This window comes from Sinomicrobium endophyticum (assembly GCF_052983315.1).
Genome location: NZ_JBRKIS010000041.1, coordinates 134,334 through 192,004 on the forward strand (window position 1 = coordinate 134,334; position 57,671 = coordinate 192,004).

General features: G+C 43.5%; 50 protein-coding genes, 1 tRNA gene and 1 other RNA gene (2 of these 52 cut by a window edge). 31 read left to right on the top strand and 21 right to left on the bottom strand.

Annotated elements, in window-relative coordinates:
• The 16 genes from ACVBDU_RS15845 to ACVBDU_RS15920 form a co-directional block, all read left to right on the top strand.
• Positions 1-1,077 carry the 3' portion of an amidohydrolase family protein gene (locus ACVBDU_RS15845; RefSeq protein ID WP_447180704.1) on the top strand. It extends 231 nt beyond the left edge of the window, so the window shows 1,077 of its 1,308 coding nt (coding positions 232-1,308); its start codon lies beyond the left edge, outside the window; its stop codon occupies positions 1,075-1,077.
• Positions 1,078-1,365: 288 nt separating this feature from the next.
• Positions 1,366-2,169: a TrmH family RNA methyltransferase gene (locus ACVBDU_RS15850; RefSeq protein WP_447180705.1), complete on the top strand. Its 804-nt coding sequence runs from the start codon at positions 1,366-1,368 to the stop codon at positions 2,167-2,169.
• Positions 2,170-2,246: 77 nt separating this feature from the next.
• Positions 2,247-2,495: a hypothetical protein gene (locus ACVBDU_RS15855; protein ID WP_447176636.1), complete on the top strand. Its 249-nt coding sequence runs from the start codon at positions 2,247-2,249 to the stop codon at positions 2,493-2,495.
• On the top strand, positions 2,495-2,785 hold the full coding sequence (locus ACVBDU_RS15860) for a type II toxin-antitoxin system RelE/ParE family toxin (protein WP_447180706.1): 291 nt from the start codon (positions 2,495-2,497) through the stop codon (positions 2,783-2,785). Before ACVBDU_RS15855 ends, ACVBDU_RS15860 begins: the two co-directional genes overlap by 1 nt.
• A 14-nt stretch (positions 2,786-2,799) precedes the next feature.
• Positions 2,800-4,035, top strand: coding sequence for a M48 family metallopeptidase (locus ACVBDU_RS15865; RefSeq protein ID WP_447180707.1), 1,236 nt, complete (start codon positions 2,800-2,802; stop codon positions 4,033-4,035).
• Between the two features lie 252 nt (positions 4,036-4,287).
• Positions 4,288-6,504, top strand: coding sequence for a RelA/SpoT family protein (locus ACVBDU_RS15870; RefSeq protein ID WP_447180708.1), 2,217 nt, complete (start codon positions 4,288-4,290; stop codon positions 6,502-6,504).
• Between the two features lie 312 nt (positions 6,505-6,816).
• On the top strand, positions 6,817-7,275 hold the full coding sequence (locus ACVBDU_RS15875; protein WP_447176640.1) for a Fur family transcriptional regulator: 459 nt from the start codon (positions 6,817-6,819) through the stop codon (positions 7,273-7,275).
• Between the two features lie 133 nt (positions 7,276-7,408).
• Positions 7,409-8,680 carry an adenylosuccinate synthase gene (locus ACVBDU_RS15880; RefSeq protein WP_447180709.1) on the top strand — a complete coding sequence of 424 codons (1,272 nt, stop codon included), beginning with the start codon at positions 7,409-7,411 and terminating at the stop codon, positions 8,678-8,680.
• A 156-nt stretch (positions 8,681-8,836) separates the two neighbouring features.
• Positions 8,837-10,867: an OstA-like protein gene (locus tag ACVBDU_RS15885; RefSeq protein ID WP_447180710.1), complete on the top strand. Its 2,031-nt coding sequence runs from the start codon at positions 8,837-8,839 to the stop codon at positions 10,865-10,867.
• Between the two features lie 13 nt (positions 10,868-10,880).
• Positions 10,881-12,062 (top strand): aspartate aminotransferase family protein, encoded by a 1,182-nt coding sequence (locus ACVBDU_RS15890; RefSeq protein ID WP_447180809.1) that lies wholly within the window; start codon positions 10,881-10,883, stop codon positions 12,060-12,062.
• Positions 12,063-12,159: 97 nt separating this feature from the next.
• A complete protein-coding gene (locus ACVBDU_RS15895) occupies positions 12,160-13,560 on the top strand; it encodes a tetratricopeptide repeat protein (protein WP_447180711.1) in 1,401 nt (466 codons plus the stop codon).
• A gap of 33 nt (positions 13,561-13,593) precedes the next feature.
• A complete protein-coding gene (locus tag ACVBDU_RS15900) occupies positions 13,594-14,568 on the top strand; it encodes a DUF368 domain-containing protein (RefSeq protein WP_447180712.1) in 975 nt (324 codons plus the stop codon).
• Entirely contained in the window at positions 14,561-15,577 is a 1,017-nt protein-coding gene (locus tag ACVBDU_RS15905; RefSeq protein WP_447180713.1) for a DUF368 domain-containing protein, read from the top strand. Before ACVBDU_RS15900 ends, ACVBDU_RS15905 begins: the two co-directional genes overlap by 8 nt.
• A 74-nt stretch (positions 15,578-15,651) precedes the next feature.
• A complete protein-coding gene (locus ACVBDU_RS15910; RefSeq protein WP_447180714.1) occupies positions 15,652-16,392 on the top strand; it encodes a shikimate dehydrogenase family protein in 741 nt (246 codons plus the stop codon).
• A gap of 219 nt (positions 16,393-16,611) precedes the next feature.
• Positions 16,612-18,783, top strand: coding sequence for a DUF349 domain-containing protein (locus ACVBDU_RS15915; RefSeq protein ID WP_447180715.1), 2,172 nt, complete (start codon positions 16,612-16,614; stop codon positions 18,781-18,783).
• A gap of 199 nt (positions 18,784-18,982) precedes the next feature.
• Entirely contained in the window at positions 18,983-19,681 is a 699-nt protein-coding gene (locus ACVBDU_RS15920) for a DUF2490 domain-containing protein (protein ID WP_447180716.1), read from the top strand.
• A gap of 307 nt (positions 19,682-19,988) precedes the next feature.
• Here ACVBDU_RS15920 and rny read toward each other — a convergent pair whose 3' ends face one another.
• The 5 genes from rny to ACVBDU_RS15945 all read right to left on the bottom strand — a co-directional run bounded on the left by rny (position 19,989) and on the right by ACVBDU_RS15945 (position 23,425).
• The gene (gene rny, locus ACVBDU_RS15925) at positions 19,989-21,551 is read right to left on the bottom strand and encodes a ribonuclease Y (RefSeq protein ID WP_447180717.1); all 1,563 of its coding nucleotides are present in this window, start codon (positions 21,549-21,551) and stop codon (positions 19,989-19,991) included.
• Between the two features lie 50 nt (positions 21,552-21,601).
• A non-coding RNA gene (gene ssrS, locus ACVBDU_RS15930) (6S RNA) lies at positions 21,602-21,723 on the bottom strand.
• Between the two features lie 59 nt (positions 21,724-21,782).
• Entirely contained in the window at positions 21,783-22,073 is a 291-nt protein-coding gene (locus tag ACVBDU_RS15935; protein WP_447180718.1) for a cell division protein ZapA, read from the bottom strand.
• An 18-nt stretch (positions 22,074-22,091) separates the two neighbouring features.
• Positions 22,092-22,382, bottom strand: coding sequence for a coiled-coil domain-containing protein (locus ACVBDU_RS15940; protein WP_447180719.1), 291 nt, complete (start codon positions 22,380-22,382; stop codon positions 22,092-22,094).
• A gap of 149 nt (positions 22,383-22,531) precedes the next feature.
• Positions 22,532-23,425 (bottom strand): DUF72 domain-containing protein, encoded by an 894-nt coding sequence (locus ACVBDU_RS15945; RefSeq protein WP_447180720.1) that lies wholly within the window; start codon positions 23,423-23,425, stop codon positions 22,532-22,534.
• Positions 23,426-23,613: 188 nt separating this feature from the next.
• Between ACVBDU_RS15945 and ACVBDU_RS15950 the strand changes: the two genes are divergently transcribed.
• Together ACVBDU_RS15950 and ACVBDU_RS15955 are read left to right on the top strand one after the other, a co-directional pair.
• Positions 23,614-23,687 (top strand) — tRNA-Arg (locus ACVBDU_RS15950).
• A 235-nt stretch (positions 23,688-23,922) separates the two neighbouring features.
• Positions 23,923-25,182: a site-specific integrase gene (locus tag ACVBDU_RS15955; RefSeq protein WP_447180721.1), complete on the top strand. Its 1,260-nt coding sequence runs from the start codon at positions 23,923-23,925 to the stop codon at positions 25,180-25,182.
• A 277-nt stretch (positions 25,183-25,459) separates the two neighbouring features.
• Here the strand turns inward: ACVBDU_RS15955 and ACVBDU_RS15960 are convergent, their stop codons facing one another.
• From ACVBDU_RS15960 to ACVBDU_RS15995, 8 genes are all read right to left on the bottom strand, one after another.
• Entirely contained in the window at positions 25,460-26,626 is a 1,167-nt protein-coding gene (locus ACVBDU_RS15960; RefSeq protein ID WP_447180722.1) for a hypothetical protein, read from the bottom strand.
• Between the two features lie 114 nt (positions 26,627-26,740).
• A complete protein-coding gene (locus ACVBDU_RS15965) occupies positions 26,741-27,604 on the bottom strand; it encodes a hypothetical protein (RefSeq protein WP_447180723.1) in 864 nt (287 codons plus the stop codon).
• Between the two features lie 15 nt (positions 27,605-27,619).
• Positions 27,620-28,480, bottom strand: a complete 861-nt coding sequence (locus tag ACVBDU_RS15970; RefSeq protein WP_447180724.1) for a nucleotidyl transferase AbiEii/AbiGii toxin family protein — start codon at positions 28,478-28,480, stop codon at positions 27,620-27,622.
• Complete coding sequence (locus tag ACVBDU_RS15975; protein ID WP_447180725.1) at positions 28,455-29,453, bottom strand: type IV toxin-antitoxin system AbiEi family antitoxin; 999 nt, start codon at positions 29,451-29,453, stop codon at positions 28,455-28,457. The genes ACVBDU_RS15970 and ACVBDU_RS15975 overlap by 26 nt, the downstream gene beginning before the upstream one ends.
• Positions 29,454-29,663: 210 nt before the next feature.
• Positions 29,664-30,353 (bottom strand): hypothetical protein, encoded by a 690-nt coding sequence (locus tag ACVBDU_RS15980; protein ID WP_447180726.1) that lies wholly within the window; start codon positions 30,351-30,353, stop codon positions 29,664-29,666.
• 136 nt (positions 30,354-30,489) lie between these two features.
• Positions 30,490-31,980: a protein NO VEIN domain-containing protein gene (locus tag ACVBDU_RS15985; protein ID WP_447180727.1), complete on the bottom strand. Its 1,491-nt coding sequence runs from the start codon at positions 31,978-31,980 to the stop codon at positions 30,490-30,492.
• 383 nt (positions 31,981-32,363) lie between these two features.
• A complete protein-coding gene (locus ACVBDU_RS15990; RefSeq protein WP_447180728.1) occupies positions 32,364-35,486 on the bottom strand; it encodes an SIR2 family protein in 3,123 nt (1,040 codons plus the stop codon).
• 79 nt (positions 35,487-35,565) lie between these two features.
• Positions 35,566-36,000 carry a hypothetical protein gene (locus ACVBDU_RS15995; RefSeq protein WP_447180729.1) on the bottom strand — a complete coding sequence of 145 codons (435 nt, stop codon included), beginning with the start codon at positions 35,998-36,000 and terminating at the stop codon, positions 35,566-35,568.
• A 516-nt stretch (positions 36,001-36,516) separates the two neighbouring features.
• Between ACVBDU_RS15995 and ACVBDU_RS16000 the strand changes: the two genes are divergently transcribed.
• A complete protein-coding gene (locus tag ACVBDU_RS16000) occupies positions 36,517-38,313 on the top strand; it encodes a ParB/RepB/Spo0J family partition protein (RefSeq protein WP_447180730.1) in 1,797 nt (598 codons plus the stop codon).
• A 143-nt stretch (positions 38,314-38,456) separates the two neighbouring features.
• Here ACVBDU_RS16000 and ACVBDU_RS16005 read toward each other — a convergent pair whose 3' ends face one another.
• Together ACVBDU_RS16005 and ACVBDU_RS16010 are read right to left on the bottom strand one after the other, a co-directional pair.
• On the bottom strand, positions 38,457-38,903 hold the full coding sequence (locus ACVBDU_RS16005; RefSeq protein WP_447180731.1) for a hypothetical protein: 447 nt from the start codon (positions 38,901-38,903) through the stop codon (positions 38,457-38,459).
• A gap of 14 nt (positions 38,904-38,917) precedes the next feature.
• Positions 38,918-39,673 carry an SOS response-associated peptidase gene (locus tag ACVBDU_RS16010; RefSeq protein ID WP_447180732.1) on the bottom strand — a complete coding sequence of 252 codons (756 nt, stop codon included), beginning with the start codon at positions 39,671-39,673 and terminating at the stop codon, positions 38,918-38,920.
• Between the two features lie 119 nt (positions 39,674-39,792).
• On the opposite strand from ACVBDU_RS16010, the gene dinB reads away from it, so the two are divergent.
• Positions 39,793-41,007 carry a DNA polymerase IV gene (gene dinB / locus ACVBDU_RS16015; RefSeq protein ID WP_447180810.1) on the top strand — a complete coding sequence of 405 codons (1,215 nt, stop codon included), beginning with the start codon at positions 39,793-39,795 and terminating at the stop codon, positions 41,005-41,007.
• A complete protein-coding gene (locus ACVBDU_RS16020) occupies positions 41,007-43,988 on the top strand; it encodes a DNA polymerase III subunit alpha (protein ID WP_447180733.1) in 2,982 nt (993 codons plus the stop codon). The genes dinB and ACVBDU_RS16020 overlap by 1 nt, the downstream gene beginning before the upstream one ends.
• A 142-nt stretch (positions 43,989-44,130) precedes the next feature.
• Here ACVBDU_RS16020 and ACVBDU_RS16025 read toward each other — a convergent pair whose 3' ends face one another.
• The 4 genes from ACVBDU_RS16025 to ACVBDU_RS16040 all read right to left on the bottom strand — a co-directional run bounded on the left by ACVBDU_RS16025 (position 44,131) and on the right by ACVBDU_RS16040 (position 47,745).
• Positions 44,131-44,697, bottom strand: coding sequence for a hypothetical protein (locus ACVBDU_RS16025; RefSeq protein ID WP_447180734.1), 567 nt, complete (start codon positions 44,695-44,697; stop codon positions 44,131-44,133).
• Between the two features lie 137 nt (positions 44,698-44,834).
• Positions 44,835-45,893 carry a phosphoadenosine phosphosulfate reductase domain-containing protein gene (locus ACVBDU_RS16030; protein WP_447180735.1) on the bottom strand — a complete coding sequence of 353 codons (1,059 nt, stop codon included), beginning with the start codon at positions 45,891-45,893 and terminating at the stop codon, positions 44,835-44,837.
• Between the two features lie 4 nt (positions 45,894-45,897).
• Positions 45,898-46,551, bottom strand: a complete 654-nt coding sequence (locus ACVBDU_RS16035) for a cytochrome P450 family protein (RefSeq protein WP_447180736.1) — start codon at positions 46,549-46,551, stop codon at positions 45,898-45,900.
• Between the two features lie 156 nt (positions 46,552-46,707).
• Positions 46,708-47,745, bottom strand: coding sequence for a DUF4062 domain-containing protein (locus ACVBDU_RS16040; protein WP_447180737.1), 1,038 nt, complete (start codon positions 47,743-47,745; stop codon positions 46,708-46,710).
• Positions 47,746-48,601: 856 nt separating this feature from the next.
• Between ACVBDU_RS16040 and ACVBDU_RS16045 the strand changes: the two genes are divergently transcribed.
• Positions 48,602-49,099 (top strand): hypothetical protein, encoded by a 498-nt coding sequence (locus tag ACVBDU_RS16045; RefSeq protein ID WP_447180738.1) that lies wholly within the window; start codon positions 48,602-48,604, stop codon positions 49,097-49,099.
• 46 nt (positions 49,100-49,145) lie between these two features.
• Here ACVBDU_RS16045 and ACVBDU_RS16050 read toward each other — a convergent pair whose 3' ends face one another.
• The gene (locus ACVBDU_RS16050) at positions 49,146-49,475 is read right to left on the bottom strand and encodes a YegP family protein (RefSeq protein ID WP_447180739.1); all 330 of its coding nucleotides are present in this window, start codon (positions 49,473-49,475) and stop codon (positions 49,146-49,148) included.
• A gap of 225 nt (positions 49,476-49,700) precedes the next feature.
• Between ACVBDU_RS16050 and ACVBDU_RS16055 the strand changes: the two genes are divergently transcribed.
• From ACVBDU_RS16055 to ACVBDU_RS16095, 9 genes are all read left to right on the top strand, one after another.
• Positions 49,701-50,537 carry a DUF932 domain-containing protein gene (locus tag ACVBDU_RS16055; protein ID WP_447180740.1) on the top strand — a complete coding sequence of 279 codons (837 nt, stop codon included), beginning with the start codon at positions 49,701-49,703 and terminating at the stop codon, positions 50,535-50,537.
• A gap of 240 nt (positions 50,538-50,777) precedes the next feature.
• Positions 50,778-51,458: a DUF1281 family ferredoxin-like fold protein gene (locus ACVBDU_RS16060; protein WP_447180741.1), complete on the top strand. Its 681-nt coding sequence runs from the start codon at positions 50,778-50,780 to the stop codon at positions 51,456-51,458.
• Positions 51,459-52,074: 616 nt separating this feature from the next.
• The gene (locus tag ACVBDU_RS16065; protein ID WP_447180742.1) at positions 52,075-52,413 is read left to right on the top strand and encodes a single-stranded DNA-binding protein; all 339 of its coding nucleotides are present in this window, start codon (positions 52,075-52,077) and stop codon (positions 52,411-52,413) included.
• 71 nt (positions 52,414-52,484) lie between these two features.
• The gene (locus ACVBDU_RS16070) at positions 52,485-52,865 is read left to right on the top strand and encodes a DUF6876 family protein (RefSeq protein ID WP_447180743.1); all 381 of its coding nucleotides are present in this window, start codon (positions 52,485-52,487) and stop codon (positions 52,863-52,865) included.
• Positions 52,866-53,045: 180 nt separating this feature from the next.
• Complete coding sequence (locus ACVBDU_RS16075; RefSeq protein WP_163625481.1) at positions 53,046-53,243, top strand: hypothetical protein; 198 nt, start codon at positions 53,046-53,048, stop codon at positions 53,241-53,243.
• Between the two features lie 320 nt (positions 53,244-53,563).
• Complete coding sequence (locus ACVBDU_RS16080; protein WP_447180744.1) at positions 53,564-53,743, top strand: hypothetical protein; 180 nt, start codon at positions 53,564-53,566, stop codon at positions 53,741-53,743.
• A gap of 506 nt (positions 53,744-54,249) precedes the next feature.
• Positions 54,250-54,765: a BfmA/BtgA family mobilization protein gene (locus ACVBDU_RS16085; RefSeq protein ID WP_447180745.1), complete on the top strand. Its 516-nt coding sequence runs from the start codon at positions 54,250-54,252 to the stop codon at positions 54,763-54,765.
• The gene (gene mobB, locus ACVBDU_RS16090) at positions 54,734-55,768 is read left to right on the top strand and encodes a MobB family relaxase (protein WP_447180746.1); all 1,035 of its coding nucleotides are present in this window, start codon (positions 54,734-54,736) and stop codon (positions 55,766-55,768) included. The genes ACVBDU_RS16085 and mobB overlap by 32 nt, the downstream gene beginning before the upstream one ends.
• Positions 55,765-57,204 carry a type IV secretory system conjugative DNA transfer family protein gene (locus tag ACVBDU_RS16095; RefSeq protein ID WP_447180747.1) on the top strand — a complete coding sequence of 480 codons (1,440 nt, stop codon included), beginning with the start codon at positions 55,765-55,767 and terminating at the stop codon, positions 57,202-57,204. The genes mobB and ACVBDU_RS16095 overlap by 4 nt, the downstream gene beginning before the upstream one ends.
• A 74-nt stretch (positions 57,205-57,278) precedes the next feature.
• On the opposite strand, the gene ACVBDU_RS16100 is transcribed toward ACVBDU_RS16095, so the two are convergent.
• Positions 57,279-57,671 carry the 3' portion of a hypothetical protein gene (locus ACVBDU_RS16100; protein WP_447180748.1) on the bottom strand. Its footprint extends 363 nt past the window's final position, so 393 of the gene's 756 nt are visible here — the last part of the coding sequence; its start codon lies off the right edge, out of view; it ends in the stop codon at positions 57,279-57,281.

Consider the following 57,671-nt stretch of genomic DNA (forward strand, 5'->3'; position numbering starts at 1 on the left):
ATCCAGGCATCCGGTAAACATGTGTATCCGGGATTTATTGCCATCAACTCCACCCTCGGACTGGTGGAAGTAGACGCGGTAAGGGCCAGTAACGACCAGTCGGATACAGGCGACCTGATTCCGCATGTCAGGAGCCTTATTGCTTATAACGCGGAATCCAAAATAGTGGAAAGCTGCAGGCCCAACGGAATTCTGATGGCCCAGATAGCCCCGAGAGGGGGACTTATTTCCGGGACATCTTCGGTAGTACAACTGGATGCCTGGAACTGGGAAGACGCGGCTATCAAAACAGACGACGGCATCCATATGCACTGGCCCAATGCCTTCCGTTCTAAAGGATGGGGATTCAGCGGCCCGAGCGAGTTTATGCCAAACAAAGAATACGAGAAGGAAGTACGGGAAATCACTACTTTCATAACCGGCGCAAAAGCTTATCTGAAAGGAGATAAATCCCCTGAAAACCTTCCCTTTGAAGCTGTCACAGGGCTTTTTGACGGTTCTCGGAAACTGTACATAAACACCGATGGCGAAAAAGAAATTATCGATGCTGTCAACTTTGCCAAAGAAAACGGGATACGGAAAATTGTTATCGTAGGCGGTGGAGAAGCTTATAAAGTAACGGGGCTGCTGGTTAAAAATAATATTCCCGTAGTACTGAGCCGGCCGCACAGACTCCCTTCCGGAGAGGATGATAATGTGAAACAACCGTATATGCTGGCCAAAATGTTATCGGACAAAGGTGTCCTGGTGGGCCTGGAAATGAGTGGGGCCATGGAACGTATGAACACCCGTAATCTTCCTTTTTACGCCGGAACTTTTGCTGCTTACGGACTGGACAAAGAGAAAGCCGTACAGATCATCACGGAAAACAATGCCAGAATACTGGGCATCGATGACTTTGCCGGAACCCTGGAAACCGGAAAGGATGCCACGTTATTTATCTCCGAAGGAGACGCGCTGGATATGCGTACCAACATCCTTCCCCATGCCTTTATCCAGGGCAGGGAAATAAGCCTGGAATCACACCAAACCAAATTGTGGAAACGCTATATGGGCAAATACGAGGGCGAACGTTAACCTCTGCCAGTATAGATCACCTGCAAGGCCGTCTTATCTCCAAAAGACGGCCTTGTGTTATTTAAGGCCGGTGACTTCGGTACATCCCGAACGTAGTTCGGAACACTCAACCACCTACGCTCTATGCCTAAACCTGAAACTGCAACCTGGAACTTGGAATTTATCCCCTGAAACCCGCAATCTACCTTTCGACCGCTCAGGACAGGTACCTGGGTATTTAATCCCGATATTATCGGGACACTTAGTGAGTAATCAGAAGATTCGTATTTTTGCGGCAAAACGTCCAGATTGAAAACAATAAGCAGTGTTCAGAACCCGATCGTAAAACAGGTACTCCAACTCAAGGAAAAATCCAGGGCACGGAAAACTTCCGGTTTATTCGTCCTGGAAGGAAAGCGGGAACTGTCGCTGGCTTTAAAAGGAAATTACGGGATAGATTCTGTTTTGATCTATGAAGACCTCTTCCGGGCAGCTGAAACAGAAGCACTTTTTGAAAGTATTCCCCGGAAACCGGAAATCATAAGTATCTCCAGGGAAGTATACCAGAAACTGGCCTACCGGGAGACAACCGAAGGTATACTGGCCATTGCCGAAAGCAAAGAACACACGCTGAACACGATTTCATTTACAAAAGCAAACCCGCTTATCCTTGTTGCCGAAGCCCCGGAAAAACCCGGGAACATAGGCGCGCTTCTCCGTACCGCAGATGCGGCTGACATAGATGCCGTGATCATTGCCAATCCGAAAACCGACCTCTATAACCCAAACATTATTCGCTCCAGTGTCGGATGTGTGTTTACCAGAACAATTGCCACGGGAAGTACGACAGAAGTCCTGGCTTTTCTGAAGAAAAACAACATACGGACCTATTGTGCCGCGCTGACGGCCTCCGTCCATTACCACACGGTAGATTTTACCGGGGCGACCGCCCTGGTGGTCGGTACCGAAGCTACGGGGCTGAGCGACGAATGGCTCCGGAATTCAGACCGGAATATTATCATTCCCATGCAGGGAGAAATAGATTCTATGAATGTTTCCGTCAGTGCGGCAATTCTGATTTTCGAAGCAAAGAGACAGAGAGGGTTCCTGTAAACGTCCCTATATTTCAAATCCACAGGATTCGGGTAACAGTGGTGAATCTATAATTCAAAAAATCGTATCTTAGCGTTATGGAAACTACATCGGACAGAAAAATAAATATTACCAAAAAAATACTGGAGGTTCAGGATGATTCTGTATTGGACCAGATCGAACAACTTCTTTCGGAAACCGAAATTGTAGCTTATACTTCCAATGGGGAACCTTTGACCAAAGTAAAGTATATCGCCCATATTGAAAAAATCAGTACAGGCATTCAAAAAGGGGACAAAACCTATACATCCGAAGAGGTTAAAAACTATATTCTGAATCGCAAATAATGGAAGTAATCTGGTCGGAAAAAGCTAAGGAATCTCTTGCCGGCATCTACGATTATATCTATCCATTTAGTCCGCAAAACGCAGAAAGAGTAATCGACACTTTACTGGAAATCGGAGATTCTCTCGCAGACAAACGGTTCGAATATGCCAAAGAGCCAATTATTCAAAAGGAAAAATACAGATTTATACCCAAATGGAGTTACAAGGTCGTTTATGAAAGAAAAGAAACTTCAGTAATTATCTTAGACATTTTTCACACTAAACAAAATCCTGATAAGATCGTATTTTAACGAAAGAGAAATTCATGACTCCAACCGTACTTTTTTACATTATCATCGGCATATTATTATTGGATTTCATTGTAGACCAGGTACTGGACTACCTGAATGCAAAGCATTTCGGCGATGCCGTTCCCGAAGAATTAAGTGACGTTTATGACGATGCGGAATACGTCAAATCCCAGGCTTATAAAAAGACAAATTATAACTTTTCAAAGATTTCTTCGGCTTTTTCCCTCGTACTTACACTGGCTTTCTTTTTTCTCGGCGGTTTTGAGTATGTAGACCAGATAGCACGTGGCATTTCGGATAACGAAATTGTAATAGCCCTTATTTTTTTCGGTATTATACTTTTTGCCAGCGATATGCTCACTACGCCGTTCTCTTACTATCACACTTTTGTCATCGAAGAAAAATTCGGGTTCAACAAAACCACGAAAAGGACATTTTTCCTGGATAAGCTAAAAGGCTGGATCATGGGTGCGGTTATCGGTGGCGGTATCCTGGCACTTATTATCTGGTTTTATCAAACAACCGGAAAGAACTTCTGGCTCTATGCCTGGGGTGTAGTTGCGGTATTTACCGTTTTTATGAACATGTTCTACAGCAAACTCATTGTTCCGCTGTTTAACAAACAGACCCCGCTGGAAGATGGCGAACTGAAAACGGCCATAGAAAAATACGCTTCTACCGCAGACTTTACCCTGGACAAAATATTTATCATTGACGGCTCCAAAAGGTCTACCAAAGCAAATGCTTACTTCTCCGGTTTCGGCCGGCAGAAAAGGATCACCCTCTACGACACCCTGGTCCGGGACCTGGACACCGAAGAGATCGTTGCTGTCCTGGCTCATGAAGTGGGGCATTACAAAAGAAAACACATTTTGTTTAATATACTGGCATCCGTATTGCTTACGGGTTTTACTCTCTATATTCTTTCCCTCTGCATCCGCATCCCGGAATTGTCTTATGCCCTGGGCGTAACGCAGCAAAGCTTCCACACCGGACTTATAGCCTTCGGCATACTCTACAGTCCCGTTTCGGAAATAACAGGATTTATCATGAATTATATTTCCCGGAAATTCGAATACCAGGCAGACGATTATGCCAGAAATACTTTCAGCGCCAAGCCGCTGGTAACCGCACTGAAGAAACTGAACAAAAATAACCTGAGTAACCTCACCCCGCATCCGGCCTATGTAAAAATGCACTATTCCCACCCCACATTATTGCAGCGCATACGAAACCTCGGAAAGCATTAAACCCTGTCCTTTTTAAATTGACAAAAACCATCCCGGAAGATTTTTATTCGGGAGATAAAAAGAAATATAATCGCTACACGAAAGACCTGATAACAACCTGTATGGCTAAAAATAAAACGGATATTTTAAGGCACGGAATTTGATGTTTATTTGTAAAAGTTTTATTAACTTTATGTAAAGCCACAGTTCCGGGTAAATTCCGGGAACGCGGGCCGGACACAAACCTTGTAACTGACAAAAGAAAGTGCTTTTATGGCAGTAGTGATTGATACGGAAAAAGAGAACAAAGAGATTGCCAAGCAATATAAAGAGCTGCTTCGCATCAGTTATCAGACGCTAAGCGATGAAGATAAAAAACTCATCCGGAAAGCGTTTGATACGGCTGTTGATGCCCATAAAGATCAGCGGCGTAAGAGCGGGGAAGCCTATATCTTCCACCCTATTGCCGTAGCCAAGATAGTTGCTTCCGAAATAGGACTGGACGCTACTTCCATAGCTGCGGCACTGCTTCACGATGTCGTGGAAGACACGGAATATTCGCTAGGTGATATCGAGAAAATGTTCGGGAAGACCATTGCCCTTATTGTGGACGGACTTACCAAGATATCACACCTTAGCAAGGAAAAAGATATATCCCTGCAAGCGGAAAACTTCCGTAAAATGCTGCTTACGCTCAACGATGACGTAAGGGTAATCATCATCAAAATTGCGGACCGGCTGCACAACATGCAGACCATGGAGTCCATGCCGGAACACAAACAACTGAAAATAGCTTCCGAAACACTGTATATCTATGCCCCCCTGGCCCACCGGATCGGCCTGTACAACATCAAGACCGACCTGGAAGACTTGGGGTTGAAATATACGGAGCCGGAAGTATATAACGACATCCTCAGCAAAGTAGAAGAAAGCAAAGAAGGCCAGAAAGCCTATATTACGGCCTTTTCCGATGTTATACGGGAAAGCCTGGATAAAGAAGGGCTGAACTACCAGATCAAGGGACGACCGAAATCCATATTCTCTATCCGGAGAAAAATGAATGTCCAGAATGTGAGCTATGATGAGGTTTACGATAAATTTGCCATTCGTATTATCTACAAATCCGATTCGGCAAACGAAAAATTCCTCGCCTGGAAAATATACTCTATAGTGACGGATCACTTTCGTCCCAACCCCGTCCGGTTACGCGACTGGATATCCTCTCCCAAATCCACAGGGTATGAAGCCCTTCACATTACGGTGATGGGACCGAAAGGGCGTTGGGTGGAAGTACAGATACGGAGTGAACGGATGCATGAGATCGCCGAGAAAGGTTATGCCGCACACTTTAAATACAAACACGGAGACCAGAAGGAACAGGGTATAGAAGTATGGCTGAACCGTCTCCAGGAAGCATTGGAAAACCCAAATTCCAACGCTGTGGATTTTGTTGAGGAATTCAAACTCAACCTGTATTCCAAGGAGATCTTTGTCTTTACTCCCAAGGGGGAACTCAAATCTCTGCCCAAAGGCGCCACGGCACTCGACTTTGCCTTTAACATCCACACCGAGGTGGGTATGCATACCCGCGGGGCCCGGGTAAACGGTAAACTGGTGCCGCTCAGCTACGAACTGAAAAGCGGTGACCAGGTAGAGATCATAACCTCCGAACAGTCCAAACCCAATGCCAACTGGCTCGATTATTCCACAACGGCCAGGGCACGCTCCAAAATAAAAACTTCCCTGAAGGAAGACAAGAAACAGATAGGCGAAGAAGGAAAAGAACTATTACGCCGAAAGCTGAAACATCTGAAAATAACACTTAACGAAAAAGTGGTCAACGACCTGGTGACTTATTTCAAGCTGAAAACCAGCCTGGACCTGTTTTTTCGTGTGGGCATAGGTACCATAGACAACCAGATGCTGAAAAACTTTGCAGCTTCCCGTACCAATACCTTTATCAACTTTTTCAAGAACCGGATCCGGAAAGCCCCTTCCGCCCCACCGCAGGAAGACCTGGATAGAGAAGAAGTAACGGCCAAATACGACATGCTGGTCTTTGGCAAAGAAGAAGAAAAACTCAGTTACAAACTGGCCAATTGCTGTAATCCTATTCCGGGAGATGATGTTTTCGGGTTTATTACGGTAAACGAAGGGATCAAAGTACATAAAAAGGATTGTCCGAATGCCATAGCCATGCAATCCAACTATGCCTACCGGATCATTCCCGCCAAATGGGTCGATTCCACCCAGCAGGAATTCGTGGTTATGCTCAGCCTTTCCGGAATAGATAATATGGGCCTGGTGAACAATGTTACCAAAGTGATCTCCAACAATATGCACGTAAACATGAGAAATATTAATTTCGATACCAATGACGGTATTTTTTCGGGCAAGATCACTGTGGTTGTAAAGAACAATACCATTCTTAAAAAACTCATCGAAAACCTGAAAAAAGTAAATGGTATTGACAAGGTATCCAGGTTGTAAACTAACCACGTCACAACACCACATATCCGCCTTTTGTGATCAGAAAGGAATAGTACCAAACCAAAATCTTTACGTATCTTTGTACAGGCAATAATCCGGAGATGTGTTATTCCGGATTATTCCCATGATGAAAATATGGTACTAACGTATATTAATACTACATTTTCACATAAAAACGTTAAAAACAGGCTGCTTTGGCCCGTTATACATTTTGTATTAGAACCTTACATATTTTCCGGAATCGCGAAAATGTTGCAGGAACGAAAAAAAAATATGTAAGTTTGTGTGTTAATTTTTTTGATGTCCTTCGTTATGATAAATGAGACGACCAATAAGAAGAATCAGGAGATAGTAAAAAATGTCTTCACCCGTTTTCTGGAAGACAACGGTCACAGGAAAACCCCGGAGCGTTATGCTATTCTCCAGGAAATATATGACAATGAGGAGCACTTTGATATAGAGTCGCTGTACATTAAAATGAAAAACAAGAACTACCGGGTCAGCAGGGCTACCCTGTACAATACCATAGAACTGCTTCTGGAATGCGGGCTGGCAAGAAAACACCAGTTTGGACAGAACCAGGCACACTACGAAAAATCGTATTTCGACAGGCAGCACGACCACGTCATACTTACGGATACCGGTGAAGTTATGGAGTTTTGCGATCCGCGTATCCAGTCCATAAAACAAACCATAGAAGAAGTTTTCAACATCAAAATACACAATCATTCCCTGTATTTTTACGCTACCAAGGAAGAAGAAAAATCATAAACCCGTAACGACATAAACCAGGAAACAGATTCTCTGTCAGGACAAGCGGTTTTTCCGTGACCATATTACTATTTCACCTGATAGAAGTCGGTAATTGTATTAACGAAAAGATAAGATAAACACGAACAAGACAATGGCAGTAGATTTACTACTCGGACTCCAGTGGGGAGACGAAGGAAAAGGCAAGATCGTAGATGTTCTCACCAAAGATTACGACATTATAGCCCGTTTTCAGGGCGGCCCGAATGCAGGGCATACATTGGAATTTGACGGAATCAAACACGTATTGCGCACTATCCCCTCCGGTATTTTTCACCCCAAGGCCATCAATGTTATAGGAAACGGAGTCGTGATAGACCCCGTAGTACTGGTTAGTGAGTTGGAAGGATTGAAAAAATTCGATATCGATTACAAAAGTAAACTCATACTTTCGCGTAAGGCACATCTTATATTACCTACACACCGTCTCCTGGATGCCGCTTCCGAAGCTGCCAAAGGAAAAGCAAAAATAGGTTCTACACTAAAAGGTATAGGGCCTACGTATATGGACAAGACCGGACGAAACGGTCTGCGCATAGGAGACCTGGAACTGGACACCTTCGAAGCCCGGTACCGTGCATTAGCGAAAAAACACGAAACCATGATCGGCCATTACGAAGTAGATCTCCAATACGACCTTCCGGAAATGGAAGCGGAGTTTTTCGAAGCCGTAAAAACACTCAAAGAACTTACTTTTATCGACAGCGAAGAATACCTGAACAGATCGCTGAAAGAAAACAAAAAGATACTGGCCGAAGGCGCACAGGGTTCCCTGCTGGATATAGACTTCGGCACCTATCCTTTTGTCACTTCCTCCAATACCACGGCTGCCGGTGCATGTACCGGACTGGGAATAGGACCAAACCGCATAGGCGAGGTCTACGGGATCTTTAAAGCCTATACCACCCGTGTAGGGAGCGGCCCCTTCCCTACCGAACTTTTTGATGCGGACGGAGAGCGAATGGCAAAAATAGGAAACGAATTCGGTGCGGTGACCGGGCGTCCCCGCCGTTGCGGATGGCTGGACCTGGTAGCCTTGAAATATGCCGTCCAGGTAAATGGTGTTACACAGCTTATGATGATGAAAGCCGATGTACTTTCCAAATTCGAAACCCTGAAAGTGTGTACCGCATATGAATATAAAGGAAAAACCATAGAACACATGCCTTTCTCCATGGAAAAGGAAAATGTGACCCCGGTGTATACCGAATTGAAAGGATGGGATCAGGACCTTACCGGGATGACTTCGGCAGATCAGCTGCCAAAAGAACTCCGGGATTATATCACCTTCCTGGAAGAAAACCTGGAAGTGCCTGTGAAAATCGTTTCTGTAGGCCCGGACAGGACCCAGACTATTTACAGGTAGTTTTTGGGTTACAAGTTACAGGTTGCAAGTTGGCCTTATAACTTGCAGCCTGTAACCTGCAACCTTGGAATTTATTACCCGCCACAACTATTAAATTCCTCTTAAATCCGCTATTTCCTTGTTCAAAAAAACTATTTTTGAAACAAATTTCACAACGTGCCGGTATCTTTTAAGAAAATAACTTTCTGTCTCCTGGCTTTTCTTTCCCTGTCCGTTCACGCCCAGGAAAAGAAGAAGATCAATATCATATATAGTGGCGAATACAACCAGAACGAACAGAAATACCCCGGGGCTTCTATCTTCAGCAGGGATGACCGGCAGGTACAGTTTGAACATGAAGGCATTGATCTCTGGTGCGACCTTGCCGTATTTTACCAGAAGGAAAATCTCCTCAAAGCCTTTGGCAACGTGTTTCTGCAACAGGGAGATACGGTACAGCTAAACAGCGGGTATATAGAATACGACGGTAATACCAAACTGGCACTGGCCAAAGAAGACGTATTGCTTCAGAATACAGACATGACCCTTACTACCGACACTCTGTATTTTAACCGGAACTCCCAGGAAGCATATTACAATTCTTTCGGTACGGTAAAAGATTCGACCAATGTACTCACCAGCCAGGAAGGGCGCTATTACCTGACTCCAAAAAAGTACAAGTTTGTCACCGATGTAAAAATCGACAATCCGGAATACGAAGTGCATTCGTTACGGCTGGATTACTACACCACTACTAAACATGCGTATATGTTCGGTCCGTCCACTATTATCGGGGATGACTACACCATATACTGCGAAAGGGGTTTTTATAAAACCGAGGAAGAAGAAGGCTATTTCGTAAAGAATTCCCGTGTCGATTACAACAACCGGATCATCAACGGGGACAGTCTCTATTTCAACCAAAAACAAAATTTCGCTTCCGCTACCAAAAATATAAAGATTACCGACACCATCAACAAAGGTATCGTCAAGGGGCATTATGCCGAAGTTTTCAAGGAAAAAGATTCCGTATTCATTACCAAAAGGGCCGTAGCCGTAAACCTGGTAGAACAGGATTCCATATACATACACGGGGACACCCTGATGGTAACCGGCAAACCGGAACACCGTATCATCCGTGCTTTCCGCGAGGCAAGGTTTTACAAAACGGACCTTAGCGGCAAGTGCGACTCCATACATTCCGACCAGAAGACAGGGATCACCCAGCTTATCACCCGCCCCATACTATGGTCCGGCGAAACACAGATGACGGGAGACAGCATCAATCTCCTTTCCAATCCGGAAACGGAAAAACTCGATTCGCTTCATGTCTGGGACAATGCCTTTGTCGTACAAAAAGATACCCTGGAGAAAAACGGGTATAACCAGATCAAAGGGAAAGAACTGCTCGGTTACTTCGAGGAGAACGAATTGCGGGTGGTGGATATGATCAAGAATGCGGAATCCATCTACTACACCCGGAACGATAAAAACGAACTGATAGGTATTGACAAGCACGTCAGCGGAAATATACAGTTTACCATAGAGAATAACGAAATACAGGACATCTCCTATTTTATTAATCCCGATGCCATTCTCTACCCGGAAAACCAACTTCCCGAAAACACGAGAAAGCTCCGCGGTTTTGTCTGGTACGGCGACGAAATGATACGGAGCAAAGACGATATTTTCGATGAAGACGACAACAATATCGAACTCGTAAAAATACGGGGAATTGACAACCCCATAGATATCGAAGCCGAGGAAGAAGAATACCGCAGGGCGATGGATACGGAGCCGGGAACACTTCCTCCCAGGAAAGAGCCTTCGCCTCCCGCCGAGGTCACAGACAGTATTCCGCCGGAAGCCGAAGATACGACTGCCGTGGTACCGCCTATGGAACAAGACAGTACAGCCACAGAAAGCAAAGAAACCGATTCCCTGCAAGTCCGAAAACCGGTAACACAGGCAATGGACAGCCTTTCCGAAAAGAGAGATGGTGTTGTTTCGGAAAAAAAGGAAGCCGGTTCTCTCAAACTTCAAATACCTGGCGCTCCCGTAACGGACAGCATCCCGGTAAAAAAGGAACAGGACAGTATTATTCCAACAAAGAGGAACGATTCCATTCCCGAAAACAAAAAGGAGAACGCAACATCCCCGCCATCCGAACAACAAGGTACAGGAGAGGAAAATGAAGAAGGTTTATAGGAATATGTCAATGATGAAACAGGATTTTTTTAACTACCAGGCGCAGACATCGCCCCACCCGCTTGCCCTGGAAGTCTCTCATGCCAGGGGCAGTTATATTTACGACACTACGGGCAAAGCCTACCTGGATTTTATTGCAGGGGTTTCTGCCAATACACTGGGACACAGTTATCCTAAAGTAGTGCAGGCGGTACAAGAGCAGGCCGAAAAGTACATGCACGTTATGGTCTACGGGGAATTCATCCAACAACCCGCAGTAGAACTGGCCCGGTTACTGGCATCACTTCTACCCGCCCCCCTGGAAACCACATATCTTGTAAACTCCGGTACCGAGGCCATAGAAGGCGCCCTGAAACTGGCTAAAAAAGTTACCGGACGAAGTGAGATCATCGCTGCACGAAATGCCTATCACGGCAACACCCAGGGATCCATGAGTGTTATGGGGCATGAAGAACGCAGGCAGGCCTTTCGTCCCCTTATCCCGGGGAGCAGGTTCATCACCTTCAATAACGAAGAAGACCTGGAGAACATCACAGACAAAACAGCAGCAGTACTGTTGGAAACCATACAGGGAGGAGCCGGATTTATTCTTCCCGCCGATAATTACCTGCAGAAAGTCCGGAAACGATGCGACGAAACCGGGACCGTGCTCATCCTGGACGAAATACAACCCGGATATGGCAGAACGGGAAAGCTTTTCGGTTTTGAACACTTTGACATTGTTCCCGATATCCTTGTCATGGGCAAAGGCATGGGCGGAGGTATGCCCGTCGGCGCTTTCACTTCTTCCAAAGCCATGATGGCCCAACTGAAGGACAATCCGAAACTGGGGCATGTCACCACTTTTGGCGGAAACCCGGTAATAGCGGCGGCCTGCCTCGCCACACTGCGCGAAGTCACCGGGACTTCCCTGATCAAAGATACCCTGGAAAAGGAAAAACTGTTTCGCGAGCTGCTCATTCATCCGCACATAAAAGAAGTGCGCGGAAAAGGACTGATGCTTGCCATAATGACAGACAGTGCGGAAATAACCAATTATGTCATCCTGGAATCCCTTAAACGCGGGGTACTGATGTTCTGGTTACTTTTTGAGCCCAACGCAGTACGCATAACCCCTCCCCTCACTATTTCCGGGAAGGAAATACGTGAAGGGTGCTCCGTTATCCTGGATATCCTGGATCAATGGCACGATTAATGTTAACTACTTTGTTGATAACAAATACCGGGAAATGCTGGAAATAAAAGCTGCAAACCCTAATTTTATTAACGTAGAATCCTAAAAAAGCATGCTTATGCCATTTAGTTCTAACGAAGACCGAAAATTTCCCATTTCGAAATTCGAATCCATGCTCAAGACCAATGACGTGTATTTTTTTGATGCGGATGATTTTGAAGACATTATCCACCACTATCTCGATTTAGGGAAAGTGGCCCTGGCTAAAAAAGCGATAAAGATAGGTTTGGAACAACACACCGGTTCCACTACCTTAAAATTGCTGTTGATTGAAGTACTCATTTTCGAAAATCGCTTTGATGTAGCGGAAAAGATGCTGGATGAGCTCGCCTCCTTTGAGACCTCCAATGAAGAGATTTACATCCAACGGGCCAATATATACTCCAAGAAAGACAACCATGTCATGGCTATTGAGCTCCTCAAAGAAGCCCTTGCTTATACGGAAGACAGCGCAGATGTCTATTCCCTCATAGGAATGGAATACCTCTTTCTGGACAAATATGCCGAAGCCAAAGACTGCTTTATAAAATGCCTGGAAGAAGACCCGGAAGACTATTCGGCTCTTTACAACATTATCTACTGTTTTGACTTTCTCGAAGACCACGACGGGGCCATAACCTACCTGAATACTTACCTGGAGGTGAACCCTTACAGCGAAGTGGGCTGGCACCAGATGGGAAAACAGTTCTTCCACAAAAAGATGCTCAAAGAAGCGCTTGCCGCCTTTGATTTTGCGATCATTTCCGACGATACCTTTATAGGCGCCTATCTCGAAAAGGGCAAAGTACTGGAAAAACTAGGGAGATATAACGAGGCCATAGAAAACTATGAGTTGACCCTTACCCTGGACGACCCTACCTCGTTTGCTTACCTCCGGATAGGAAAATGCCATGAAAAACTCGGGAATGACAATGTAGCCAAACAGTACTATTACAAAACCGTCCACGAAGATCCGTTACTGGACAAGGGATGGATAGCCATCACCGATTTTTACCTGAAACAATACAATTTTCAGAAAGCCAAGTATTACATCAATAAAGCGCTTAATATTGACAGCGAGAACATAGCTTACTGGAAACGTTGTGCCGAAATAAATAAAGAACTGCACCTTTACGAAGAAGCCGACATCTCGTACCAGAAAACCATTGAACTGGGCAATTACGAACTGGAAACATGGACTTCATGGTGCGATATTCTCGTAAAAATAGGTGAGTTTGATAACGCCATACACGTATTGCTCCAGGCCCTTGAATTCTATCCGAAGGAGGCTTGCCTGGAATACCGTATCGCCGGACTCTATTTTACCCTGTCAGACAATAGCAAAGGACGTTTTCACCTCAGGAATGCGCTGACGGACAATTACGATGAACAAAACATTATGGAAGAGCTGTTTCCTTCCGTTTTCCGCAGTAAAACTGTTAAGAATTTTATAACAGATTTTAAAAAGGCTTCTATTTAAAATTGCCTATTTTTGTTCGTCAAAGAACAGAATATGCAAAGAAGGCTATTGGATTACTTGATAATCACTTTAAAAGGGATGGCAATGGGAGCCGCCGATGTTGTTCCCGGAGTATCCGGAGGTACCATAGCATTTATTTCCGGTATCTACGAAGAGCTCATCGGTTCCATTAACAGGATTAACCTGTCCTCATTGAAGACCTGGAAACAAAGTGGTTTCAGGGCCATGTGGAGAGGCATCAACGGTAATTTTTTACTGGCCCTGGTTATTGGTATCGCCATTAGCATATTTTCCCTGGCCCGTTTTATAAGTTGGTTACTCAACACCCATCCCATAGCCGTGTGGTCTTTTTTCTTCGGGCTTGTTGTAGCCAGTATTTTTTTTATCGGCAAACAGATTTCCCGGTGGTCCGCACGGGTTATAATTGCGGCTTTGCTCGGCGGGATAATTTCCTATTATATAACCATTGCAAACCCCGTAAGTTCGCCAGACGGGTATACCTACCTGTTCCTGTCCGGTTTTGTAGCCATCATAGCCATGATACTTCCGGGTATTTCCGGGGCTTTTATCCTGCTGCTTATGGGCTCGTACGAAATTGTGATCCACACTATAAATCAACTCCGTGAAGGTATTTTCCGTGCAGACATACAACTGCTGGGGCAGGCCTTTTCCAAACTGGCCGTTTTTGGCATAGGCGCCATATTGGGACTCAAAGTATTTTCGGGAATACTGAACTGGATGTTCAAATACCACAAAAATACCACTCTGGCTCTTCTGACCGGATTTATGATAGGATCTCTCAACAAAATATGGCCCTGGAAAGAAACCCTTTCCTGGAGAATGAATTCGCATAATGAACAAGTCCCTGTACTGCAAAGAAGCATATCACCTTTTAAATTCGAAGGGGACAGCCAGGTAATGCTGGCCTGTTTTATTGCCGTTGCAGGGTTCCTCACCATATACCTTCTGGAGAAAATAGCCGTAAAAGCACAAAATGCAAATGAATAGTTCCAGAACACTCCGGGACAGGATCTTTTTAGTAATAAAAGGACTTGCCATGGGGGCCGCTAACAAGGTTCCCGGGGTATCCGGTGGTATTGTGGCTTTTGTAGCCGGCTTTTACGAGGAATTCATCTATTCTCTTCAAAAGATCAACCTCAAAGCATTAAAGCTGCTTATCAACGGTAGATTCAACTCCTTTTACCGTTATATTAACGGCAGGTTTTTAGGACTCCTTATTTTAGGGATGCTCATAAGCTATTTCAGTGTATCCAGAATACTCGATTATTTTATAGCCAGCAAAGAGCTCTATGTCTGGGCTGCTTTTTTCGGTATGATCATAGGTTCCATTTACTATATTTCCAAAGGATTTAACTGGAACCGGAAAACCGTTATATCGGCAATCACAGGACTTCTGGTAGGAATTTCTATCAGTTTCCTGAGTCCCGCGCGGGAAAACACCAACCTGTTTTTTGTCTTTCTCTGCGGCATTATAAGTGTTTCCGGAATGACTCTTCCGGGGCTGTCGGGTTCTTTTATCCTTATTCTTCTCGGAAATTACGTACTTCTGCTGGTAGATTCGGTCAACGCTCTTTACGACACCTTTTCCGAAATTTTTAAGGGCGATTTTTCCTTTGTACAAAACCAGGAACGCATCAAAACACTGACCATCCTGGGAGTCTTTACCCTCGGATCCGCAACCGGACTGGTAACGCTCTCCCATCTGCTCAATTATGTGCTAAAACACTATCGCAATATAACCACTGCCATCATTATCGGTTTTATAACCGGGTCCCTCGGGGTGGTATGGCCCTGGAAAAGAACAATATTCCGGGTAGATGAGGCCGGAAAATTTATCCTGGACAGCGAAGGGGACCAGATCATACAAAACTACCAGCGTTATATTCCCGATTTTTCACTTCCGGAGACCTGGGGAGCCATCGGTTTTGCTATATTTGGGGTGTTGATAGTCCTTGCCCTGGACTGGTACGGAAGACGCACAAGAAGGATCAAATAACGATTCCCCGGCATTAACATTCCGCTACAGTATGTAAAATACCAACAGGGCTCCCGAACAAAAAACAGAAAACTATGCCACTATTCGGACTCATTGGAAAAAACATATCCTATTCTTTCTCCCAGGTATACTTCCGGGAAAAATTTGAAAAACTACATCTTACAGACCATTCCTACGTAAACTTTGATCTCCAGGACATCAAAGAATTCCCGAACCTCCTTTCCGAACATCCGGACCTCCGGGGCTGTAATGTAACCATCCCCTATAAAGAAGCCGTCATGCCCTATCTCTCGGGACTCAGCAACAAAGCGGAGCAAATAGGCGCCGTGAACGTCATAAAAGTAGAAAAAAGACGCCTTACCGGCTATAATACCGATTATTACGGTTTCCAGGCTTCCCTGCAGCCCCTGTTGCGAAAAGAACACCGGAGAGCCCTTATTCTGGGTACGGGAGGCGCTTCCAAAGCGATAGCCTTTAGCCTAAAAGAGCTGGGAATTGCTTATACTTTTGTTTCCCGAAGTCCGGAAGAAGGACAGTTATCTTACGAAGACCTGGACGAAAAAATAATGCAGGCCAGCCCGGTAATTGTAAACTGTACTCCTTTGGGCACTTACCCCGATGTGGAGAAAAAACCACCTATTCCCTACAATTTCATCACTCCGGGGCACCTGCTATATGACCTTATTTACAATCCGGCCGAGACCTCTTTTTTAAAAGAAGGCAGGCTAAAGGGGGCAACTACCAGTAGCGGGCTTCGCATGCTGCAGTTACAGGCGGAAAAAGCCTGGGAAATATGGAATTCCAATATGATGTAAAACAGGACAACATGCTCTTCGGATTCACCTTTTCAAAACAGAGTATATTTCACCATTTTGGCCGGAGCCATAAAAAACAGGATTTTCTTCGTTTTTAAAAAAATTCCCCTTCCTATTTCGTAAAACAACCTTTCTAAAAGCATCAAAAGTTTTGCTATTTTAAGAGTAGTTAGTATCTTTCACGTTCTAAAGTGATGATGAACCATAAACATTTTTAAGATGTTAGACCAAAAAGACAACAACCTGCACCAGGCAGAGGAAAATGCTACTACCGGCCGGACCGAAGGCGAAGAAAAAGAGATTGCGGTAGACAATGCGGCTGCTTCCGGGGAAGAGACCGGAGCCGAAGAGCATAAGTCCGAAGAGGTGGAAGACAAAGATGCAGGTCAGGCAACCCCAGCCGTTATGGAAGCGAAAGATGCAGAGGTCCTGAACGAAATAGACGAATCCAATGCCGAAGACGAAGGCGAAGAAAAAGAGATTGCGGTAGACAATACGGCTGCTTCCGGGGAAGAAACCGGAGCCGAAGAGCATATGGCCGAAGAGGTGGAAGACAAAGATGCAGGTCAGGCAACCCCAGCCGTTATGGAAGTAAAAGATGCAGAGGTCCTGAACGAAATAGACGAATCCAATGCCGAAGATGCCGAAGACGAAGACAACGTTAAGAGACATTCCATTCCGATACTGGATTACCATGCCATGAGCATGGACAAGCTGGTTGACGAACTGGAAAAACTGGTCAAAAACGAGAAGATCCAGGCCATAAAAGAGCATGTGGATGGTATTAAATACGAGTTCGATCTGAAATATCAGGAACTCCAGGAGGAAAAAAAGGAGGAATTTCTGAATGATGGTGGCAATGAAATAGATTTCCGTTACAATCCCCCTATAAAACAAAGATTCCACAAAGCATACGGAGATTATAAGGACAAAAGGAACCAGTACTATCAAAACCTGGAACAAAACCTTAAAAATAACCTTTCCAAGCGGCTCGAAATCATCGACGAGCTCAAAGGGCTCATCAATGTAGAAGAAAACATAAACACCACCTACAAACACTTTAAGGAACTCCAGGAACGCTGGAAAGTGGCCGGTCCCATCCCCAGGGTCAATTACAACGATGTATGGCGGACTTACCAGCATCATGTAGAGCGTTTTTACGACTTCCTGGATATCAATCGCGACCTTCGCGACCTAGACTTCAAACACAATCTCGAAGAAAAAGAAAAAATCATTGCAAGGGCCGAGCAACTCGCGGAAATCTCCGATATTAATACGGCTTTCAGGGAGCTGCAGTCGCTCCACAAAATATGGAAAGAGGATATCGGCCCCGTAGACAGGGTGCATCGCGAAGCTGTATGGGAACGCTTTAGTGCAGCTACCAAAGTGATCCACGAAAAAAGACAGGAGTACTTTAAGAACATGGACGAGATTCATGAACAGAACCTGGAGAAAAAAGAGGAAATTATTGCGCAAATAAATGCTATTGCCCAAAACAAGGCTTCTTCTCACAACCAATGGCAAAGGCAGATCCGGGAGATCGAGGCTCTGCGGGAAGCTTTTTTCAATGCAGGAAGGGTGCCGAGAAAAGTTAACGAAGACGTATGGGCAGCCTTTAAAGCAGCCGTAAGAATGTTTAACCGGAATAAAAACGAGTTCTACAAACACCTTAAAAAAGATCAGCATGATAATCTGAGCAAGAAACAGGAACTCATAAAAATAGCCCGGGAGAACAAAGACAGTGACGACTGGGAAGTGGTAACCCCGCTGATGAAGAAAATACAGTCCGACTGGAAAAAGATAGGCCACGTACCGCGCAAATATTCCGATAAAATATGGAGCGAGTTCAAGGAGGCCTGTAACCATTATTTCAGCAGGCTTCACAAGCATAAGGACGAAGGAAACAAAGAAGAAACAGAAGCCTATAAAGGCAAAGAAGCCCTTTTGGACGAGCTCAAGGATTTCCAACTCACCGGCAATCACCAGGACGACCTGGAAACGGTTAAGGAATTTATTTCAGAATGGCGTTCTTACGGACGTGTACCCTATTACAAGAGGAACATAGAAGGGAAATTCAATAAGATCATCGATGCCCTCTTTAAAAAGCTGGATGTTGCCAAACGCGATATAGAGCTGATCAAATACGGCAATAAACTGGAACAACTGGCCAATTCCGACCAGGACGGCCTGATTAACAATGAAATGGTATTTATACGCCGCAAAATAGATGAAGTAAAAAGTGAGATCCGCCAGCTGGAAAACAACCTGCAGTTCATCAATGCCGATGATACCAACCCCATTGTAAGAGAAGTAAACAAAAACATCGATAAGCATAAAGAAACGCTTGCCTTGTGGAAAGCTAAACTCAAACAGCTGAGGGAAATGGATTAATAGCCGTTTCCCCCGGTTTTTATATGCTCAATCCGGCCTTTTCCCTTCGGAATGAATACAACCGTTACCGGATTTCTTTCGGGAAGATACGTTTTATACCGGTTTTAAAATTTTCCGGGGCACATATTACACCATTCCTTCCCACACCATCACCGTACCTAATCTAATTTATTATAAACTCACTAATGTGTCAAAAACAATGAAAAAAGCAGCATTTTGCCTTGTCCTGACGGCATCTTTCTTTCTCTCCAGTTCAACATTCGCACAGGTCAATGAAAATGAAACAGGAGCCTGGTATATGTACTTCTGGAACACGACATTAAAAAACAGCAGGTTTGGTTTCCAGGGAGATGTACAATACAGGAACTGGGACATTATGGGCGACCTGGAGCAGCTTCTTCTCCGTGGGGGAGTTACCTACCAACCGGAGAAAGCAAACGTTAAATTTACCCTCGGGTATGGTTATGTACTTTCGGGAGAATACGGAGACGGCAACAGCACCAGTGAAGAAAGCAGAATCTACCAGGAAGCATTGCTTCCGCATAAACTTACAGACCGTTTTTACCTGACCCATCGTTTCCGGTTTGAACAGCGCTGGGTAGAAAGCCAGGACTTCCGTACGCGCTTTCGCTACAATCTTTTTCTGAATATCCCGATAAACCAGCTTAGCCTGGACAAAGGAGCGATTTACATTGCCCTCTATAACGAATTGTTTATCAACGGACAAAAGGAAATCGGCAATGGTAACACCGTGGAGATCTTTGACAGAAACCGCTTTTACACCGCACTCGGATATAGTATTACGGACAATCTCAAAGTACAGGCAGGTTATATGCGCCAGTCTACAGATGCCATCGATAAAGGTCAATTGCAACTAAGCCTGCATCATACACTTTAAAATGATATAAATTTATACATAGGTTTAGTTACTCACTATGTATCCCGATAGGTATCCGGATGCCCCGAGGTAGTTGACTAAGGGAATCTCTTTCAAGGGATGAGTTAATATTATCAGGTTATTCAGGCAACACCGGTATGACTGATAGCAAAAGTCGGGAGGTTTTCTCAGAGAGGTTTCGGTTCCGATCAACTACAAATACCTGATTATCAAATTAAAATGGATCCGTAGAAAACGGGGCCGGCGAATATTCGCCGGCCCCGTTTTTTATGGTTGTATAATCTTGTATTGTTCTCCGAAACCTTCCTTATTTAGCGATATTTACCGACCTGGTCTCCCGGATTACCGTTACTTTTACTTGTCCCGGATAGGTCATATCCGTTTGTATTTTCTGCGAGATCTCAAAAGACAGTTCGGCTGCCTTATCGTCATTCACCTTTTCGCTCTCTACGATAACACGAAGTTCCCTTCCTGCCTGAATAGCATAGGCTTTTTTAACTCCGTGAAAGGCAAAGGCAATATCTTCCAGGTCTTTCAAACGCTGAATATAGGAATCGAGCACCTGGCGTCTTGCTCCCGGCCTCGCACCGCTGATAGCGTCGCATACCTGTACTATAGGCGCTATGAGTGATTTCATTTCCACTTCATCGTGGTGGGCCCCGATAGCATTACACACATCGGGCTTTTCTCCGTATTTTTCCGCCCATTCCATACCGAGTATAGCGTGTGGCATTTCGGTTTCGGATTCGGGGACTTTTCCTATATCGTGAAGCAACCCTGCGCGCTTGGCCAGTTTCGGGTTTATACCCAGTTCTGCCGCCATCACCCCACACAGTTTGGCTACTTCCCTGGAGTGTTGTAACAGGTTTTGTCCGTAAGAAGAACGATACTTCATACGTCCTACCATTTTTATCAGTTCCGGGTGAAGGCCGTGAATACCAAGGTCGATCACGGTTCTCTTTCCTACTTCAATGATTTCCTCTTCTATCTGCTTCGTGGTTTTCTGCACTACTTCCTCAATCCGTGCCGGGTGTATCCTTCCGTCCGTAACCAGCTTATGCAGTGACAAACGGGCTATCTCCCTTCTTACGGAATCAAAGCAGGATAAAATAATTGCTTCCGGCGTATCGTCTACGATAATCTCCACACCGGTAGCGGACTCCAGGGCCCGGATATTCCTGCCTTCTCTACCTATGATCCGGCCTTTAATATCATCGGATTCGAGATTAAAAACGGAAACACAGTTTTCTATAGCTTCCTCTGTACCTATCCGTTGTATCGTACTTACGATTACTTTTTTGGCTTCCTGCTGTGCCGTAAGTTTTGCTTCTTCAAGCGTGTTCTGCACATAGCTCATCGCATCGCTCCTGGCATCGTCTTTTAGCGATTCTATTAACTGGCTTTTGGCCTCTTCTGCCGGTAATCCGGATATAATTTCAAGTTGTTTTACCTGGCTTTTATGCAGTTTTTCTACTTCTGTCTGTTTCTTTTCCAGGATTTCCATCCTGTATTCGTAGTCTTTCAGTTTCGTCTCCAGTTCTTCATTTAGTTTTTTATTCCTGGTCAACTCGCCGGTTACCTGTGCTTCTTTATCCCTGGTTCGTTTCTCTGCCTCGGCAATTTTCTTATCTTTTGCCACGATCACTTTTTCGTGTTCTGCCTTCAATTCCAGAAATTTCTCTTTTGCCTGGAATATTTTATCTTTTTTTATACTCTCCCCTTCGGTAGTGGCTTCTTTTACAATGGACGTTGCTTCTCTTTTGGCATTGACCAATATTTTAGACGCATTTTTCTTTTCCATTACTCTGGCGATGAAAAACCCCAGGGCCACGCCAATTATACCCGCAACAATAATCATAGTTATATCCATCTTGTTTTCTCTTTTAAAAAAAAAGCCTACATCGGTAAAGGGTTATGTATAAACTCCAAAAGACAAGTTTAGGATTAACCGGCTGATCAAGGATCCGTTTATCCGGTGGAAACCGGAAACGGCATGCTTTTACAACCGAGACTCACCCTTTTTAATTTGAATAGCGTTGAGTTTATCAAACAATAATACCAATGTAGGCAGTACCTCTATCTTATTTAAAGAACTTCTTTTTTATGAACTAAGTTTAGTTTGAAGAAGTTCATTCAAAGCCTCCAGGCGTTCTTTGACTTCTTCGTTTCCTTTTTCTTTATCTATACTTTTTTGTTCTACCCGCGAGGCAAACTGCAAGGCACACATGGCCAATACATCCTGTTTATCCCTTACGGCATAATTCTGTTCAAACTGTTTTACAAGCCCTTCTATGCTCTTAGCCGCTTTCCGCAACCCTTCTTCCTGTGAAGGATCGATAGTAAGCGGATACACACGATCTGCAATAGATATCTTAATTCTGAGCTTATCCATACGTCATTTTACAGAACTCTATTCCGAGAGTTGTGCTATACAGCTGTCTATCTCCCGTATTAAAGTATTTATTTTAAGCTTAGTTTCGGTTTTGCTTTCATTACTGCCCAACATCGCATTTGCCAGTTTAAGTGCATTATACTTTTCTTCCCAGTCGGCTATAACAGATTCTTTTTCCTGTATCCGCTTTCCGGAATCTGCTAATTCCTGAGTTAATTTAAGATTAGTCTGCTTTAAAATCTCCATTTTGTGAAGCAGCCTGCTAATCCTATTTTCAAGAGAATCAACAATTTCTGTAATATCACTCATACCTGCAAATAACAATACATCTGACTACAAAGTTAACATACCTGATCATACTTCGCAATAGTTTACTCTTTTTTTCTCGCATTTCATACATATATCCCTGCGTAAATATAAAAATCAAAGGGGATCGGAACCACTAATTCTCCTCATTATCAGAACAGTTTTTGTTGTACATCCGCCAGGGTATGCGGAACAGAAAGGTTGCTCCCCAGCTCTTTATTCAATTTTTTGATGAAATAAGCCGACAATAAAGGGGATGCGTTTTCAAGGTTTTGGTGCACAAAAAAGTGGATGTGTTCCAACCCCTGCTTTACCCATGATTTTAACCTTAGCACCCAGTCATCGAGACGGTCGTAATCACTTTCGTGATTGGCTCCTACATACCTTACAAAAGCTTCATTATTGGTTAGTCTCATATGCATAAGGTCCCTCCTTCCGGCAGTATCTACTATAATATTTGCTATATTGTTTTCTTCGAGCAAGTGATACAACTCTCCGGCCACAGCGGGATCGTTGAACCAATCGGTATGTCGAAATTCTACTGCAAGCGGGATCTCTTTCGGCCAGAATTCGACAAAACTCACTACACGGTCAAAATTTTTCGGGGCAAAATTATTGTGCATCTGCAAAAATACGGTCCCCAGTTTCTCTTTCAGGTGAACTACACCATCCAGGTACTCCTCTACCGGCCCCTGGAAATCCAGCAATCTTTTAAGGTGACTTACCATCTGGTTTACCTTCGGGAAGAAGCGAAAATCTTCCGGCACCTTATCATACCAGGAGGAAAACTGGGACGGGGGAAAATTCCTGTAGAAAGTAGCATTGAGTTCTATGGCATTGAACTGTGTTGCATAATACGCCAGTTCATCTTTGGTACCTCTCGGATAAAAATTCTTCAGATCCTGCCGGTTCCACTTGGCACATCCTATATAAATCTGCGGGGATCTCTTCTCTTTATTTCCGGAAAGAACCGCTGCCGTATCCGGATGGTCCTCAGGAAAAGAAAAATCTACGGTTTCGGGATTATCTACTTTTCCAAATTTCATTCTTACCGTTTTTTTATTGTTTTACAAAGTACGTATAATTCCGTAAATTTGCGAAACGGTTTAGAATTACGTTATTTTTTTCCGGAGGTAACAGACAGTATATTTTGAAGTTAGGGAACAAAGCGATTATTTTCCTTAATTTTTCTTTGCCTGCCTTTTAAAAAAGAATATATTTGCACCCGCAAAATGGCCTCGTAGCTTAACTGAATAGAGCACTTGATTACGGCTCAAGAGGTTGCAGGTTTGAATCCTGCCGAGGTCACTTTTAAAATCCTCCAATAGTATCAAAACCCTGTAAATTCTATGATTTACAGGGTTTTACGATTTTTGGACTATCATTTAATTTGAAATGATTTGGTTTTAAATGTCAACAAATCGTCAACATAATTTTAAACTGTCAACAATGTTGACGATTTGAAAACCAGTGGATTAAGATTTTATGTTTTCTGATTTGGCTTTTCGTCTTAATGAATTTCTAACCTTTAAAGACGAAAGTTATGCGTACATCAACAACTTTTTCCATCCTATTTTGGATCTACACCTCGCGGGCTAAAAACAATGAAACAAGTATCTATGCCCGAATCACCGTTAATGGCAAAAATGCCAATATCAGTTTAAAATACAAGGTGGATATTCGGCTTTGGGATTCCCAAAGGCAGCGCGCCAAAGGGACAGGGCAAGCCTCTAAGCGAATCAATCAGTATATTGACCAAGTCCATGCCCAATTGGTACAGACATATCAAGACCTTAGGCTGAAAGGGCAGCTGATCACCGCTGATCTCATAAAATCAATTTACCTGGGGGAAGATGACAATTCAAAATCGCTCCAGGAACTTATCGGGTATCACCATGAAAAAATAAAAGATACCCATGCTTCCGGTACTATTCGCAACTTCGGGGTCACCACCAATTATATTAATCGTTTTTTAAAAAAGAAAAAGAAAACATCCGATGTCTATTTGAAAGAACTGAACTATGCCTTTATCTCGGATTTTGAACATTACCTGTACAATTACTGGCCTTCCGGGCATCCCAAGGCAATGAGCCATAATACCATAATGAAACACTTACAGCGGCTTCGTAAAATTGCTACCTTGGGGTATCATCTGGAATGGATGGATAGGGACCCATTCATTCAATGGAAACCTTCCTTTGAAAAAAGGGAGAGACCATTTTTAAGTGCCGATGAACTTTCAGATTTGGAGGCTTATACATTTCCCATCGAACGGTTGGACAGGGTCAGGGACCTGTTTGTCTTCAGTTGCTATACAGGAATAAGTTATGCTGATCTTATCAAATTGACCCCGGACCACATCCACAAAGGCATTGATGGCAACAATTGGATAATCACTGAACGTCAAAAAACGAAAATACCGATTAAGATACCCCTATTGGAAAAAGCCCAGGAGTTAATTGAAAAATATGCCGACCATCCCATCACACAGGTCACTGAAACCTTGTTCCCGGTAATCACTAATGAAAAGCTAAACCTTTACCTGAAAGAAGTGGCAGATGCCTGTGGAATAAAAAAGAACCTTACTTTCCACATGGCCCGCCATACTTTTGCCACTACAGTGACATTGAGCAATGGCGTACCCATTGAAACGGTTTCAAAACTGTTGGGCCATACCAAAATTTCCTCCACACAAATTTATGCCCGTGTCATAGAAAATAAGGTCAGTGAAGATATGAACATTTTAAAAGACAAAATTTCCAAATCAAAAAATAAGAACTCTAAGTGCAATGGTATGAACTGAATTTCAACCTATATCTTAGCGAAAACAACATAAAGAGCTCAATATCAATTATTTGTAATGCGTTTATTTTCCTTTACAATTACAATGGTGGCAGGATGACGCCACGCCATTATATTGTATTACATATCAGATATTTACAGAATCCAAAAAAAACTGTTATCCGAATTGTTGACGGTAATGGAAATGAACTGTAAAGGAAGCTGAAATCCTTCCGGTTTCGTAAAGATAATGGCTTTATATTATCAAAACAATTTAAAGGAAAACAAATTGTAGTAAACTAATTCCTTTCTGTCAACCAAGCCTTGGAGATATCCAATAATTCATCCAGATTTGTCCCTTCCGCACTGATGATCTGATTTTCATTATTCACATAATTATAGCCCTGATCCAGTGGGTCAACATTCAAGGGATTATTGGCAAATGGATTTTTATAAAACCAATAACTGGCATTAGGGATATTGGAAGAAAAAACCTTGGTAACCAATACCCCACTAAGATGCCTTAACCTCTTTTCTCCTCCATTGAAAAATATCCCGTCATTTTTTCGGGTCATTCTTCCATTTCTATTCCTAGGATCGGTGGAATAGGTGTATTGTAAGGTTCCCCAAATAACATTTTCCATATCATCCCCCTTGGAAGTCTTCTTTCCCAATGCGTTAATACAAATCAAATAAGGTAAATCAAACTTGCCATATCGTTTGGCCTTTTTCAAAATAGATTCGCGCAGGGACTTTTCACCACCTCCTATAAATGTCTCAAAAGGAAACATCCCTATGGGTCTTTCAATGATTTTCTGCCTTTTTGGTTTGTCCACGGGTATGGGCTGGATAATGATATTGAAATCTTCGTTCCCATACGTTATTTCAGGGCAAGCGCCCAACCCATATTCCATGAGTTGGCCCGTAATGGAACCGGGATCATAACTAGCAATACTACCTTCAATTTTTGTGATCAGCTCCTTGACTTTGGGTTGTTTGTTCGAAATGAAGTTCAATTCCACAATTCTAAGGTAAAATCCCCTGATCCTAACCTTATTGAGTTGGTCATAAAATTGGTTCCTCTTGCGTTCATATGCCCTTTCCGCTTCGGATTGGTCATAACAGACCTTCGCTTCGACATAAATTTTATGGTCCTTTCCGGATATCAGGAAATCCGGTCTTTTATTAGTACCCTCAACTTTAGGGTGAATTTTGATCTCATATCCCAATTTTCTGAACAAGTTGTACAAAAAGAGTTCATAGAATGCGGACTCCCAATCTTTTTTAAAACGTCCCTTTAACTCCTTTTTTTCTACATCTGGATATTGGCCAAACCATTTTTCCAGCTGATTCCTAATGATGCCAATATCCCGACGGCTACTTTTATGAAAGTAGTTATACGTGTTTTCATTATTGTCCGCAGGACCATCTATCCGCTCTGTAGTATCGTCAAATAAAACCATCAAATAATAGGATGTAATTATTCAATATTTGGTGCTAAAAGGAAATATGCAGAAATAATAATTCCAAATATGCCCTTTTCCATCTGGGACCCCTCTAAAATGTCTTTATGACTGTTCTCAATCTTTTAAAACACGAATCAATTCCTTGTTGTCATCAAATTCATACTGAAAATTTCCGACCTGGAATATGTGTTCGCTTATTCTTTTGTACCTGCCTTTGTTCATAAACAAAAAATTATCCTGTCCGCATTTCTGAGTGTAATGGGCAATGACCAGATTGTAAAAATTTATGTTTCCATACTTGTTAGTATGCAATGGCAAAAATTCATTGTTCATAGCCTGTGGAACGTTCATGAGTGCCTTAGTTTGACCATTGACTTCTTCCATGGCCTCTATCTCATTTCTATGGAATTTTTTGGCTTCTGCAATCATATTTCCGACCAATTCCTGGTTGATGTCCTTTAACCATTTTGTAGATGAACTGTCCCACTCCGATGATGTATATGCCTTCAATATTCCATTTTCAAACTGAAGATAAAGTCCGTATTTCTTTGACTGATATAAGTTTCCACCTTCATCGGACAGGTCAAGAATCGACTTTACAAAATCCATGTCAAAATTTTCCGAGTCAATACCATCTTGCAAGATATCTTCAACATTCAGGTCCGAATACTCAAATTCCCAATCAATATTGTTTTTGGCATTCAAAACATCTGAAAAGGAAATTTTGGTCCGTGGATTTTTGGCCAGTACGAATTGAAGATCCCGGGTCAGGGTGATAAACCCCAAACACGATATTTTATCTGAATCGAAGGTACTTATGGTGTAAATATGGTTTGTTGGAAAACCAATGGCCTCGATGCAATCGTTGATAGAGCCGTTGCCGTTTAGTTGGTTTATTTCAATTAACTCATTGTTGTCCACTTTAAAGAACCCGGTCCCACTACTGAATTCCTTTTTTGAAAATAAATTATTAAACATGCTGTTCTATTTAGATTACTTACCATCATATTCCAAAATGCCCATTTGCATGGCCATGATCATTTTTCTTGCAAAGCTCAGGTCTTTTTGTAAAGCCTTGGCCAAAGCTAAGGTCAGCGGTCCGGTCTTTGCAGCTAGTTCCTTCTGTAATAACCCTTTGATCTTATCTCCCAGGTCCCGGTCCAATTTCAGGATACGCTGCATTTTTCGGCCCATGATGCGTGCCGAAACACTGTAGATCTCAAAATCTTCCAACTCAAACAGATCGGCATGTTCAGCATTCTCCCGGTACAGTTCCGGCTCATAGAGTGCCCAGGCAATCCGTAGTATTTCCACCGTGTCCCCAAGGTCCTTCATTCGGATTTCCGGCTTTTCGGACCAGGCAATCAACTTTAATATCACCAAGCCGTGTGCAGGACTAAAGGGTATGCTGAACCCTTCCGGATGTTCAAACATTTCAATGTCTTCTGCCACCTGTTGCATCCCCACTGCTGAAAGCTCTATCTTTTCCTTCAGGAAGGAAACCATCCTGTTTTCCTCAATACCCCCGAACGGTAGCAGATCAAGTACTGTTTTTGACCCTGCGTGAAACATCCGGTAGGGCATATTTCTCCCTACCTTATCGAATCCATGCTTCTTCAGTTCCAGTTTTATGGCATTGTACCGGTCATGGTCCGGGACCATGACGGCAAAATCAATGTCGGCCGTGGCCCTAGCCGGTCTTTCCCCCGCCTGGTACAGGGCAATATCCCTGGCATTGGCACCTATTAGGTAATAGTTGACCCCATGTTCGGCAAAAACTTTTTCCAGAATTTGATAAACCTCCCCGTGTTGAGCGAAGGAATACGCTTTAAAACTGTGGTTCGAGGTACTCATTCAATATGTTTTGTGCCATTTCCAAATTTCTTGGTTCCCCTGAATATACCAACTCAGCATAGATTAGTACTGGGTGCACCACATTTTTATAGTTCATACGGTTAAATAGAGCCTCCATGTTGTTGGTGTCCATCCAGAACGGTGCATATAAGATAACATTTCCATTAGGGTCTGGCACAAGCTTTAACGTCCGAAGGATGTCCCTTTTTTCCTTGAGCGTGGTGAACATGCTGAATTTCTGCGGAAAGAAATCATCGGTCAGCAATGCAGCGGCTGGTTCCCCGCTCCAGAATACCTGGGGCCTTAAGAATTGGTTCTTCCAGTCGCTCTGTAGATCTCCGGAAAAGGAATAGGTCCCCAACAGGAAGTTGGGCAATATCTTTTCATTGACCAAAGGAACCCATCGGTCCAATAGTTCCTTATAACCCAAGAGTTGGTATCTTTTGTTTTCATCTTCACGGAAAATATAACCATGCTCGGACAATCCCTGCATGACCTTACTTACGCTCCCCAGGGAAATCATGCTAATATGGGCCAGATAACGCTGGGTCTCGTTTACTAGGTCGGGGTTTTGTAGAAAATGATAGATCAGTTGTCCCCCTGCCTGCGTAAATACTTTTGAAGAAGGCTTTACATAAGGTGTCGCGTTATGACGTTCCAGATACACCCTTAGTCCAGTAAGATTGAAATACGCATTGCCAAAACTATCCATATAATTGATCCTTTCGGCCCTCAACATATTCTTGGCCGTTGGGGTAATGTACTTGGCGGCCACCAATATCGGATTTTCCTGTTCTTCCTTTAGGATGAACGGAACATTGTGCTGCCTGATCTCGTTCCTGAAATAAACAGAAACCTGTTCACCGTTGAGTTCATACACCGGCAGTCTGGGAGGGTCCGGTGCGCTCAGGTAATGGGTTTCAATATCCATATCCAGGCCTTCGATGAAGTTTTTGAAATATAAGAAATCCATTGTATTGTTCATTTTAACCCTTTGTTCATGAAACATGAACATTCAAATATAATGAACATTATTTAAATTTCACCATCGCTTCAAGATTATTTATTCATTTCATTATTGCAAACAAACAACGAAGACACGTTCCGCTGCTAATCCAAACATATCCTTTTCCTAAGTTTTGGAATTAAACTAAAACTATTGCAAAACTTAGACAGAATTGGGTTATATACAGGAAGAATTTCTATTGTATATCAGTTCAGGGTATTCCATCAGGCATTTTTTTAATTTAGTTTCATAGATAATTTCGTCTTTTTCAGTATGACTAGCCAAGCACAAATAATATTTCTTATTATCCAACTGTTTGAAGATGATCCATTCTCCTTTCAACTCCCTTGTATTTAAAGCATATGATTGCATTGCGATTGCAATGGCAGAAATTCCGTCAACTTCATGTTTCAATAAGATTCTTTTAAAATCCTCTTGCCGCTCCTTTCGTATTACTCCTTTTTTGAACCAAAATTCTCTTATATTCCTCACAAGAGAATAACCAAGACCTGAATATGCACCATGGTGTATTTTTGAGAACCCATTAAGAACCAGACCTGTAAAATCCGTGTACATACTCCTATTGTTTTCAAGTCGCTCAATCATATCTAATATTTCTGATGCGTTATAAAACTCAATTTTACCACTATATTTTTCTCCAATATTCATACGGTGCCTAGCTATTTGTTCGATAATGAATTGGCTACATTTTCCGTTAATTAGTTTCACATCCAACCTCTTTCTTGTATCCAAAATAGCCTCTTCATACTTATCTTTATCAATTTCATTTTCACTATTCTTATTAAATGTAATCAATCTTACCTCCTCTTGATTTACATAATGTTGATATAACACTTTTTGAATCATCTTTCTATTTTCAATTAATAACTTAATTTTATAATCAAACTCCGACTCACAATTTATTCAACTATTGTTTATCATTACAGGAACTTGAGCTCCCTTTTGAATTTAGCTTCCACATCCACTAAATCTCAAAATTCGATCAAACTTCTTTCTTTATCAAAACTTTATACTGGGTCGGCTTCATTAGCAATTGACTTTCTATGTCCCCACTTAATTCATAAAACTCTGCAAAATTATTTTCTACATCAAAATTGAAAACCCGATATATACAGTATTGTTTTTTATGTAAATGCATAAATTCAATTTCATTTTCACTAAGAAAGAATGGCGTATATTCTTTTCCAGTCGTTGTTTTGACTTCTATGAACTTTTCATTCCCAAATTCATCATATGAGAATACATCATAACCTTCACCGTCCTTTACTATCTTAACCCTGTTAGCTTCACTGAACAACTTCTTCCTCTTTAGGAATTCAATTTCACTCAACTTCACCAATTCTTCTCCTTTATTCCCTAATTCCTTTTGCTCTTTGGCCTTGCTATGAAAATCCACATCAATTCCGTTAAATTCCTTTTTACTTTCGGGCATTTTTTCATAGCCATTTTTGGGTTTTTCTCGTTTTAAAAGCTTGTTCTTGAAAATTGTTGGTTGGATTAATCCATTATAAACTGCGTCTATAGCCGCATCATAGTAGGTCAGGTTTTGGTTTATAAAATTCACACAAATGGTGGTGAGTGATTGCCAATTTAGATTTACCAAATCCTCAAAAGCAATAGTATTCCACCTCGATGTGTTAGGAATTAATGAATTGAACAACTCTATTTGAAGCTTCGAAAGATTTTCTCCTCGTATTCTTTGGCAATCAAGTTTATACACGAATGCTTCCGTGTCTGGATGAGCATCAACACCGAATGTGAAAAAAATCTGTTTGCCCCTATTAATGTTTCGTCCAATTTTAACCCACGTATAATGCTTGAACTGTATTGCAGGAACCTTCTTTCCTGCTTCCTCTTTCCTTCCCAATTTGTGCCAGATCTTTTTCACTTCCATGGTAAAGTCTGGCAATTGATTTGTTATTTCTTTTCCTAAGTAGATACTTTTTTTCCAAATCGTATTCATTATAAATTCCTTAGCTTCAGTATGCACCTTATCTTTTGAATTGTAAGGTCTCAATTGCCAACGCCTTAAAAAGTCTAACTCTTCCAGATTGAAGAATTTCATTTCATTCTTTAGTCTACTTTCGTTATACGGAGAAGCAAACTTTATAAAATTGCTTTCCTGTTGCCAAAAGTTGCGACATTTATCAGCTTCTTTAATGCCAAACATATCAGCTTTTAGGTCTTTGTGCTTTCCAATTCCCAATTGCTCTGCAATTCTATAAAAGCCATCACCATGATAGTCCCCTTTTGGAAATTTGTAAATAGCAAGAGCACTCAACAATGGTCTTGGCGGCATCTGCTTGTTTTCGTATTCTGAGACTTTTCCTAGAACTTGACTCAATTGCCTTCTTCCTAATTCGGTACTGATATCTATATCCAAACCGCAATCCTTAACCACATTGCTGTAAAAAACAAACTTTTCTTTCTGCCTTGCTGCTTCAATAAGATATGCCCTTACTTTTTCATTCATTATGTTGCGTTTAAATAAATATCATTTTAAACTTTCAAATTTTTTCACTAGCATGTTAAGGTCCACTTGCCACAACATTTCATCAAAAGCAAATCCCATTCCTTTACGCCGAAAGGATGTACATCCAACAAAGCATTTGAACCGGATCGTACAGCCTTGGGAAAAATACCAGTAAACTCATCAAATGAACGATTGCTACTTAAGACAATTAGAATAATGATGCTTTCTGGCAATTCAATGGCCAAAATCGAATTTGCTATGGTGTTCGAAGGCAAAACCTATTTCTCCAAGTGGTTCAAGCCCCATTCGGGAATCCCCCTCCGAATTCTAAAACAACTACAAATAGCAACCAATCCACCCCATTTCTTTAGATGTACTTTAAATTAAATAAAGTACCTATAGTCATAATCTATTTTTTCTTTGTTTTCAATCAGTTTACCAATTCTTGCAATATCATTTGAAGATGAAATAGTTGCGGGTAACTGAGAATACATATTCAATGAATTCCAATTCATTTTGGTTAAGCCTAAAATTTCATTTGCAATTTGTTCTAAACTTCCTGTACCATGATGCTTTATTATCCTTAGTGGTTTAGGTATATACCGGCCACCTGGATAGAAATTGAACTTAGGATTTTTTACAGAAGGAACAACTCCATGTGCCCAAAGAAGTGCTTCACTTGCATTTAATTGTATGCAGGTTCCCCTAGAAACAGAATAACCATCAATTTCTGTTTTGCCATTTCTAATTTTGCTAGAAACATATTTAATATCATCTTCGAAGTTAATTTCAACCAAATCCACTGAATCAATATTCGTATTATCGTACAAACTATCCAAAATACCTTGTTTCTCTTCTGCTGTAAAGAAGGTTCTTTTATGAATCACAACTCTCTTGGGTAATTCATTCATTGATTCATAAAAAAGGTTTATAACATTTTTACCAAATTCATAGGCATCATCATAACCCAAGTGCGGTTTCTTGTGTCTCCATTGAATCTTCTCGTTACTTATCTTAGATAATTTATATTTTAAACCTTCACCAGTAGAACTATAAATATGACTGCATCCTAGAATTATGTGACCTTTATCATCTCGCTTTGAATCAATACTATAACCAATTCCAGCAAAGGCAGTCGTTTTGTCGGTATTACTTAATATCCAAGGTGTCCTTAAAGATTTAACAAAATATGATAATGATAACCACCAATTAATTTGACAACTCTGTTTCGTATCCTTTATAGTCTTTTCACGAATAAATTGTGACGTAACTCTTTTCTCAACACAGAATGCCTTAATATAATCATGTAAATCATATGATTCTCCGTTTTCATGATAACCAGTGAAGCTTTCCCATCTTTCGGGTATATATATTATCAAAACATTTTGATTGCCAGAAGCATTCAGCTTCGTGATTTTATCACAAATATTTCGTTTTATTTCATGAATGTTTTCCTGAATAATATTACTTTTTGGTTCAGGAATAGTTTCCCAATCATTTGATTCGGGCTCTGGTATATTAAGACTTAAACCATATGTATTATAGAAGCCCTTGAAATCAATAATATAATCTTCCTTTTCACTAAATTTTGGGATCTCTTGATTCTGTTTAGATAGGAATTCAAATACAGTCTTTGAATCTTCGTCTGGGGAAATTACACCTAATTTGATGGTAGTATCCAAGAATGTATTCAAATTTGTTTCAAAAGGTTTATTCTCAATTAACCCGCGCATAGGATGGATATCTGTAGCATGGTTATTCCCATGTTTTGTTGAAAATAACAATGAAGATTCTTTAAATTGTATGCCTCGAAGTTTAATAAAACTTTTAGGGACATTGTGAGGGTTGGTATAACCATTATTTAAGTCACAGATATTAGTGAAGATTGGAGCTTTGCCAATTTTAAAACTAAATCCACTACCAGAATTATCTGGAAATTCATATTTCTCTTTTGTAAACAGTATTTTTCTCCATTTTTCAACATAATCATTGAATTTACTATTCCAAATTTTATGATAAAATGAAATACCTACCTTCTGAATTATATCTTTTGCAATGTCATCCTTTTCCAATTTAAAACTAGGATTAAGAGTGAGATAAAACTCGCCATTTACTTTCTCTATTGACAGCTTTATTGCATTATATACCTTTTGGTTGGCGATATTTTGATATTGGTCCGACCATATTTTATCCTTAAAATTTGTTTTTAAACCTTTAGGTAATGCCAAAAGTTTGCATATTGCTGTTAACATTAGAGAATTTATCCCTGAATGATAAATTCTAGTATCTGCTAATGGCTTTCTAGCGATATCCCCTGAAATAACTGAAGCAAAAGCTACTTTCACGACTTCCAAAGTGCCAAAAGCCCATATTTTATCTTCATATGGTATCGCTGATATATCACTATTTTTGAGAGCGATATCATTAACAATTTCCCATGGTTTTCCTTCCAAATTTGCATTAAAGACAAAGACTTCATCAGGGAATTTTAATGGAAAACAATTACTTTTCAATACCTTATTAATCCTTGGTAGTTTTAAATTAAATGGGGTAAATACGCCATTACTTTTATTTGATTGTTGTATTGTAGTAAGTTCTTTTTTTAATTCAGAATCCCCTTCAACTACTAACTTGGTAATGTTGAGCATGGTATTATCAAAACCATCAGTGGGCACATAAAACGCTTGTCTGTTGTTTTTATTCGCATGTTCGATTAAATCCGAAACATCTTTGCTATAATTATTGTGGTAACCACACCAAAACAATATACCGCCACCTTTTTTAGAATAAGCATCTTTTAAAGCATTCATTAACGACAAATCTCGGCCACTATAACCGAGAACAATTAAATGTTTATCACTTAAATAATCAATAAGCTTTTGTCTAAAGGTTTCATCTTGCCTTTGTAATTCTTCATCTGTATTTTTTAAGTCACCATATTTAAAATCGCCATGTAGTTTTATAATTGGCAACTCCGTTCTATTCTGAGTTCGTTGATTTATTCGGTTTACTGTATCCAGTGATATTTCTATCCCTTGCACACCACCAAGTACACAAGAATTCATAACCAAATCATCTAAATTCGTAGTCCAAACAGAATCCAATATTCCCTGCTTAGCTAATAAAGGAATAGTTCTATACCCAATAGCGGGTTTTACGTTTGAACAAATTTTTTGAAAATATTGGCTTCTATTCTTATCTATTGGGAAACACTTCTTAGCATAAAATGAATACTCATCTTTACTCCCATTCTCTACATAACAACCTTGATTGTCCAACCATGCTTGTATAGTTTTCTGAACTTTAGGATTTCTATAGTTGTCTATCCAGTCATTAGTTGAAGAGTTATTACTTTTATAAATTGCTCCTTTCCAATCCCAAATGCAATCATTTGCTGAAGGAATTCCTGAGCTAATTGAAGTCCCGGCTCCAAATAAAAGAGCATAGGTATCATTCTTACTTATTGCAACAGACCTCAGAAATTCATCAAATTGTAATTGATTCATATATTTTAACTTTTCAAGAGTATAATTGATGGATATTAGAACTTTCTTAGACTAAGCACAATTTCAGCTTTTCTATAGTTCATGACTTATTTACTTTTAGCAGGTTTAAATTATCCATTTTAATACTGGTCTTAATTCCATAAAGATCTTTCCTCATCGTCAAAATCAATTCATTAAATTCTGGTGGGTTTAAGGATTCAAGAAATTTTTTCATAGCTAATAAAACTTTATCTGAAGCATAAAGGGTCATATTAATCCATTCCGCGTTCAATTCATTGAATAATCTTTCCCTTGAATTGATATCCGGTCTCTGAACTATAAGATTTGTTCCTTCTTCATCAAAGTTGACGTATGCATAGCAAAGGAGTATAATGGCCTTATATCTAATCTCTTTAAATTGATGTTTTGTTTCAGATTTTCTTTTTCTTTCAGCAATGAAAAAGTCAAAAAGACCTTTAATAAGTCCTCCTATTCCAATTAGTCCAATTGCTGAAATTATGTCTTGAGTTGTCATTTGTTGCTATTCAAATTGCCGTTAACTTGATTATATGTGGAACCCTTATCGGTTTTTTCCCGCTTTGTGGCGGACTAAAGGAACATTTAATGAGTTTTTATCCTTTTCAATACACTATCGCATATCCAATTTCATTTTAAACCAGGCGAAGGGGGGACTTTTTACTGGCAACATCCAGTAAAACCGGTTTTTACTTTAATAAGAATAAGGCTGTTAAAAACAAACACCCAATATACTAAATATTCCCAAAAAGATCTAAAATGGAAACCGGAGTTTCGTTCCATATAATGGGTCAGGATGAAAAGTCAGCTTTAGCAGTAGTTCAAGGACAAAAACAGTACTATTATATATGCTCATACAATATCCCCGAAAGTTAAGCTCGCAAACTTTTCTCGGACAAGGGACGGCATAAAGCCGTTCCTCCCTCACTTTTTATTCCGTTTCCTTCCCGCTCCAAAAATTTGTCTTCCGCTTGGTGCAATCCTCAAATATTGTTTAACCATAAATTCATGTATCATGGAAACTAAGACAAAACAAAAGGTAACCCGGAAAACCGCAGCGAGGAAAAAAGCCGGCCCGGTCAACTCCAAAACAAATGTGGGGAAGGGCACTCCCCTACAGGTCCAGAACCTGGATCTGGCATCAATTGCCATCGATCCCGACCAACCCAGGAAGACCCTCAACGGCGAGAGTCTCCAACAGCTTGCCCAGAGCATTAAGGAGTATGGCGTACTTCAGCCCATCACCGTCCGGAAGACTGGAAAGAACTTCATCATCGTGATGGGGGAACGCCGGTTTCGGGCCAGTAAGCTGGCGGGACTAAAGACCATTCCGGCCATGGTCAGGGAATATGCCGACAACGATGTTCTGGAGGTACAGATCATCGAGAACCTACAACGCAAGGATGTGGAACCCACCGAAGAAGCGGAGGCCATTGCCTTCCTTACGGATAGGTACGACCCCATGGAAATCGCCAAACGGTTGGGCCGCTCGGAAAACTTCGTTAGGCAACGCCTCAAACTGGCAGGCCTGATCGAAGGGTTCAAGGCATTTGTCAGGACTGGAGAAATGTCCCTGGGCCTCGGTGTGGCCGTCGCGCTTTTTGAACCCGGGGAACAACAGATGATGCTGGAAAGTCTCGAAGGGAAGTTCAACGCCAACCAAGTCAAGCGGATGGTGGACAACCAGACCTTTGACCTGTCCAAGGCACCCTTCGACCTCGCCGACGACAAATTGCTCCCCAAGGCCGGGTCCTGTACCCTCTGTCCTTTTAACGCCGCCAACCAGGGCAATCTCTTCGGGGAAGGCCACATGGTTTGTACCCGCACGGCCTGTTTCGAGAACAAGAAGACCAAAACCTTGATGAATCTCATCGAAAGGGCCAAAAAGGAAGGGTTCCGACTGGTTCCCAAGATCAGGTACTATTGGAAGGACGAGGAACGCAACCAGTTGTTCATCGCCCATTTGGAAGAACACGGGTTCACCGTCCACCTTCCCGACGCTTTGGAAATCATTGAAAAACCCGTAGAACCGACCCTGAAAAGTATCAAGGAGGAAAACCAATACCGTGATCTCAACGACGAGGAACTACAAGACGAACTGGATGAAGCCATGCAGGAACACATGCTGGCACAGGAACGTTTCGATACCGCCGAAGACCATGGATTTGAACATGGGTTCTTTATCCACACCGATTCCTACCACACAGAGGAGATCTATGTAAAGGTCAAAGAAACAGCCGAGGAGGAAGAAGCCCATGCCCTACCCCTGGAAAAACGGAGGATGGACGAGTGTACCCCGGAAGAGCAGATTGCCAAAATCGAGGCACGGGAAGATCGCAAAAAAGAGATCGAGAACAACAAACTCTTCGAGGAAGTGGTACAGATGGTACGCGATACCGAATATATCAATATGGACAAACCCCTGTCCACTGACGAAATGGCCGCCTTTGCCATCTCCCTATACCAGAACAATATCGGATACCACGATCAAAGCCAGTATTTTCAAAACTTCTTCGGGGATACGGGCAATATGTCCAGGGAAGAGATCGTGGCCCATTTCAGGAAGGACTTTAAAGAGGCGACCCTCAACAGGCTCATCCGTTTACTGCTCACCAAACAGGTGCATTTCGGGGAAAGCAACCATACCAATGACTGGACCAATATCAGTTTTTATTCGGCCATGAAGGAGTACCATAAAAAGGATATCGAAGCCATCGAGGTCCGGTACGACAAGGACAGGAAAAAGCGGGAGAAAAGGTTGATGGAGCGGATCAAGGAACTTCAGCAACAGGTCAAGGCCCTGAAAGGTTAGTCCTCAGAATGGGTGATATTAAAAGGGTTCGGGGAAACCGGACTCTTTTTTATTTATTCACACTGGGGTTCTTTTTTTATTATGCAATGGAGATGTATGGAGCTTTAATTCCATCGTCCAGGGAAACCTTTATTTGCCCTTATTTATTTTATGGAACCTTCAGGACAGAGCCTTTTGGCCCTTTCGAATTCCTTCCATGTTTTTTCCCCGGCGTTCTCTATAGTCAGAAACTCTTCTTTGGTCAACATCAAGGGAGATACTTCATCCTCCTCATTGCAAATGCGCCATAGAATATTCTGTAGGCGGGTGCTGACCCCTCCCGGGACCTTTTGGCACCATTCCCTGAGTTTTGCGTAGTTCCAGATGACAGCCCGTTCGAAAGCAGGGTCTGAAAGGACCGTTTCGACCTGTTCACTGAAGAATGGTTTCTCACTGTCCGGATCTTTACTCCTGAAATATAGCATGGTCATGAACTTTGTCGGCGATTCCACCGAGGTGACCTTGATATCGATGATCTCATAAAATTCCCCGTCCACCTTAAAGAACTGGCCTCTGGTAATCTCCGGATATTTCTTCTTTTGCTTTCCCATCAGGGTTTTCTTTCTCAGTACTCAATGGATACTTCCGGGTAGTCCACCTTTTCAATTATTCCCGGATAGTTGGAATCCACACTCCTGCTGTACAGGTCGCGTGTTACCGGGTAAGCTTCCAGTTCCCCTTCCCACAGGTCGTCCTCCATAATGTCCTGTACATCGGATTCCGTGTTACCGGGGTATAGCCAGGATTCCAGATTTTCTTCATCCATGATGACAGGCCTTCTTTTTTTTTCATTGTGAATCTCCCCATACTTCGGACCGGCCTCCTTGGTCAATACAGTAAAGGTCCTGCGGCCATCCGCGGTATTGGTATAGATGCCCGCCAGGTACAAGGGATCCCCGTTCTTCCGTCGGAAATAAAACGGGACCTTAAAATCCTTGCCCTTGACCTTTACATGGGTGTTGTGCGGTTCAAAAAAGCCATCCACGGGAATCAGACAGCGCTGCTGTTCCCAACAATACCGGTAGATAAAATGATCAAAGAGTTTTTCGGACTTGGCGTTCAGTCCCCCAAAGGTCTTGGGATTGCTGAAGTATGCCTTATAATCCCGCTGGTTTTCCCGAGGTGGCATAATGCCCCACATGGTCGGTAACAGGTACCGGGGTTCCTCCTGGGTCACGGCCCACATCACCGGGTGGCTCCATCCGTTGGCATGAAAATAAATGAGTTCCAGGTCGGTGTCAAGGTCACCGTACATGGCCTTGACCGACAACAATTTCTCCAGTTCCTTGCGTTCCCTGGTCTGTCTGGTAGAGTAACACATATCGAGGTGGATTAAACACTAATAAGATAAGTAAAATTGTTAAAGTTTGGAAACAACGTTTCTTCTTTTGTAATTTTGGATATTTTCCATTTACTTGGAATATATCCATATTTTTGATGATGAGCACTACAATTCTCCATATGGACCTGGACACCTTTTTCGTGTCCTGTGAACGACTGCTGGACACCCGTTTGATGAAACGGCCCCTACTTGTCGGTGGCCTGGGCGACCGGGGGGTTGTGGCGGCATGCAGCTATGAGACCCGGCGTTTCGGGGTGCATTCGGGCATGTCCATGAAAGTGGCCCGCAGGCTCTGCCCGGAGGCCACGGTCATCAAGGGCAATGCAGGCACTTATATGAAGTTTTCGGATAATGTCACAGAAATTATCCGGGAAAGTGTGCCCGTTTTTGAAAAGGCCAGCGTGGACGAGTTCTATGCTGACCTTTCGGGCATGGACCGCTTTTTCGGTTGTTATAAGTATGCTTCAGAACTACGGCAGCGGATATTGAAGGAAACCGGGCTGCCCATCTCCTTCGGACTGTCCAAGAACAAGGTGGTCTCCAAAGTGGCCACCGGGGAGGCCAAGCCCAACAACCAGATGAAGATCGACCTGGGCTATGAAAGGGAGTTCCTGGCCCCGCTCTCCATCCGGAAACTGCCCTCCGTCGGGGAAAAGACCTATGGGCTGTTGTCCAATATGGGGGTCACCACCATCCGCACCCTTCAGGAACTGCCCCTGGAAATGATGGAAAGTGGCTTTGGTGCGCACGGGCGTACCATCTGGATGCGGGCCCACGGACTGGATAACCCGCCCCTTGTCCCCTTCCATGAACGAAAATCTATTTCTTCCGAGCGTACCTACGGAAGGGACACCATTGATATGGACAAACTGGAAACCACACTGGTGGCCATGGCCGAGAACCTGGCCTACCAATTGCGGCGTGGCCAGAAAATGACGGGCTGTGTCAGCATTAAAATTCGGTATTCCGATTTCCAGACCTATACCAAACAGAAACGCATACCCTATACCAGTGCCGACCACATCCTTATCCCCCTGGTCCGGGAATTGTTCCATACCCTGTACCAGCGCAGGATGCTCATCCGGTTGGTAGGGGTCAACTACAGCCATATCGTGGGCGGCCATTACCAGATAGACCTGTTCGAGGACAGCGACAAGCGCCTGGACCTCTACCAGGCCATGGACAAGATTCGCAACCGCTTCGGGGAATCCGCCCTGATGCGGGCCTCGGCCCTGGGTGCCCGTACCATCGGAAGGGGCGGGAACCCTTTTGATGGAAAGCCCCCTGTTTTATTGGCCCATAGACAGCAATAATGTACCTGAACTGCCATTCATATTACTCCCTGAACTACGGAACTTTTTCCGAAGCGGAACTGTTGGCCCTGGCCGAAGCCCATGGGGTCCGGGCACTGGCATTGACCGACATCAACAATACCTCTGCGGCCATGAACTTTGTGCGCTTGGCCCGGATACAGGGCATCAAGCCCGTGGTGGGCATTGATTTCAGGAACGGCAATCAGCAGCAGTTTGTCGCACTGGCCCAAAACCATGAAGGCTTCCGGGAACTCAATGCCTTTCTGTCCGGGCACCTGCATTCGGGAAAGCCCATAGCCCCTGATGCCCCTGCCTTTGCTAATGCCTATATCATCCATCCCTTTGAAAAGGTGCTGAAAGAGGAACGGACCCGGTTCCGGGATTGTGAGTTTATAGGGGTATCCCTGGGGGAACTCCGCAAACTGCGCTTTTCCCATTACCGGGATGATCACGATAGACTGGTGCTCTTGCAGCCCGTGACTTTCAGGAACAAAAAGGATTTTAATACCCATCGGTTGCTCAGGGCCATCGGGCTGAATACCCTGCTCAGTAAACTGCCCCAATCGGAACAAGGCAGTCAGGACGATACCATGCGTCCCGTTCCGGAAGTGGAAGAACTGTTGGCCGACTTTCCCCACATCTTGGCCAACACCCGCAAATTGCTGGAGGACTGTACCCTTGATTTCGGGTTTGGCAAGGACAGAATCTCCCAGAACCAATCCCGCTTCCTGGACTCGAAAGAGGCCGATTTCCAAAAATTGCGGGAACTCGCCGAAGCAGGGCTGCCCAGGCGTTATGCCAATCCTTCCGACACCGTCAGGGAACGGATGGAACGGGAACTGGAAACCATCCGGAAACTGGACTTCGTATCCTATTTCCTGATCAACCACGACATTGTTTCCTATGCCCGGTCCAGGGACTATCCCTATGTGGGAAGGGGCAGCGGGGCCAATAGCCTGGTGGCCTATCTCATCTGTATCACCGATGTGGACCCCATCGAACTGGACCTGTATTTCGAACGGTTCATCAACCCCTTTCGGGCCTCGCCCCCCGATTTCGATATTGATTTTTCGACATGGGACCGGGACGATGTCACGGCCTATATCTTTAAACGTTTTGACCATGTGGCCCTGCTGGGAACCTATAACACCTTTAAGTACCGGGCCGCCGTCCGGGAACTGGGCAAGGTGTTCGGACTGCCCAAGGAAGAGATTGACAAACTGGTCTCGAACCGTATCCAACACGACGGCCTGGATGAGCTCTCCAAACTGGTTTTGAAATACGCCACCTATATTCATGGTATGCCCAACTACGTCAGCGTACATTCCTCGGGAATCTTAATCTTGGACCGGTCCGAACACTATTATTCTGCCACTACCCTACCACCCAAAGGGTTTCCGACGGTACAGTTCGATATGATTATTGCCGAGGATGTGGGCATATTCAAGTTCGACATCCTGGGACAACGTGGACTGGCCAAGATCAAGGAGGCCGTCTCGATTATCCGGCAGAACCGGCCCGAAGCGGAACTGTGGGACATCAAGGATGTGGAACGCCTCAAACGGGACCCCAACATCAACCGCCTGCTGAGCGAGGGCCGGGCCATAGGGGCCTATTATGTGGAGTCCCCGGCCATGCGGGGACTGATGAAAAAACTGGGCACCCATGACTACCTCGGGCTGGTGGCCGCCAGTTCCGTCATCCGCCCCGGGGTATCCTCCTCTGGGATGAAGGATGAATATATCCGTAGGGAGCGGGAACCGGAACGCCGGAAGCAGGCTAATTCCATTCTCCTGGAAATCATGCCCGAGACCCATGGCATCATGGTCTATCAGGAGGACGTGCTGAAAGTGGCCCACCTGTTCGCAGGGCTGGACCTGGGTGAGGCCGATGTCCTGCGCAGGGGCATGAGCGGCAAGTTTCGCTCAAGAGAGGAATTCCAGGCCGTAAGGACCAAGTTCTTTGCCAACTGTAAGGAAAGGGGTCACGATGCCGCTTTGACCAACATGGTCTGGGAGCAGATCGAGAGTTTTGCGGGCTATGCCTTTGCCAAGGGACATTCCGCCTCCTATGCCGTGGAAAGCTACCAGAGCCTTTACCTGAAGTGTTATTTTCCGCTGGAGTTCATGGTGGCAGTGCTCAACAATGGCGGTGGCTTTTACGATATGGAGCTCTATGTCCATGAGGCCAAAATGTGGGGGGCTTCCATCCTCCCGCCCTGTATCAACCTGAGCGACCATATCAATGTCATACATGGCCGTAACATCTACCTGGGATTGGGAAACCTGAGGGATCTTGAACGGCCTGTCATCCAGCGCTTGCTGACCGAACGGCAGCTCCATGGCAAGTTCCGGGACTTTGATGATTTTATCGACCGGGTGCCCATCTCCATCGAACAGCTCTCCATATTGGTGCGTATCGATGCCTTCCGATGTTTTGGCATCCCAAAAAAGGAAGTCCTTTGGCATGCGGTGTTCAAGACCCGGGCCTATGGGAAACGCACGCCCCAAACACTGCTGTTCAAGCCCAGGCACCGGAACTTCAAGTTGCCCCAGTTGCCCTCCCACCCCGTTGAGGATGCCTACGACCAACTGGAACTATTGAGTTTCCCCTTGTGCGGGTACTATGCCCTGATGGACGGGGAGCCAAAGAGCCGGCTTGTTTACAAAGATTTTCCGGACCATTTGAACAAAAAGATACTGGTCTATGGAGCCATGGTGCATACCCGCACCAATACCACCTCCAAGGGGGAGGTCATGCGCTTTACCACCATGCTCGACCTGGAGGGGAATTTCTTTGATTGTGTCCACTTTCCGCAGGCCATGGACCAAACACCCATTCATGGTAAGGGTATCTATGCCTGTTATGGAACGGTGACCGAGGAGTTTGGGCATTATAGTTTAGAGGTTATGGCCACCAAAAAACAGCCGCTGAAACCGGACCCCAGGCAAATTTCAGGGGTAATGGTTAAGACCAAATAGTAGAGGGAATAAAAGTATAATTCCCCAAAAAATTAGGACAGTAAGTTAAGTTTACTCAATATGACACGAAGAAAATTTACCCCGAAGTTCAAGACCAAGGTTTATGTAGTACCATTGTTTCTATTTTCTTTAAAGCGATATATTATCTACGAATTCGATAATTATCTTGTTTGCTTACTTTCTTAATTTCACCATTTATCCTGTAGTCCTCATAAATTTGAGGTAACCAATACAAAAAATAATCAGATTTATCCATAAAGACTTCGAACCATTCCTTCATATTTTTTAATTCAATTTCACCCTTATTACTAAGGATTTCAAGTGAGTGTTGAAGTCTAGTTGTAATCTCTCCATTTTCCATATTATTATCTTCATTAAGAGTTTCAAAGTGTAATGAATGAGCAAAACCATTCCTTATATTGGCGAGTTGCATTAATCGAGAAAATTCATCTTCATCAATTATTGAGAGGCTACGCAAAAGCTTGACTTTCCCACCAAATCCAATAATACTGCCATTTAATAAAACTTTAACAAAATCATATTCTTTGTCTTTTTTTGGTTCAAAGTATGAAAGTAATATAAGGGAGCAATAATATTCAAATTGATTAATGGTTACAATTATATGAGACCGTATTTCTGAGACATTTAAGTTATTTACATCACTCAGTTTGGTGCTTATTCTATCGTCTATTATTTTCTTGTCATCCATTTTATAAATTCATTTAAAAATTCAATTAGCGGTCTCCTCATATCAATGGTTCCGTGGTTTAGCGGTTAACATTGCAAGTACATACAAAATTGAAAATCCTCACGGATTTTCAGAAGTAGGCGAGAACAAGCAATTACTTATAGCCATCTTTGTTGTAAGGCGTTTTTTTCTTTATATTTTTTATTGGATTTATCAATTTCCCAAAGTTCATATATCCTTTGGATTTCTTCATCACTTATCAAATTCAATCCGCTTTCTTTTTCGGTTTGCAATAATTTATTTAAAATAATCTCTCGTCCTTCTAATGTTATTGGACCTAATCCTTTAACACCGTTTCTTCTAAAATCACAGCGATATTTTTCATTATCCCTAAATTCCGAAATCCAGTTCCGAAATTCATATAATTCTTTTAATTCCGAATAACCATTATCAATTAGATTTCCCATTGATTTGTCTTTTCTGACAACTGTACAAGTCCAACATCCAAACCTTGAGTTACCGCAAGACGAACCTTTTGTTTCTTTGTAAGCTGGACATTCGGATTCAGCATCTTGGTAGATATCTCTAATTTTAGAGAAATCAATACTTTTCGGTAAATCAGAGTATCTCAAAGTCAACCATACATCTTCTAATGTGTGATTAATAATTGGGCTAAAAATAATTTTATTTGATGAGCCATTTTGTTTCAAATAATACTCGTTTGCCGTTTTGTGCTTTTCAATGGTTCTGTCTCTTTGTTCGCTCTCTGTATTTCTTATTCCAAGTAAAATAATAGCCTTGTCATCTTTTTCAATTAATTGTTTTACTGGATTTATTCTCAATTTATCAGTACACCATCGGAAAATATTAGTTGGCGTAGGATATCCACGACCTATTACTTTAACAAAAAACCTATCGTTTAATTTTGGTTTAAGGATTTTAAACTTTAGAGGTATGTTATGTATAGAGCATTCTTTCTTTAAATTCTCAAAAGTCTCAAAAACGTAATCAGTGACTATCGGATTTTCTACTCCAGTATCACAATACATTACAGTAACATCTTTGTGAAATTTATTTACTTTCATTAGAGCATTGAATACTAATGAAAGCATAGAGGAAGAATCTTTGCCACCACTATAGCCTATAAACCAAGGAATATCATTTTTTTGATATTCTTCAATTATCATTTCTATAGCTTTTTTATCTCCTTCAGTCATTAAATCAAATGTTATTTATCATACCATCAATTATTTCATCTACTCTATTAATGTGATGTGTTTCAATATATTCGATTTGTTCATTAGAAAGTTTAATATGTTTTAGAAAAGCTAAAACGTGTGCAACTAATGAAATTAGAGATATTAGTATTAAAATAAAACCGCCCATCAGAAGTGGGTCAGCTACCTCCTTGAAAATCATAATAGAAACTAAAAATACTAATGCGAATAAGAAACTAATCAAAACTAAATCAGCAGTCGATGTCCAAATAAGACCATTGAAATAAACATTAGTTTGTTTTTTCTTTAAAGACTCATCATTATCAATTATATTATAGAATACGCTTTTCAGTCTATTATTTTTATATAAAAATTGCTTTTGTTCATCTGTTAAGCTTTTGGTGTATAGCTTAATCATATGGTTTTTAATATTCAAGTCAATTTTTTTATGTGAGAAATTTGTAATTAAAAACCTTATGTCTGTTAAGTAAAATAATGTCCCAAAAGCAATTGCTATAAGAAGTGGAATTGAATATTCTTTAAATTCTATTTCTTCGAATGATTTGCCTGTTATTATGAAATAATAATAAGTACCAATAATAACTCCAATTATACCTGGAATTAGTAGTCTTAATTTCTTTAAAGTATTTTGCTCCATAGTTTATTTCAAATGCCTTACAACGGTTTCGGCTATGAGTAGTTGCGTGGTTTAGTACTTTACTTTGCAAGTACGCACCAAACTGAAAATCCGCGAGGATTTTCAGAAGTAGGCGAGAACAAGCAATTACTTATAGCCATTTGTTGGCATTAGTATTTATTCTGGTTTTCTTTTAATTGCTCTCAATCTTGTCATTACAGTATCTCCATATGGCGTTAATGTCCAATACGTAGCAGTATCTCTAACACCTCTTTTTCTAATACTTTCTGTCATTAAGTTTAGTGCTCTCAATTGGATTTTTATTGTTTGATAATCAGTGTCTTTAATGCTAAATTCGGTAGGTACTCTTTCATCTTTTTTGACTTTTTCAGATAACTCTTTAAAAGTTTTATTCCTAATTAGCTCATTGAGCTTAACCCTTATTGGTCTTTCAGAAGTTTCGTCAATCATTAGCGGACTAATTTCTCCAAAAATTTCATCCCAACTTATTTGAGTACTCACTGAATAGCTTTCATTTCCAGTTCGCCAATCTCCTTGTGCCTTAAAGGTGAAGTTAACTTCTATTTTATCGTCTCCCTGACTTAGAAACTCTGTTCCTTCAGGTGCTTTGGTTTTAGATTTTTCTAATTCTAATTTTAAATTTTCAACTTGTTTAGTTAATTCTAATATCTCTTTTGTACTATCCTCTGTCGGAAGGTATGTGGCTTTAACCCAACCAGGTTGTGGTTTATCTTTAATTAATCTGACCAAACTTCGACTCACGATAGAACCTAATTCAATTGGGCTCTCGTAGTATTTACACATTTTTTGTTGAACTATTTTTTTGAAATCTTCCAACTTCTTTTTTAATGCTTTTTCGCTTTCTGATTTGCCAACTGCAATATTTTCAGGATTTTTATGTAAAAAAGAAATTACTGGAATTCCCTTTTCCATTGCATATTCATATTCCATTTGAGTATAACTTATACCCTCTGGATTTACTGAACCATATCTTCCACCAACAATTAGAATGTAGTAATCACAATCATCAATCAATCCTTTTATTAGAGTCCATTGGTCATCGTCAGCCGCAGGAAATAATTCCATACCAACAGGTATACAATCCAATTCCAATAGAGCTTGCATAACCTCTTGTCTTTCCTCTACTAAATCTTTATAAGTCGAACTTACGAATACTTGGTATTTTACTTCCATTCAGTTTTTAATATTAATGCCAACTTGTTTATATACTGAACTTTTCTAAGCATATACTTCCATTTTGGTTGGCTATGCCCGAGTTTTGCAAATTTCTCTTCAGTACAATTTCCATGGGACGTGTTATTTTATTATTGGACAATTAATCTCAATTGATGTAAAATAAATGGAGTGATTGTTCCATCTTTCCTTAATCAAAACGATATTGTAAATCTAATTCCTTTTCCAAACCGGTCGAAGAGGGGACTTTTGCTTTAACACAAGGCAAAGCCGGTTTTACATTTAATAAGAATATGGCTGTTAAAAAAACAGTTCCCAAGTTAATAAAAAACTCTTAAAAAAATCTAAATAATTTTACGGTTCCATTACCTATCCAAATAATTTAGAAGTAACCACTTCCTCAGCCCATTCCCCTACTTTCCGTTGACTCCAATTCGAGAAATGCGCATCGTCAAAATAGTCTTGGACACAACCCCTTCCTTTTTGCTCCCGTTCTGCTGCCTATTCCGGAATGGCCTGGAATAGGACACTACACTTCCCGGTCAGCATCGTGCCACAAAAAGGAAGGGGTTAAGTCCGCTTTGCCCCTGCTTCCAATGGAACAATAGTATTTAAAAAGTATCCCACCATTATTTCCACAAGATAAACCCGGAAAATATTTCTCGGACAAGGGACGGCATAAAGCCACTCCCCTCCCACCACCTGCCTATCGGCAGGCCAATTTATTCCGTTTCCTTGCCCCGCCAAAATTTTCGCTTCCGTTTGGTTGGTCCTGAAAATAATGTTGAACCTAAAAGTAATCATCATGGAACATCCGGAAATTCACCAACTCGATTTCGGCTTTGATTTAGAGCCCTTGGCACAACCCAGACCCAAACAAAGCCCCCCTAAACAGGCCCAGTCTGATTTTGTCTTCGATTTCATGGATTGCCTGACCAGTCCCATCATCGTCTATCCGAACTCCTGGCAGGATGCCGTGCCCAAACACCTGCTCAACAACATCACCCTGGCCCGCCTGTTGACCCAGATGCAGGGACAGCCAATGGCTTCGCTGACCGAGGTAGTGGCCTATATGATGCCCCGTACCTTGGAGGCCCCAATGCCCGGGGAATGGGTTAACATCTATACCTGGTGTGGACTGCAATACGCCAAGACCTTTAAGAATGCGGGGCAATTGGAGGCCATGGTCGAAATAGCCCCGGAGAAGCTTTCTTCCTATGAGGAGACATTGCTGAAACGGCTCAGGGTTTGGATTTACGACAAACGCCGTCAGGCCCTGAAAGAGCGCATGAAGTCCGATACCCCAAAATCATTTGGCAAGGTTAACACAACCCAAAAAAAGCTGTCCCTTTGACGGACAGCTTTTCAATGGTAAGAACGGAATTTGACCATGGACTTTATCAGGTCAGATCCTCCACGGTTGCACCCGGGGCATTGTTCTTGACCGAGGCAATGCCATTCTCCATGGCACTGAATGAGGAGTACATCTCACTGGTACCGATAACCTGACCATTGGTAGCCCTTAGATTGAAATACGGACTCCCGTTTGAAGATTCCAAACGTTCGTACCTATCATCGTCCTGGGAGTTCTTTCGGACGGACTCAATACCATTGGTACATCCCGATTTGGCTTTGTAACCCTCGCTGGCAAGGATGTTCTGCCCATTGCCAGCCTTTAATCGAAACCTGAATTCTCCGCCCCTGTCTTTGTAAATCTCAAATTTTGACATAGTTAAATGGTTTTGTGTTCGGCACCCATAAGATAGTAAAAAATGCCTTTGCACACATCATTCAACCAATCATTTGCATCAAGTTAAACGTCGCAGCCCGTCATCGGACAAGGGACGGCATAAAGCCGTTCCTTCCTCTCTTTTTATTCCGTTTCCTTGCCGCTCCACGGCCTGCCTTCCGTTTGGGTGTCCTGCAAATATTGTTTAACCTTAAATCCATGTATTATGTATTTAGACAAATTGCAACAGGACGAGGTCTTTGTACCGTCCGCGGTAAGGCCCCTCAGGGAACTCACCGAAATGGAACCCCGTAAAGGGCTTGAAAATGTCATTGTATCCAATGGCAAGATTGTGAACATCCTGTCCAAAAGCTATGGGCACATCCCCAATGAGCTGTTCTTCGCCAAAGCGGAACAGATGCTCATTGATGCCGGACTGACCTACCACCGCCAGACCATCAACCGCTCGGACCGCAGCTTCAGTATGGACTTTATCCTTTCCGACAGTACCCAGTTCTCCGTGGGCAATAAGACGGACACTATTCTGCCATTGCTCCGGTTCACCAATTCCTATGATGGTAGTGAGCGTACCTCGGGCCACTTCGGCTTCTATCGTATGGTATGTTCCAACGGCCTGCACGTCGTACAGTCGGAGATTGCCTTTTCCATCAAGCACAGTACCAATGGCGTGCACCTTATCATGCCGGAACTGGAAGGGCTCTTCCGCAGGTTCCTCGACAACGAATTCTACACCATTTCCGGTAGCTTTGGCCGGATGATGGCCGTGGAACTCATGGATACCCATGAATTCGTCAGGGAAGTGCTGGAGCGTACCAAACTGTTCCGCTTTGAGTGCAGCGATAAGAACGATGCCCCGTCCAAAAAGGCCCGTGAGGTAATCGACATCCTGCACAACGAAGCCATGTCCCTGGGGGTCACCCCGAACCTTTGGCTGGGTTACAACGCCTTCAATGCCGTGCTGCACCGTACCCTGAAGCGTAGCTTTTCGCGACAGGAACGCCTGGACAGACAACTCTTCCAGGAAATCCATGAGATGGCCTAAAGGCCCAGGGCCGCTCAGGTACCCTACACTCCGTGGTGGCCCTATCCTACCCCTTCCTTCCATTCCTTAACAATTGTACCATGAACGGAATTTGAAAGACCACTTGTAGGTTTCATAGCAAACCTACGGCCCGCACCGATACACCATTTCGCCAGACTCATGGCTTTATCGGCCTTTGCGGCCCGTCTTAACGGTTGCATGAAACCTCCAAGTTATGTAACCTTTTAAATCCTTTATATCATGGCAAATTCATGTTACAATTCCATCACCATAACCGGAAACGAAGCAGAGCTCGACACGCTCCATCGGCTCCTGACCAAAGAGGACGGCTATATCGATTTTGAGCACGTCCTCGACAGGGAGATTCCCTTTGAACACATCTATGAGGTAGTCGGCACCAAGTGGTTCACCCCTGACATTTCATTTCAGGACAAAGTGCTGAAACTTACCGGGGACAGTGCCTGGTCACCCCCGGTACCCCTGTTCGAGACCTTGGCCAAGACCTATCCCTCACTGCACATCACCATGGACTTTGAGGAACTCGGGATGTGCTTCGGCGGAAGGTTGGAAATCGACCAAAAGGGAACCAACATTGTTTTCCAGGGAAACTATTGGCAGTATATGGCCTTTCTCGATTACGAAAGCTTCCTTCACGAGGCTACCTTGGAACTGCAATGCCGTATCGAGACCAGCGAAATGACCACGGTATCCCAATTGGGACAAATGCGCCTGTACCAATGTGTCGCCGAACCCGACCGTCCCAAATTGCTCAAACAACTTTTGGAACTCACGGGCATGGGACTGTACGCGGTCACCTTTGAACAGAACCCGCATATCGAGGAACGCATTTTTGCTACAAGCCCCGAGGACATCAAAGAACAGGCTCCCAAGGCCCTGGTAAAACGGGTGGAGCTCATATAGGATGATAAACACAATAATGGCTCCCGGAACTTCGGTTTCGGGAGTTTTTTTGTGGCATGGCATGGCCGTCCCATTAAAAAGGGTATCAAAAATCCAATAAGGAAGTCCAAGGGCAGGGTTTCTTTACGCCATCCCTCTGGCAAGCCCTTCTTGGGGCCTTGCCGGGGCTGTCTGAAACCCGGACCTTGGCCCGACGATTTTAAGGGGTTCATAATAAAAGAAGCCCTGGTAGTTTTTCGGGGCCTCGAAAAACAGGGCAGTGCCCAAGGACTTCCAATCAGGACGCCATTTGCTTTCCTCGTTTAACTTCCCGTACACTCGGACACAAATGGGTCAGAAGGAATTCCTAAGGCCCTTATGGAACCCGTCAAGGCCAGGCCCTGTTTTGCTCACAAATAAGGTTTCTACTTCCTTGTTTTTTGCCCTTCGGTAAAAACTACGTCGCAGACACTCCTGATTTCCTCCCAAAAGCCTTGACTGAACCCACTTATTTTATGGTGCTCTGCACGTAAGAAGCAAACAAACACCCCCTTAAAATCTGGACACAATTGCACAGAGATACGGGGGACATTATTAACCTGTCTGCCATGAGTGCAGACCTTTAAAACCTTTTATTATGAGTACGTTGAGAAACAAAGTACAGTTGATTGGAAACGTGGGGCAGGTACCCACCATTACCAACCTTGAGAACGACAGGAAAGTGGCACGGCTTTCGTTGGCGACCAATGAAACCTACAAGAATGCCAAGGGCGAGAAAGTGACCAGTACCGAATGGCACACCATCGTGGCATGGGGCAAGACTGCGGACATTATCGAAAAGTACGTGGACAAGGGCAAGGAGATTGCCATCGAGGGCAAACTCACCTCCCGTTCCTATGACGACAAGGAGGGCGTAAAACGTTACGTCACCGAAGTGGTGGCCAATGAAATCCTCCTATTGGGCGGTAACGACTAGATAGCAAAGAGGGCGCAACGGGGGAACGGGGCGCCCTCTCTTCATGTTTAACTTCTAAATACGAAATCAATATGAACACTAAAGGTAACCAAATCAAAGCAGGTTTGCAACAGTTTTGCGGTACACAGACCCTTTACAGTATCCCCTTACTTCAGACCCGTTTTACGGACGGGCTCAAATTCCTTGCGGACAAGGCGGAATGTTATTGGCTCATCACCGATGTTTCGGTGATCGCCAAGAGCCTGATGGACAAAAGCTATTTTGTCACCGTGGATTTTAAACGGCTTTCCCAAGAGGAACGGGAAGCGCAACAATGTGAGGCCACCATCACCTACGGGGATGGGAACGGCAACATATTGGAGACCCACCGTTATACCGTAACCGATTTTCCACTGGATGAATTGCGCCTGTATTTCACGGACGATACGCTGATGCTGCCCACGGAATACTAAGCCCGAAAAGGGGAGCTTCTCCCCTTTTCTTTTTTCAATGTAAAATTTTGACATCATGGATGACAATACCGAAATGACGGAATTTGAAATCTGGTTGGAGGAGCAACAAGAACCCCGGGACTACCCCGAGGGTTTTGACCCTGACCTGTACGACCTGTAGAACACCTTAATCCTTAAAAAATGGTCTATCTCAATTTTAGCAATCTCGATGCCGAGACCCAAAACCATTTGCTTTCCATTTCCAGAGAGGAAGTGGAGAGCCGTTACGGGGAGCAATTGCGCAACTATGCCGAATGCCATTATCTCGATTATGACGAACTCGTGGAACAGGAAGCCATCCGCAACCTGTACACCTACGATTACGTGTTCAATATGTGAACACGACGGACCACCTAAGACCCTTGCCATCCCAAGGGTCTTTTTTTGTTCCTATTTGATTTTTGGGAGGATCGAACACCCAAAAATCAACCGGGGTCACGCCTGCCTGCCAAGACCGTGAACGTCCGCAGGAACCCCTATCCCTTATTTGACCGCAAAATAGCCCTTCAAAAATATTCCCATCAAAAGACTACGGCATAATGGCTTTGCTCGTTCCTCACAAACCCACCCTTCGGGACTTATTCCGTTTCCTTTTGAGTTGAAATTTTTGGGAAGGACTGGGACACCGGCAAATAATCGATAATTTAAATTCATGTCCTATGAAAGCAACAGTTAAAAAGTCGCTGGAAATCCCGGCCAAGAAACACCCAAAGGAAAGTGTCATCAAAAAAGTACCGGATACCACGGTGGACAAAACCTTCTCCCTGGTGGTCAACCTCTGGATATTCCGGTATGAATATTATCGGGAACAGTCGGGTACCGCAACGAAGGAACAGTAACCGAAAAAGGCCTTTTTCCGAGGGCCTTTTTTTGGTCGTTGCCCCGAACATCTGACGTTTTCGGATGGCCAAAACGAAACTTCCATACCATTTCCCTGTAATTGCACCCAATTGCAACGAATCCGTATTTTTTCCTCACGGGGATTGTGCCTATCTTTAAAACAGGGCATCACAGCCCCAGTGTACGGCAAAACCCTTTTGGTTTGACTTTCCTTTTTGCCGTACCATCCCAAGACAATCGGACTGTACAGTTCGGGGCGATACATTTTTGTCCCTGCGGGACAAAATGGAAGAGCAAGAGGACAACACGCGTTGCGGTGTTGACTTCATTCATTTAATATTAAATAACTGATTATCAGTTATTTAAATAACAATTCAAATACCGGGTATTCAGGGGTTTACAGTAAAAACCGCCGGAACACCCATAAACAGGGAAATTTTTACAGTAAATCATGGAGGATGCCTATCGAAAATATCGGTTTTCGGCCATCAGCATCAAGAAGGAAGTGGCCGTTCGCTTCCGGGCCTTTTCCCGCCTGGTGTCGGATTCCCATACCCGGACCCTGGAGGCCATCATGAACTTCTTTGAATGGAACGACCTCCACCCGCACGATGACCTCGGCCTGAAGAACAACCGCACCAACAAGCGCATCAATGCCGTGATCGCCATCCTGAAGAACATCGAAAAATACCAGACCCTGCCCACCAAGGCCATGCTCGATACCCTCTTCCACGAAATGTCCCAAGTAGAGGAAAGGGAAATGGAAGAAGAGGTGGACTTCGGGCCGCCAGAAACCTTCACCCGGGACCGGGAACTGGAACAGTACCAGAATCGCTACGAGGATATGCAACAACAGCTGGGCCGTCAGAACAAACAGGTCCGGCAGCTCCTGGCCCAACTGACCTATGTAAAGGGCACCTTCGGCAAGGGGCACTACAAACTGGATATGGACAAAAACGAACTGGAAAAATTTAAAAAGCAATTACACGATGTACATCACGATCACCGCACAGAAGGTTGAGGGCAATTACGCCCAAAGCGCCGTCGATTTTGTGGACTACCTGGAAAAAGAGAACCAGGGAAAGCCCCTGCCGGAACTGGAACATTTCTTTGACCAAAACGGGGACGAGATCTCCGCCAAGGAAGTCATAACCGAAATCGACGGGAACACGGCCAAGCTCAAAAAGAAGGAACCCAAGTTCTATTCCATTACCCTCAACCCCAGCCAAAGGGAACTCAGGGCCATCAGGGATTCCCCGGAAGCCCTCAAGCGCTACACCCGGGAAGCCATGAAGGAATATGCCAAGGCCTTCCACCGGGAGATCGACGGACGCCCCGTGACCGTGGAGGATATTAAATATTACGCCAAGGTGGAACGCCAGCGCACTTTTAAGGGCACGGACCGGCAGATCAGGGAGAACCAGCCCTATGCCACCGAGATCCTGGAACTCAGACAGCAGGTCCGCAGCATCGAAACCGGGGAACGATCCGGGGACCTCAAAAAACTGCAACAGGAGATCCGGCGGCTGGAACGGGAAGCCCCCCACCAGCTGGACGGTCAACGAATCGTCCGGGGGATGGCAAAACCGGGCCCGCAGAGCCATATCCATATCATCGTCAGCCGCAAGGATACCTCCAACCGCTACAGTCTGTCCCCCGGGAGCAGATACAAGGCCTCCACGGTGGAAATGCAGGGCAAGACCGTCAAGCGCGGCTTTGACCGGGATGCCTTTGTCAAGAATTCGGAAAAGACCTTTGATGTCCTGTTCCAATACAAGCGCAATTACGTGGAAACCTATAAGGCACGAAAGACCTTTTTGAAGGACCCCAAACTGTATTTTGCCACCATTACCCAACTCCCGACCAATGAAAAGGCCCTGGCCTTTAAATTACTGCAACAGTCCGGGGCGGACACCACCCTGCTGCGCATCCCGACCAACAAGGTCCAGCTCACCCTCAAGGCCATCAATGCCCTGAAAAGGGGCATCGGCAGGGCCATCGAATCCGGATCCATCGGCATATGAACTGGCCCATCGAACATATCATCCTCTATGGGCTACTGCCCCTGCTCTTTGTGGGGACCCTGCTCTATGGATTGCTGGGCGGGGAAAAGAAGGGCCACATCGATAAAAAATACAGGCTGCGCTTTACCCTGGACAATGGCAGCTTCAAGGCCGAGAACATCCGCAGGGGAACCTCGGTGATCGGTTCGGCAGGTAGCGGAAAAACCGAAAGCGTCATCTATAACTATTTGCAGCATTTCAGCCAATATGGCTTTTGTGGGGTCATCCACGACTACAAGGATTTTGAACTCACCGAGATCGCCGCTCCCCTCTTCAGGGAGCAGCACACCAAATTCTACACCATTGCCTTTGATGAGATCCATTACCGGGTGAATCCCATCGCCCCCAAATATCTGCCCAACGAGGAAAGCGTCAACGCACTTTCCCGGGTGCTCATGGAAAACCTGCTGGAACAGAACTTTTCCGAACATAGCGGGAGCAACAAGTTCTTCTCCGATGCCGTGGAAGGCCTGCTGAGCGGGCTGATCTGGAAAATGAGGACCGCCCGGCCGGACTACTGTACCCTGCCCCATATCATGGCCCTGTTCCAGGCCATGAGCACCAAAAGGCTGGTGGCCTTCCTCAAATCGGACCTGACCGCCATGGGACTGGCCAGCGCCTTTATCAACGGGATCGAATCGGAAAAACAGACCGCGGGGGTGAAAAGCTCCATGGCAAATGCCTTCAAAAAGATCGGTTCCCGCAAACTGTGCTATGTCCTTTCCAAGGACGAAGTGCCCCTGGACATCAACCACCCGGAGCATCCGGCCGTGGTCTCCCTGGTCAACAATCCCAAATACGATTCGGCCTATTCCCCGGTCATTGCCATGGTGATGCACACCCTGATCAAACAGATGAGCGTGCGGGGCAGGAACTCCTCCTTTCTCCTCATGGAGGAGGCCCCTACCCTGAAACTTCCAAACATGCCCAGGGTTCCCGCCACCCTCAGAAGCTATGACATCAGTACGGTCTATGTGATGCAGGACAAGGTACAGAACGACCTGCTCTACGGGGACAAGGCCAGCAAGGCCATCCTGAGTAACCTCTCCTATCAGTTCTTCGGAAAGGCCAACGATCCGGATACGGCCAAATATTACGAACGCTTTTTTGAGATCATCACCAAGCCCACCCGGAGCATCAGCAAGAGCAGTGGGATGAGTTTTGAGAGTCGGGTCACCAAGGGGGAAAAGGAAGTGGCCAAACGAAGGGCCGACCAGTTCTTCCGGTTGCGCACCGGGGAATTCATCGCCTTTGCGGACGGCAGGGACAAAAAGGTACGGTTCACCCTCCAGCCCATGGAAAAGGAAAGACCGGAACCCAAGGCCCCCGTGACAGCCGCCGACCTGCAAGTGAACTTTGAGCGCATCCACCGGGAAGCAAAAACGCTATTTCAGTAATCTGTTCAACAATAACAACCAATTTAAAGGATTACAAGAATAATAAAACATAAGGTTTTAGTTTACAGATCTACTTATGGTCCATCCCCTTTTTTTCGTCTGAAAGTATGCTTTCTTTCCAGTATCTGCATCAAAAGTTTTAATCCACGACTTCTATTCTCGTAGGAGTGCTCCCAGATTTCTTTGATATCCGTAGCATATGAAATCAGCGTCAAGGTCTCATGTATAAGCATCCCCAAGTGTAAGAGCACACAGGCATTTTCCTTGAAAAGCTTTTTCTCCAGTTCTTCACCTGTCCGAAGGCCAAACTCTGAATCAAAAACTCCCACACCATAGGTGCAACCATAAAGGGATCCGTGAAGTGCTTCAGAAGCATCGGCATAATATTGGATCTTATTGATAGTGAAAAAAAAGTCCATGAATCGGTTCCAGTCTTGCAAAACCTGGATTCGCTCGTTTAAACTGGT

What these genes read in the sequence shown, in the direction of transcription:
- ACVBDU_RS15855 (WP_447176636.1), top strand. Translation starts at nt 2,247, where the DNA reads ATGGAAACTACATCGGACAGAAAAATAAATATTACCAAAAAAATACTG.
- ACVBDU_RS15860 (WP_447180706.1), top strand. Translation starts at nt 2,495, where the DNA reads ATGGAAGTAATCTGGTCGGAAAAAGCTAAGGAATCTCTTGCCGGCATC.
- ACVBDU_RS15865 (WP_447180707.1), top strand. Translation starts at nt 2,800, where the DNA reads ATGACTCCAACCGTACTTTTTTACATTATCATCGGCATATTATTATTG.
- ACVBDU_RS15870 (WP_447180708.1), top strand. Translation starts at nt 4,288, where the DNA reads ATGGCAGTAGTGATTGATACGGAAAAAGAGAACAAAGAGATTGCCAAG.
- ACVBDU_RS15875 (WP_447176640.1), top strand. Translation starts at nt 6,817, where the DNA reads ATGATAAATGAGACGACCAATAAGAAGAATCAGGAGATAGTAAAAAAT.
- ACVBDU_RS15880 (WP_447180709.1), top strand. Translation starts at nt 7,409, where the DNA reads ATGGCAGTAGATTTACTACTCGGACTCCAGTGGGGAGACGAAGGAAAA.
- ACVBDU_RS15890 (WP_447180809.1), top strand. Translation starts at nt 10,881, where the DNA reads ATGAAACAGGATTTTTTTAACTACCAGGCGCAGACATCGCCCCACCCG.
- ACVBDU_RS15895 (WP_447180711.1), top strand. Translation starts at nt 12,160, where the DNA reads ATGCCATTTAGTTCTAACGAAGACCGAAAATTTCCCATTTCGAAATTC.
- ACVBDU_RS15900 (WP_447180712.1), top strand. Translation starts at nt 13,594, where the DNA reads ATGCAAAGAAGGCTATTGGATTACTTGATAATCACTTTAAAAGGGATG.
- ACVBDU_RS15905 (WP_447180713.1), top strand. Translation starts at nt 14,561, where the DNA reads ATGAATAGTTCCAGAACACTCCGGGACAGGATCTTTTTAGTAATAAAA.
- ACVBDU_RS15910 (WP_447180714.1), top strand. Translation starts at nt 15,652, where the DNA reads ATGCCACTATTCGGACTCATTGGAAAAAACATATCCTATTCTTTCTCC.
- ACVBDU_RS15915 (WP_447180715.1), top strand. Translation starts at nt 16,612, where the DNA reads ATGTTAGACCAAAAAGACAACAACCTGCACCAGGCAGAGGAAAATGCT.
- ACVBDU_RS15920 (WP_447180716.1), top strand. Translation starts at nt 18,983, where the DNA reads ATGAAAAAAGCAGCATTTTGCCTTGTCCTGACGGCATCTTTCTTTCTC.
- rny (WP_447180717.1), bottom strand. Translation starts at nt 21,551, where the DNA reads ATGGATATAACTATGATTATTGTTGCGGGTATAATTGGCGTGGCCCTG.
- ACVBDU_RS15935 (WP_447180718.1), bottom strand. Translation starts at nt 22,073, where the DNA reads ATGGATAAGCTCAGAATTAAGATATCTATTGCAGATCGTGTGTATCCG.
- ACVBDU_RS15940 (WP_447180719.1), bottom strand. Translation starts at nt 22,382, where the DNA reads ATGAGTGATATTACAGAAATTGTTGATTCTCTTGAAAATAGGATTAGC.
- ACVBDU_RS15945 (WP_447180720.1), bottom strand. Translation starts at nt 23,425, where the DNA reads ATGAAATTTGGAAAAGTAGATAATCCCGAAACCGTAGATTTTTCTTTT.
- ACVBDU_RS15955 (WP_447180721.1), top strand. Translation starts at nt 23,923, where the DNA reads ATGCGTACATCAACAACTTTTTCCATCCTATTTTGGATCTACACCTCG.
- ACVBDU_RS15965 (WP_447180723.1), bottom strand. Translation starts at nt 27,604, where the DNA reads ATGTTTAATAATTTATTTTCAAAAAAGGAATTCAGTAGTGGGACCGGG.
- ACVBDU_RS15970 (WP_447180724.1), bottom strand. Translation starts at nt 28,480, where the DNA reads ATGAGTACCTCGAACCACAGTTTTAAAGCGTATTCCTTCGCTCAACAC.
- ACVBDU_RS15975 (WP_447180725.1), bottom strand. Translation starts at nt 29,453, where the DNA reads ATGGATTTCTTATATTTCAAAAACTTCATCGAAGGCCTGGATATGGAT.
- ACVBDU_RS15980 (WP_447180726.1), bottom strand. Translation starts at nt 30,353, where the DNA reads ATGATTCAAAAAGTGTTATATCAACATTATGTAAATCAAGAGGAGGTA.
- ACVBDU_RS15985 (WP_447180727.1), bottom strand. Translation starts at nt 31,980, where the DNA reads ATGAATGAAAAAGTAAGGGCATATCTTATTGAAGCAGCAAGGCAGAAA.
- ACVBDU_RS15990 (WP_447180728.1), bottom strand. Translation starts at nt 35,486, where the DNA reads ATGAATCAATTACAATTTGATGAATTTCTGAGGTCTGTTGCAATAAGT.
- ACVBDU_RS15995 (WP_447180729.1), bottom strand. Translation starts at nt 36,000, where the DNA reads ATGACAACTCAAGACATAATTTCAGCAATTGGACTAATTGGAATAGGA.
- ACVBDU_RS16000 (WP_447180730.1), top strand. Translation starts at nt 36,517, where the DNA reads ATGGAAACTAAGACAAAACAAAAGGTAACCCGGAAAACCGCAGCGAGG.
- ACVBDU_RS16005 (WP_447180731.1), bottom strand. Translation starts at nt 38,903, where the DNA reads ATGGGAAAGCAAAAGAAGAAATATCCGGAGATTACCAGAGGCCAGTTC.
- ACVBDU_RS16010 (WP_447180732.1), bottom strand. Translation starts at nt 39,673, where the DNA reads ATGTGTTACTCTACCAGACAGACCAGGGAACGCAAGGAACTGGAGAAA.
- dinB (WP_447180810.1), top strand. Translation starts at nt 39,793, where the DNA reads ATGAGCACTACAATTCTCCATATGGACCTGGACACCTTTTTCGTGTCC.
- ACVBDU_RS16020 (WP_447180733.1), top strand. Translation starts at nt 41,007, where the DNA reads ATGTACCTGAACTGCCATTCATATTACTCCCTGAACTACGGAACTTTT.
- ACVBDU_RS16025 (WP_447180734.1), bottom strand. Translation starts at nt 44,697, where the DNA reads ATGGATGACAAGAAAATAATAGACGATAGAATAAGCACCAAACTGAGT.
- ACVBDU_RS16030 (WP_447180735.1), bottom strand. Translation starts at nt 45,893, where the DNA reads ATGACTGAAGGAGATAAAAAAGCTATAGAAATGATAATTGAAGAATAT.
- ACVBDU_RS16035 (WP_447180736.1), bottom strand. Translation starts at nt 46,551, where the DNA reads ATGGAGCAAAATACTTTAAAGAAATTAAGACTACTAATTCCAGGTATA.
- ACVBDU_RS16040 (WP_447180737.1), bottom strand. Translation starts at nt 47,745, where the DNA reads ATGGAAGTAAAATACCAAGTATTCGTAAGTTCGACTTATAAAGATTTA.
- ACVBDU_RS16050 (WP_447180739.1), bottom strand. Translation starts at nt 49,475, where the DNA reads ATGTCAAAATTTGAGATTTACAAAGACAGGGGCGGAGAATTCAGGTTT.
- ACVBDU_RS16055 (WP_447180740.1), top strand. Translation starts at nt 49,701, where the DNA reads ATGTATTTAGACAAATTGCAACAGGACGAGGTCTTTGTACCGTCCGCG.
- ACVBDU_RS16060 (WP_447180741.1), top strand. Translation starts at nt 50,778, where the DNA reads ATGGCAAATTCATGTTACAATTCCATCACCATAACCGGAAACGAAGCA.
- ACVBDU_RS16065 (WP_447180742.1), top strand. Translation starts at nt 52,075, where the DNA reads ATGAGTACGTTGAGAAACAAAGTACAGTTGATTGGAAACGTGGGGCAG.
- ACVBDU_RS16070 (WP_447180743.1), top strand. Translation starts at nt 52,485, where the DNA reads ATGAACACTAAAGGTAACCAAATCAAAGCAGGTTTGCAACAGTTTTGC.
- ACVBDU_RS16075 (WP_163625481.1), top strand. Translation starts at nt 53,046, where the DNA reads ATGGTCTATCTCAATTTTAGCAATCTCGATGCCGAGACCCAAAACCAT.
- ACVBDU_RS16080 (WP_447180744.1), top strand. Translation starts at nt 53,564, where the DNA reads ATGAAAGCAACAGTTAAAAAGTCGCTGGAAATCCCGGCCAAGAAACAC.
- mobB (WP_447180746.1), top strand. Translation starts at nt 54,734, where the DNA reads ATGTACATCACGATCACCGCACAGAAGGTTGAGGGCAATTACGCCCAA.
- ACVBDU_RS16095 (WP_447180747.1), top strand. Translation starts at nt 55,765, where the DNA reads ATGAACTGGCCCATCGAACATATCATCCTCTATGGGCTACTGCCCCTG.